Here is a 57,671-nt window from a genome sequence, read left to right as displayed (position 1 = left end):
TTAAGAACCTTAATCCCTCATCAAACAACGTCTTTTGGCTAGTAGCCTCGCTATCATACATTCTTATGAAATATTTTTGACCCGTTTTATTGAATCTAGTCCACTTTTTAGCTGCTTCTCTATCGCAAATCAGTCCATCATCAGTAACATAGAATCTTCCATCATCATACTTGTATCCCACCAAGTCTGTGTTAACTTCATGTTCTTTGTACGATACTTGTTCAGTACTTGAAGCAGTAGCACCCGGATTTGTGAATCGTTCAGAGCTTTTCATGATATTAGCAATCTTATCTCCCCATGCCTTATCACTAGCATAGTTATGTCCATTTTTATCATGATTCATAGCATACAACGTCTTTTGTCCGCGGTTATAGTAGTGTTCTTTTATCCACACAGCGCCATTTATAATACCTGCTTGTAGGCTTCTATTACTGCTTTTCTTAGCATTATCAGGATTACTATCGTAGGCATTAATACCGAAGTAGTTATGGTATGTTCTTGCAATCCTACTAGTACCCCACGCACTTTCTAGTGCTGCATGGGCTAATATATATCTTGCATCCAACCCAGACTGTTTTTGTGCTTCTATGAATACTTGACCTTGTCCGTTAAATGGACTATTTGGAGCTTTTGCTCTTATCCAGTTATTGATTTGAGTCGCAGTTATTCCTTGCAACCTCTTGCCCAAATCGTGTTTTGTAACATCAGAATTAGTCCAGTATGTCTTTTTAGTAGCATCAACTATAGTTCCACCTTTGTTTTCATTCCATCTGTAGAACCTAACATTTGGACCAGTCCAGCCTTTTAGCTTAGTTGTTACAATCCCATTGATTGATCCATACAATGTGCAGTGTATTATCGTGTTTTTATCTAAAATTACACCTGTGTGACCCTTGTTATTGTGCCTTGATACGAATATGTCTCCGTACTGAATTTCTGATTGATTGATTTGATGAAAGTACGTTCCAGCATTACCCCAAGCCCATAATGTCCCAGTTGTTGGAAGTCCCACAGACTTTGGAAAAAGTCCCGCAAATTTCGCAGCGCTACTCACAGAACTTGAGCAGTCATAATAGTTAGGACCTTCACGTCTTGCTTGTGAATACCTAACCTTACCCTCTCGTGATTTCATCCATTTAACGAATAACTCAATCTTGCTATTTGGTGCAGGTTTCTTTTTATCTTCTTCGATTTCAACTTGTTTTACTTCTCTGATTTGCTCCTTGTGAGGTTTACCTACAGCTCTTACAGCAGTACACAAGTCAGCTATTGACACAGTACGCTTAACATCGCTCACATCACGCCCGAACTCCAGTCTGTACCCAGTTTCTTTACCGCGTTTCTTATAAAAGTTAATGACCTTTTTATCTATTGCATTACCATTTAATTTAACATCATAGCTAATCTCACAACCGAAACGACCTGCAATCATAGCAAGTCTTTTAGTCTTAGTAGTTGTACCATCGAATTTAAAAGCTAAGTTTTTATCCTTAGCCTCATTAATTCCAACAACCCAGTCTGATTTTTCACCAAGAGTATTGTTGACCCATTCTGCAAGTGTTCCTTTGAAATCTTGTTCTCCAATATCTTCATTAAGCAAATCAAGTCCGCAATCTTCTGCGACTATCTCCTTTGAATACCTATTTTCAACAACTTCAGTAATCTCTAAAAGAACAGGCTTTTTCTTGTATCCTGTAGCAACGATCAAACAACCAGCTTCAATTAATTCAACATCTTTTTCAATGACCTTATCGATACTGCAAGTAAGCATACAAGTTCCAGTTTCCAAATTTTCGTTGAACTTATCATCTTGAAAATGCACACTGCCTGGATAATCATTACTAACTATTGTCAGTGTTTGTAGATTTCTATCTGTAACTATTAACATTTGAATACCTCTCTGTAACTAACATCACAATCAACGAAAGAACCGAATTCTCCCTCAGTAGTTATTGCTATCTCCTCTGTACCTGGATAAATCGGAGTAGGTTTCGAACCAAACGCAATTGGCATCAAACATCTGTGTCCATTGTGATAACAAAAACCAGTATTCATGTCGATTCTTACAGTATCTCCATCATTGAAGTTAAAACGTGGAATAGCTACATTAATCATAGAAAACTCTTCCTTGCTTTTATTCTCAACATAAATATCTGCATCATATCCCGTAATTGTCATATGCATTGGATTACAAGCTTGAATAAAGTCATAGTTGTTCTTTTTAGTGCATAACACATAAACATCACTAGCCACTACATCATCAATCTCAGCATTCATTAGCCTATAAGTGTAGCTTTTACCATTCAACTGATTATACATGTAGTATGTAACCATAGCACCTCTTTTAGTAATAGTTACAGCACCTGTCCAGTCAGCTTTGTTGTATCCAGTGTGAAGCTGTCCATCACTACCACACAAGCACACCATGGCCATTCTTCCATCACCGTTTATGGTTTCAATTCTCATACCACCAATCATGTTTTGATCCTTATCAGTAATACCAAAAGTCAGAAAACCAAATTGTCCAGGATTAGCCTTGTAATTGAACTTGAAAGTCATCTCCCAGTCAGTCGCATTGTTAGTCACTTTTCTGTGAAGTGGAAGTGTCGAGAATGTCTTTAAACTTGAAGAATCCCATACAGGATATACACCAGTAACAGTGCTTTGACTTTTCCCTTGAATATCTTCTTCAAGTAACCAACCAAGATATCCCTCTTTGTCTATAAGTCTGTATGCCTTCTTTGATTTTGACTTGTTCACAGCTTTCGTCTTATCGAATTTAAAAGACTTACCTTTTACCCAGTTAGCAATCCTAACACCATTGTCCCAATACCTTGCGTTCTTTGACACGGTAACAGTATTGCCACTTGGAGCAGTGCTAGTCGCATTTGTGTTTGCTACTCTACCATCAAAATCACTATCAGCTACAAGTTTCGATGCATCCACAATATCCCAACCATCACTAGTCTTCATAACCCTATCAAGAATAGTAAGTGTCCCCTTGCCACTCTTGAACAAACTACTAGTTTGCTCCTTGTGTATCTTCATCTGCTTAATCGGTGCAAACTCCTTACTATCCCCGAACTGGAAACTGCCGTATTTACTAGTCACGCCAATCATTGTAACCTTGCCATGACATGTGAAATCAAAAATAGGATACGTCTTATCCGTACCCTTGTTTTCACACATAATACTTTTAGCATTGGCTTGCGACAGCTCCACAGGCTCTCTCTTATACCCACAAGCAGATGGGATGATAAAAGTTAACTCGCCTTTCCCATATCCTTTAGTGTAATTATTAGCCTTATATTCAGAAGATTTTATTTCTCCATCAACCTTTGCGTAGTAAATAATATCTGGATCATCATAAAAGTATAATTCCGATAATTCTTCAGTTCCTAAAAATTGAGCAAGAACTCTTCTAATTGTATTCAAGTTTTCTTGAACATAACTAAAAATAATCTTAAATTTCGCTTCTTTTCTTCTGCTGCTAATAAAATCTGATCCATTGAACACAATATAAGGATTCAATTTGTTCTCAGTAGAAGATAGAACGGGGCGTTCTATATTTTCTACAATAATCAAATCCCTAAAATCAGTACCATTATAAAAAAACATTAATACACCCCTCTTCTTCTATTATTAATCTTTGTTTCTCTTTCCATGAACTCTCTATCATAGCGATAAGTTCCTCTTGATATTTCTCTGCCATCTAATTCACTTACAACAGTAATTTCAATAGGTTTTTGGTTGTTATCATTAGTTGTTAATCCCGTTAAATCATTGTAATTAGATCCAGTAGAATTAACCCTATAATCCTCTAGGTTAAATCCCGATTGGATTTGCGGCGCCATTGAATTAACCAATGATTGAACACTAGAAAAACCATCATCTAATCCTTCATACAAACCACCCATTATTGCATTACCTGCTGGAATTAAAAGTTTTTTATCATAAGACAATGGTCCTTTATGATTTTGAATCCAAGTACCAATGCCACCAACAAATGATTTTACATGTTCAAATGCAGACTTCAATCCTCGCAAGAATCCATCAATAATAGCTTTACCAGCGCTAAACAAATCTACTTTTTTTACTGCTTGTATAATGCTACTTCCCAAATTATTCATAGCATTTTGAACATTTGAAAACATAGAAATTATACCCTTAACCAAAAATACAATGAGTTTAACACCCATTGCCAATATATCTGGTAATTTCTCCAACAAAGTAGCCAAAAACAATGCTGCAATTTTTAACACTGTAGCACCGATCATAGGTAGTCTTTGTATAATCCCATTAACTAATTCCGTTAGAATCTTAATACCTGATTGTAGTATTTGTGGCAGATTATTAGTTACGTAATTAATAAATTCAGTAATAATCTTTAATGCAGTATCACCAATTTGAGGAAGTACATTGATAATTCCGTCAACTAATTTGAAAAACAAACTCTTTCCGGTTTCCCAAATGGCAGGAAGATTACTCAATACGAATTGAACAAATGAGTTCACCAAATTACCTGCTGCACTTAAAAGTTCTGGCAAAGCATTAATTATGCCAAGTATCAGATTACCTACAAGTTCACTGCCATGTTGTAGAATTCTTGGAAAATTCGATTTCAACCATGTAAATATTTGGTCAATAGCAGGATTAATAGCATTTATCAGTTTAGGTATACCTTGAAGAATTACCAAACCAAGATTTCCCACAAGTCTTCCTACCATTGGAACCAAGTTTTTAAACAAGAAAGTACCTGTTGTTTGCACCAAGTTACTTAATGTAGCGTTGATATCTCCACCTGTAGTCAACGCTCCTTGAAAGTCCTTAAAGGCGGCTTTCATAGAATTAAAAGAGCCTTCTAAAGTTTCACTCGCTTCCTTTGCAGTAGTTCCAGTAATATCTAGTTTGCCTTGTATAGCGTGAATTGCATTGTATACATCAGACAAGTTGTTTATGTCATACTTCACTCCGGTAAGCTTAGTTGCATCGGCAAGTAGACGTTGCATCTCCGACTTCGTTCCTCCGTAACCAAGTTTAAGGTTATCCAGCATTGTGTAATTATCTTTGGCAAAGCCCTGGTATGCATTCTGAATGCTTTCCATATCTGAACCGAACTTATTTGCATTATCGCTCATATCTCGCATAGCCATGTCGGCTACATCTGCTGCTTTCGAAGTATTACCACCCAAAGATTGAAGCAAGCTAGCACTAAAACTAGTTACATTTTGCATGTATTCATTAGCAGATATACCAGACGTTTCAAAAGCTTTTGCAGCATACTGTTTTACCTTATCGGAACTATCCTTAAACAGTGTTTCCACACCACCAAGAGATTGTTCAAGCTGGCCACCTTGAAATATACTGTCTTTGATAAACTTTCCAATAGCGGCTGCCCCAATTACTCTTTTAGCCATGCCGACTAATGCTCCACCAAGCTTAGATCCACTTTGAGTACCTGCACTCATGGCTTCACCGCCAAGCTCATTAGATATCATTCCTGATATGCCTCTTGCAGAAGGAATTATTTGAACATAAGCCTTGCCTAAATCAGTTGCCATTTGTCTCACCTGCCTTTAATATCTTTTCTCTTGCTTTTAAAAACTCCTCACCAGTGTAGTACGCTTTGACATCGTCATCCATTTTCTTAGCAAAAACAGAATCAAATATCGATTTTGGAGCATTAATTCCTTTTTGCGCATCTTTAGTTTTAGACCAAGTAATAAAAGCCAAGTAATCAGTCATAAGAGCAAAAAGTTTTGTTTTGAAATCTCCCTTTTCGCCGCTCATACACATCATTACTCGGCTATCTTCTCTAAGTCCTCTTGTTAGCACCGCAACAGTCGATAAAGGAATCTTCTTATAATTGTAAATGTGATAGTATTCAGCTAAATCACAAATCAATTCATCCTCATAGTTATTTACCACACCAGCGAGGAATATTAGTTTTTTATAGGTTTTACTTGTTCAAAAATAGAAGTCAATTCTTCCTCTACTCTTTTAACATTGACTAGTCCTTTTTTATCACGAAGAAAATCAAGCAAATTATTTTTTTGTTTTTCTCCTAAAAGCAACACCAAAATCTTTGGCATAACCATTGGATTAGATTCATTTTCTGCTATAAGTTCAAATAACTCATAGTTTTCTAATCTATCCTTATCAATCGCAAATCTGAAACCACTTTTAGTGATCCCTTTAATATAATTATTTTTGTTAGTCATTTATGCCTCCTACACTTCTGATGGCTTAGAAATATATTCAATGTGGTTATATTGTTCCTTGCCCTCTGTGTAAGATAAAGCAGACACCGTAACTTCGTAGCCTATAGCATCATTATTTACGTATTCAATATCTGATAAATTTGATAATTGTCCTTTAGGAATTACAATTCTTTTCAAATATCCACCATTCATAATCATATCCACCACAACAGCTCTAGGTTCCCTAAAATCTGCAGTTGATTTCACTTTGATTCCAGTTTCGACAGTACCTGTAACATTCTTATCACCATAGACAAACTTCAACACCTCTACATTTAAAGTTTCAAGTAGTTTAAATGTAAAATCATCTGTCTTTTCTGTAGAAATCTTTAATACAGTTTGACCTCCCCATTCTTTAATATCTTCACTATCTAAGTTGTCAGCATTAGTCATTCCATCTTCTGAAACAAATCCAAGCTCCTTAAAAGCAACATCTAATTTAGTATTAGCGTCTTTTGGAAGTTCAGTTCCAATCGGTGCCACCCAAATAGCTCCCTCAACTCTTGGTTTTGCAGCAGAAACATTACTAGAATTAGCCATACAATCCTCCTTTAATCTTTATAATAGATATCATACACAGCTTGATATCTGTATTTTTTCTCTTGTACGTCAGTATAATCGTAATCACTATCAAGCCTTACACTTGATAAATCTTTAAGCTCAATTGCAGATAACATCGCCTTTTTCAAATCATCATTCATAACAGCGCACTCATATTTGCTGTTAGCATAACTTTGAATAGCAAAGCTTGCATTGCTTATTCCATCACGAAAACCTCCGCCAAGTTTTTGAATTAAAAAAAACTGTGCCGGTTCATTTTCTTTATGCTCCAATAACACAGTTTTCTTCATTTTTTCTTCTAAATATTTCTTTATCGTTATTTCAATCATTTTAAAGCCTTTAACAAAGTATTATTCTTGATATTCTCTTGCCTTGCTTTAGAACTACTAGCATATACACTTACAAATGCTCTTGTTTTCTCATCTACAACATCGGATGCATAACCATCACCACAACGATTTTTGACAACCGCTGCCCTTTCTTCAAGAACATTTTTCATCTCATCAGAATGAAGTAATTGAGATACTCCTTTTTTATTTAATCTAAAACGAAACTTATTCAATACGCTCCACCTTAACCTTTTTATTCCATTGAAGTGGAATCATATCCTCAATTCCCTGAGTAGGACTTCCCACAGTCTTGAATCTATCATCGAAAAACTCAACAATAGCATTCTCCCAATTGTGAGAATCCCCTTTTGGAATACCAAGAATATATGAAATTCGTCTACCAGTTAAATTCAATTCATTTACTAACTCATCACTATTTAATGGAGCCACAAGAACATTATCAACAATAGTTGTCACCTCAGTTACAACATCTGCTCCAAAAGGATCAGTCCCAGTCTTCACCAGATTCACCAAAGTAACTGGTATTCCTTTCAGTTTCATAAAAATCTATCACCCCATATCTCTGACGTTTCAATCCTAACCTTTGAAGCTCACTATTTTTTATGAAAATACCTCCACCAGGTGTAAGATAAGTACCACTGACAGTGTATCCAAGTGCAGACTGAGAAAACTGACTCAAAGGTTCACCTTCAGTAGCAGTCATCATAGTCCTTGACACAATATCAGTAACAACTGATTTTAAAACGCTTAGATATACTTCATTTTCGGCTTTCTTATCCAAATCGATTTGCATTTTTTCTGCCTCTAACCTTAGCATATCACTCACTGTTTTTAAAAGAGCCTTGCACCTATCCATTTCTTCATCTTGCAGAGGTCTCCATAAAAGCATTACATCTTCTACAGTTGCAAATTCTTTCATAATATTACCCTTGAAGTAATTTTAATAACTCATCTTTTGTCATCTTAGAGTCGTATTCAATCTTAAGTGCATCTAGCTCCTGCATGATATCTTTTTTTGTAATCGTCGATTTATCATCTTGATTTTCTGTTTGGTTTTCTGTTTGGTCAGATTTTGTTTCAATCACTTCTTCATTCTTTTCTTCAGTGATTTCTTTTCCTTTTTCTACCCAAAATCCTCCCATAGCAACAGAAGAGGAGCTTAACACTCCTCCTGTTTTAGTATTAATTAATATCATTATTCAGCAGCCTCAATTCTAGAAAATGCAGAAGCATCTAAGATTCCCCATCCTAAATAAGTTTCAGCTCTTAAATAAACTTGGTTGTATCCTTTTAAGTCACGACCTGAGTTATCTGGATCACCATATTGAATAACTTCAAGTGGAATTTGTTTTGCATAACCCCATTTAAATGATCCAGCAAAGTCTCCTAGGATTGCAACATCTTTTGATGGTTTAGCATTAACAGTTTTATTAATGTCAATTTTTAATCCATTCAAGTTGCCAGGATTTGCTCCGAAACGCAATTCAGGATATTGTCTAACACCATTTACTTTTATTTTTGATAATGCAGTAGTTACTTGTGGTGCAACAATCATTGCTGACACATCAGCTTCACTACCTTGAACTAGCCCAATAGCAGTTTCGATATTATCCTCAACATTCGCCTCATCGTATACAACTTTTTGGCTTACTGCTGCGTCAAAGTGATTTGCCCCAATAACAGTAGAAGCTTGACCAGTTCTAGGATTAATACCATGCATAGCCATTAAATCCAAACCCTTAGCAAGTTTTTTTGCGAATCCATCATTAAATGCCTTTAATATATTGATTCTTTCTTCTTCTGATGCATACATGAACTCGTCTGTAATTCTAGCACCGTATTCAACTTTAATTGGAACAATCTTTATAGAATCTAAAGATATACCACCGTGTGATTTCTTTCCATTTTCAGCTACAACATCAATCTCATTATCCATGGTGAAAGTAAATTCTTTCAATCCATTAAATGGAATTGGAGTTTGACCTGAAACTTGTGCAATTGACGATTTTCCCTTAACCTTATTGATTAAATCTTTTACTAATTGTGGTTGGAATAATTCTCCTCTTTGTAATTCTGTTTTTCCCATTTTACTCTCCTTGTAAATCTAAATTTCTAACTAAATTCCTGTAAGCCGAATCCTCATCATCGATTATAGGTTCCACACTTGCAAGTGGCGCTACAGGTTCATTTCTTACTAGCATATTTGATAAATTTTTTGCATCTTCCATCAAATCCTCTTCTGTATCTCCTACAAGTCTACCGGCCAACTCGTAAGGAATGCCGTTTTTTAAGGCTATGTCTGTTTTTAAATTCTTTAGTTCGTAAGAATTAATCTTTCCTTGTAATTCTTCAATCCTTGAGTTGAACTCATCAGAATTTAATTTGTTTTTTTCTAATACAGACTTAGTATCTGATAATTCATGCTTTAGTGACTCATTTTCTTTTTTTAAATCATCGTAGTCACTATAATCTTTCAAAATGCTTTCTTTTTGTCTGTTGAGTCTTTCTGCAATTGCAGAATTAAACTCTTCTTGAGTTGTAATAGGTTTAAATTCTCCCATTATCCAATTCTCCTTTCTCGATTTAGCCTCTCTTACGAGGAAATTTGTATTAAAAAATAGTCTACAATAGTAGACTACTAACACCAAACTTTTTGTTTTTTCTTTTCTATTTTTTCACTACATATCCAATGTGCCAATATACAGGCATCCATTAAGGAAATATCATTTTCTTCAAACTGCGACTTATACCCAAATCCACCATGACTACCAATATTTCTCTTCAAACAATTAGTCACAACATCAGTTAAACTAGCTTGATCCTTGTGCAATATTGTTTTTGTAAATATTGCTTGCTCCCATTTTGAGTTTGCAACAATAATCTCTGAGACCGTAGGCAAAATAGGTTTAATAAGCTTGAAACTATCCATTTCCTTTTTCAAAATCTCTTGACCACTAGCACCATCTATGACTACATTTTCATAATCAATTTGTCTTAAAAAATTAATAATCCAACCATTGCCAATACGAATGCTCCTACAATCAATAGCTTCAACGAAGATTTTACCCGACAATGTCTTTATAGCAATAGCCATAGCTACATTTTTGCCATCATTACCATACTTAATCCCGACATTAATCTTACCAGTAAGAGCAGGTAAACTTGGAGCCATAACAGAATCCCAGTCTTTTTGAGTAATTGCTGATTTTTGGTTATATCTAATCCATAAACCTAAACGCTGAATATTAAAGTCTAAATCATCCGTACCAATCTCATCCTCAATACTTCTTTCAGTAAATATCGTACCAAGAGATGGATTTGTCTTATACCAAAGCTCTACGTCGTTAACATCTGATTCTTCATTAATTCCCCACTCAGCCCAGCCTGTGTTTTTACTACCACCATCGATAGCATTGTTTCTCATATTTAAAAAAACAGTACCGGCTGATACTGTAGTTGGTGGTGTTCCTATAAACACCGTCTGTGGATTTTTACTAGAAGTAACCACGTATTTAAGAGCAGATTGTTGGTCATCGGTGTATTCTTGAGCCTCATCAATAACAAGTAGATCATATCCTTCACCAAGACCACCTGTTGATGTTCTTGTTCTAAACTTTAAAACACCGCCGTCAACAAATCTTATCTCTTCATTTCCTTTAGCTTTTAAAGTTGTAAAATTTTCATCATTGACATAACCCATAGACTCCAGCACTTTAATAATTCTCTCCCAAGCGGTATGTGATGTATTAGTTCTGTGTGCTGTATGGAGCATTTCCTCACCTTTTAAGAGACCATATAACTCACGGATAAGAACAACCTCATTTTTACCATTACGACGTGGAAGAGAAAAACCAAATTTTGTATGAGTCCATAAGCCATCATCATTAATGGCCAATATATGATTAATTAAGTTTTTCTGCCATTGCTGAGCCTTTCTCCCAGATTTTTCGTACCATTCAATGGCACAATCTCCGTGCGTTTTTTTGTAGGGCAATAAAACAGCTGTTGTTGGATTTTGATTACCAAGTCTTGTCATTACCCCTCCTAAAATTTTGCACTAAAAAAGCACCTCTAATCTATTACAACTGTAATTAGTTAGTGTGCTTAATTAGTCTAATATTTCTATCGATTTGATTTCATTTTCAAGTAGTTTAATCCAACCACTATCTGTTTTTACTGATAATCCATCAAATTCCTCTTCAAAGTCTTCTCTATTTTCGTATAGGCACCTTCCAGAAAACATCTGATTATCTATATCTGTTATTTTAACTAATTTATTATTGTATTTTTGCAACATATTTATTCTCCTGTATCAAAAAATGTAGGAACTAAGTGAACACCTGTTTTGCCATAATGTATAGTCATAGCATTTATTGATCGCTTGGTATAAAAATCTATTCCTAATTCTTTTTTTTCATTTAACGTAATTTTTTCTGTACTTTTTCTCTTGCCATTTCTGTCTTTTTCAATACGACCAGTCATCTTGTAATCATTATACAACTTTTTTACATCTATGTCATCATAAAAATAACTTTTATTATCTCCAACTGTTGATAGCATATGTCTTTTCTGTTTATCAAAATTAACCTTATCTTTCCATATCCCTTTATTGAAATTATTTTGAATAAACACGTGATCCTTTAATTTCTCATATTCTTCAATATTCTCATATTTCAGTTTTTGAAAGGCGCTTAAAGATTTGGGCATTTTATCTTTTCCTAACACAGAAATATATTGTTTATACTGCAATGAATCCTCATGCCTGTTTAACGCTCTGATATCCTGTAATTCTTGTGCTTTTTGAATTCTTTCATTACTAAAATTAGAATTACGCTTTCTTTTAGTATGCACATTTTGTCTAGTTTTTTTATCAGGAACATACTCCACAGTGCATCTACAATGCCTATGACGTCTGAACACATCATTTCCAGTATTGCTGATATCATCATAATTATACGATCCAACTAGTTTTTTACACCAATCGCAGCAGCTTCCGTGTTCTTTTCTTACAATCTTTGGAGATAGACCCAAATTACTATGAAATTCTGCATTAGTTTTAACTGTATCATCAACAACAGCTTGAGTGAAATTTGCTATAGGCTCTTTTAACACCCATTTTGTTTTATCGAATTTATCCTCGCTAACTCTGTTTATAATACCATCAATTCTGTCTTGATTAATCTCTGGTTTTAAACCCTTAATATTTAAGCCAGCTTGCCTGTTTAAACTCGTTTGAGTGTCTGAGGCATATGTTGATACCAATTCATAGTTTTTTCTCAATGTAGGCTCTATTATTCGCTTAGCAATATTATAATACATAGTATCATTAGGAAGTATCCCTTCTGATATATTTTCCAGATAACACTCAGATAAAATATCACCTAACCTCATAGCGTATTCATTAGAGCTCATATGATTACTTTTCTTTTCGAATAAAAGAGTTTCAAGTTTTTTTATCTTTTCATCTTTTTTAAATTTATTCTGAAATGATTTTTCAATCAAATCTAACAAATCAGGGACTATATCCTTATTCATTATCTTTTCCCTCTAATCCTGTAAGTTTTCTAACAGTCTCACTATCTGCAAATCCTGGAATAGCTTGGTTTAATTTAATCAATCCGTCACCGACCAAATTCAAAGTAGATGCATCGGATTCAAATACAGGATCCCATTTTACTGTAGCTTTGTAGAATTGACTTCTATCATAATCGAATTCATCTCTCATACTACTAGCAACATATCCAACATTTAAAAAACCACTACTGAAACATCGCTGAGCTTTTTTACCCATAACTCTTAAAGTCTCATGACTTGCTTTAATAGCATCACTAGAACTTGGATTATCAGAAACAAATCCCAAATCATCCAAAGTCAAACCAGACTCCCCAGCAAAACCTGCTGCAGCAGTTCTTAACTGTTCAGTAAATGGACTCATACTTGGTGTTGTGAATTGACCAACAACCGGCTTATCACCATCGCTGTCCTTATCAATTCTTAACATACTAGATATAGTCGCTTTCCAGTTATCCCATTGCTCAGCTTCTGAACTCATTCCTAAAATGTATTTTTGTGGGAATGAATAGAATTCAGCAGTTATATCTGATCTCACAAGAGTTCTTTTAGCATAAGTTTGATGATACTCACAAGCTTTTGTGATCCTACTTCTACCAAAAGGTCTTACCGCATCAGGTCTATGAATAATAGGCACAAGACTTGCATAAGAACAACTATGCTTAAATATATTTTTTTGTTTATTTTTAATAACAGTTGTTTTATATGGCTCAAAATAAGCCTCAGTAATTGCGTGACCTTCTTTATCTTTTTTTAAAATAGCGTAGCCTTCTTTCAGCAAACCTGTTACGGGATCAATAGTACCTGTCGCATTCGCAGCATCTATAACCTGCAATCTAATATCACCAACATCGTCTTTTGATACATAGACAAAAGAACATGAAGCAATCAAAGCATTAAGAATAGCACTATCGAAGAAAACATCAGGATTATTCATATTAAAAATACTGTTCATATCGAATGGATCATTGTCGAAGCCTTTAAACACAAGTCTATCAGCAAGACAATCGACAGCTTTTGAACACCACCCTAATACAGCTTTGTATTGTCTTTTTAAATCATCACTTATCATAATCCCTCTATCATAGTCTTCTTTTTTCATATCATACCTAAGATATCTCTCAACAACTCTCGGTTGGTATAGTTTTAATTTTTTACGTAGATAATCAATTCCCGATTGAGTGTCTTCGTATTTCTTAACAATATCTTTGTTAATTTCATAATTTTGAGAAACTAATTGTTCCATTTATATCACTTCCTTTCAATTTCAAAAATACCTCGTGTGAAAATATGTACAGTAACGGTGATGAAGTCCGCTTAGACCATACAGGGGGAGGTATCCCCCCATCATCTGGATTTATATTTAGTCCAATCCATTGATTGAGGCAAATTCCTATTTCCTAGTACTTGTTGCTCTTTTATTGTTTTTTCTTTGAATAATTTATCTGACTTTTGTCTATTGCAAGTCCAATGCGCTAGTTGCAAGTTGCTTATATCGCTAGGATGCCCTCCTTTACTCACTGGTATTATGTGGTCTATGCATGGGGCTAATGGATTAGGTGCTTTCAAACTCTTATCAACAGGCTTGCCACATATGCCACATGTATTCTGAGTCTTCAGTATTCTTTGTTTATTTCTTTCAAAGTTAGCCCTATGGGGGCCTTTTCTATCGGGGCGGGTATTCATAAAATCAGTCCTTTCTTTAACCAAAAAAGTCGATACATCAAGTATCGACCTTAAGGTAATTTATTTAAAAGGAGGTGAAATTAACAATTGTAGTTATATTTGAATCTTCTTTCACCAATACTATTGTAGCACGGCAAAATCGCCCTAATCGCCCAATTTTTTATTTAAATATTTATCGTGAATCTTTCTTGAATAACTTTCATGACAACTCCCAAGTTGCATACTAATATATCCCCAACTTTTACAATCGAAGTATCTCATTTCGAATATCATCCTAACTTGTGAATCATCAATATTATCAATAAACTTCTCAATCTCGCATTTTAAAGTATATGCTTCGGATTCCCTACTTCTAAGCCTCTTTAGTTCTCTGCTAGGAATTATAGGTATTCCTGAAATACTAAAACTTCTTTCAGAATATGGATATTTACAACTAGATCCAGTTACAGAATCCTTTACTATACTATTATGCTCAAGTCTTTTAATTTTTTCTGTTAAATATTTAATCTCTTTTTTTAAAGAATTGTACTGATTTAAAGTTTGTCTATCCAATTCCTATCACCTCAAAACTTAATATAGTCGTCTACATTTAATCCAGTTTCTTCTTTAATCGCTGCAATCATATCATCAAAACCAACATACTTATTTTCAAGACAATCTATTTGTTCAGCAAACTCATACAAGAATTTTTCAAGTCTTTTCTTTCCAAATCCCCACTTATCGTGTAGCACAATAAGTGGCACATACGCTATAACTCTCAACGCTTTATCCGTTACATCGTCTCTTATTTCTTCTCTGAATTTGTCTATTCCTTTATTTATCTCAGCATGTAGTTGTTCTTGCGTGAATGTGTATGTTGGTACCTTTTTCTTAATTCCTGCTTTTCTTCTCTGTGCCCTGTTCATTTCAAATCAGCCTCTCCTTTTATTTTTCTAATTCTCGCCTTAAGTGACTCAAGCACATAATTCTGCGAATCTTCTTTTCTCCTTAAAGCTTCCATGACATCTTCGTCACGAGTTCCCATGGTAACCAAGTGATGAACTATAACTGAATTCTTTTGCCCTTGACGGTGCAGTCTCTTATTTGCTTGAATGTATAATTCATAGTTCCAGTTAAGCCCAAACCAAATTACATGGTGGCCTCCTTGTTGCAAGTTAAGCCCATAAGCTGAACTTGCAGGATGCGTCAGTAGAACATTAACCTTTCCGTCGTTCCAGTCCTTCTGATCCTGTGGACCTTCAAGCTTTCTAAAACTCAATTTTGTTTTACCTAAGACCTTTATAAGCCTATCAAGGTCATGCTTAAAATTATAAAAGACTAAAACATTCTGCCCTTGAAGTTGCTCAAGAGTCTCCATAAAAGCCTCTATCTTACAATCATGTATTTCATGATAATTTTTGTCTTCATCATAAACTGCCCCATTTGCAAGTTGTAAAAGCTTCGTAGATAATGCCGCTGCACTTGTCGCATCAATTTCTTCAGCATTTTCAAGCTCTAAAACCGCATCCCTTTCCATAGTTGTATAAGCTTTTTGTGCCTTCGCATCCAGTTTTACAGGTATTATATTTTCCACACATTCAGGAAGTTCCAGGTAGTCCTCTGCTTTCATAGAAACACAAATATCACTAATCCTTTGTAGTATTTCTTCCCTTGCAAAATCCCTTGGCTTATAACTATACCCCATGTAATCGCCTTCAAAGAAATTCCCCCTATAACTATAAAAAGATTTTCCAAGTCTTTCTCCGCCATCTAGTAAGTAAACTTGGCTCCATAAATCTAACAAGCTATTAGGGCTTGGAGTACCTGTGAGGCCCACCACTTTTTTTATACGTGGCTTAATTGCTGCCAGTGCTTTAAATCTTTTTGAACTGTGATTTTTAAAACTTGAAAACTCATCACAAATTACCAGGTCAAACGGCCAATCATTTTTATAATAATCTACCAACCAAACCACATTATCACGATTGATTATATAAATATCCGCAGATGTATTTAACGCCTTTATTCTTTGTGTTTTGGTTCCAAGAACCGTGGAATATCTAAGAATTTTAAATTCTTCCCACTTTTCGATTTCATTTTGCCAAGTTGCCTCTGAAACCTTTTTAGGTGCTATAACTAAAACCTTATTAACTTCAAAACGGTTATACATCAAATCCTTTACTGCCGTTAAAGATATTAAAGTTTTACCAAGTCCCATATCTAAAAACAATCCTACAGAATCACTTTCTACAATCTTTCCCGCACAAAACCTCTGATATCCGTGTAATTTTAAATTCATTTGCACCTCTCAAGCTTTAAAATATTTATAAACTTCTCCACATCTTCAAATCCATAAAGCACCCAAGTCCTCTGGCCAAGATCGTTTAGTTTTTTTATCTGTCTTTTTTGAAGTGGTGAAACTACTCCTCTATCAGTCTTAAGTTCTACAAAATGTATCACTCCTGGTAGAACAACTATCCTATCAGGCACACCTGAATTTCCCGGACTAACAAATTTATAGCATAGCCCACCAAGTTTTTTTATTTCAGAAACAAAATATTTTTCCAAATTTTTTTCTAACATTTTTCACACACCTTTTATATTTTAGCCATGACTACCAATATCCTATACGTATATAGGTAACCCTAAAATATAGACCATATAGATTTTATAGCCCACATTATTAGTCTATATTACTCTATTTAGCCTATATTTTTATACTCATAGGTAAAAGGGTATCAGTTGGTAGTCAACATGCTTTAACATTAGTATTTACAACGGTTCAAGCGACTACCAAGGTATTAAATATTGGTAGTCATGATTTTTGGGATGACTACCAATAATTTTTAAGTTGGTAGTCACGATTTTTATCTCTTTTCTCTCCTCAAATCTTCAATATTGTAAATTTTCTTTCTTCCAAAACCTTTTTGATTTCCATAAACTCCATATCTTTTTGGGTACTTATTTCTCTTCCATCCTTTTAATGCCGTCAAGATACCTACAATTTCATTGCTGTCTCTTCTCTTTAAATACTTCATATCTCCACCAAAGCACACCTGCCAAATCTCTGCCACGCATACCTTCTCACGCTCAATTAGGTTCTCTTCATCAGTCCCTACAAAACTATTATTGTAGAAGGCCCTTTGGTCTTGTACACTCATCTCATACCAGTTACTTGGTACCTTCCTATCCAAGTACTCCATGATTGCCCCCTCTTTAGGATCTATATCACGATAATCTTCTTGCATCTTTTTAGCTAATTCTTCAGCATCTTCTGAAAGCATTAGAGATTCACCAAGCATGTAATACCAATGCGCCTCTGCCCATATTTGGTCTACTTCCTTGTCCAAGTCTTTAAATACATCCTTTCTCTTTGGAATTTCTCCAACACGAACTGGCCAAAATCTTCTTGATCCAGTAGGATCCTTTAAAAAAGATTCAGAGTTTGTACTACCAAAAAACACACAGCGTCTTGGGTACTTTTGAACCCTTTTTCCATAAGCTTCCCTGTATATATCATGAGTCTTAGATAAAAACTGCTTTATAGTTTCATCTTCAGACTTTGTCATTGCCGAAAGTTCCCCAACTTCAATTATCAAAGTTCCTTGAAGTAATTCCGCTGCTTCTTTTCCTTCAAATGTGTACATTGAGTCATTAAACCATTCTCCACCAAGTTTTGATAGGAATGTACTCTTACCAATCCCTTGAGGCCCGGAGAAAACAATCATATTATCAAACTTAACACCATTTGGAGATAATGCCCTTGCGATTGCAGCAACTAATGCCTTTTTTATAATCTCCCTATTATACAAGTTGTCTTCAGCACCAAGATAATCAGTAAATAAGGTTTCAACCCTTTCTTCTCCATCCCATTTAAGGCTATCCAGGTATTCCTTAACTGCATTTCTCCTATTATTAAAAGCTACAACCTTTATAGCATTTTCAATTTTATCCCTACCAGTAATTCCATATTCTTTTTCTAGTCGTAGGGCAAGCTGTGCGTCGTCAAAATCTCCCCACAGCCTTGGCTCTTTACCATCTTCCCATGGCAGTGGTAGGTCAACCATACCCCTATTTCCAAATTCATCAAAGAATATTTTATTCTTAAAATTAGGATCATTCTCTAAAATCAAGCATACATTTGAAATAGTCTTTTCACATTTGCCCTGGTTATCATAGGTTAGAATTTCTCTCCAGGAGTCGTCTGTATCTTTTTCCACGTCCCCTTGGCCAATGGCTTCAAAAAACGTCTTTGACTGTTCCTGCCTTTCCTTGTTAAGTAGAGCAGTAACATTAACATCATTCCTTGCCAAGTCCTTCATGGCACGTGTTGATGGCAAGGTTGCAACAGGCGTTCCTTCTGCTGCCTCGTCGTCCAGATTTCCAAATTTATGAAGCCTTATAAGATCCCAAGCGTTAACAAGCTCTCCACCACATGGATCTGTAGCGTGATGGCTGTATAAGAACTTACCATTCTCGTATACAATTGCACCACCCGTTGTACTACCGCCCATATATGTGAACCTGTTGTCTTCTCCGGTACTGTCGTAGGCCTTTGGGATAAACTCATCCATGGCAGAATATATATCGTATGTCCTGCAAAAAGCCCCAATAATTCCATTTTTAGTAGTTGGGTCTTGCTGCCTAGTAATAAGCCTTCTATGAGAAACCTCACTTCCTGGCACCTGTGGCCATGATGAAATATCTTTCCAATCAGCATACTTGCTTAGTATTCCATCTGCAGAAAGAAGTGGTTTATCTTCATACTTAAATACATACTCACTATCAGAACTGCAACTTGGCCAATACATAAGCCTTGATGCTTCAAACGTCGTAGGGTCAGCCATTTCAATTCCAATAAGTTTTGCCATAAACCTTGCAATAGGTTCATACTCATCAGGGCTTACGGATCTATCAGTAGGCAGAATTATCCTAAGCCTTGGCTTATATGAAGCATGTTTTCTTGTAGAATAAATTACATAACTACATCCTAAAGTCATAACTCTTTTAATTACTTCGGGAGTTTGGCCAGAATTTATATTATCGAAGTCTAATGTAATTAGATCCCTAAAATCTACTGCGTCACTCTTACGCCTAACACCTTTAAGAGCTCCACCAACAAAACCTCCCACATCTTTGAGTTCGTCTTGTTTGGTCTTAGTCATTTTAAGATAGGCTTCAAGCGTTTCAGTTGACCTAATAGGCTTTCTTAACTTCTCCACGAAGTCACTAAAATTTATTTCCTGTCTTTGCCAGTTGATTGACTTTCTACTTGCACCTACAGATATTACAATTTTTCTATCATTAATCATCTACATCAGTCCTTCATATAGAATTCACTCTCAAAGCCAGCACCTCTAAGAATAAGACCTGGAGCCCAAACAATTGGTTCAGCCATTACTGCATTAATCTCATCAACAGTAATCTCTTTTCTTGCTTCCAGTACAACTTCATCATGGATGTGCATAACCACATAATCATCTGGATATCTTTCTTCAAGCTTTATAAGCAATTCCGCAAGACAGTCTCTGGCGATAGCCTGAACAACATTTTCCGTCAGCTTACCACCATAAGTTGATTCGTATTTAAACTTCCTATTAGTGCCAATCCCCATAAAATGAACTGCCATCTTGCCAAATTGATTTTCCTTTAGAGTAGGTTCTGGATAGTAAAGAGCTCTTCCAGACGGAAGTTTTATCTGTAAGAAACTATGGCCATAAATAATGTCCTTTACATACTTAATCTCGAGACATTTTACCCTTTGAACTTCCATAGTATCAATCGCATCAATGCAAGCTCTTTCAAGTTCATACCATAGACTAACAATATTTTTATTTGCGGATCTCCACCTATCTTTTATATCTTCCATTTCTTCCATGGAGAGTCCCATCCTATCAGCACCCATGGCAACCAACGCACCAACACTGCCTTGATATCCTAAAGCCAATGTTGCGACTTTTCCCCTCTGTCTTAGCGCGTATTCAGGATTTCCTTTCACAATCTTTTCTGTAGGAACTCCAAACATTTGAGATGCAGTAGCTTCATAAATTTTTCCATGAGTAGCAAAAACTTCTTGAACCCACTTCTCTCCTGCAAGCCAAGCGATAACTCTCGCTTCAATTGCTGAGTAGTCAGAAACAATAAACTTCTTTCCTTCTTCAGGAATAAATGCAGTTCTTATAAGCTGACTTATGGTGTCTGTTGCATCTCCAAACAATAACTCCAGCATTTCCTTGTCTTCTTCTTTAGTTAGATCTCTTGCAAGCTTAAGATTTTTAATATAATTTCTTGGTAAGTTTTGAACCTGAACAAGCCTACCTGCCCAGCGTCCAGTTCTATTTGCACCATAGACTTGAAGTATTCCTCTAACTCTGTGGTCAGCACAGGCACACTTTTTCATTGAGTCGTACTTTTTGACTGAAGTCTTCGATAACTCCTGCCTTAACTCTAAAAACTCTTTAACGTCCCCGTTTAAGTCCTTTCTTTCAAGGAGTTCACTTACAGTAGCCTTTCTAACATTGTCAACTTCAGGATAGAACTGTTGTAGCCATGGTAGGATTTGAGCAACGGAGTTAGGATTAGCAAGTCCGGATATTTCCCTTGCCCTGTCTTCCTGCTCCATAGTTAATCTATCGTTTATGTGAATTGCCCCATCAACCAAATCAAAATCAACCAAAATTCCACGCTCATTCATGGCATCAGAAAGTGCCCAAATCTTATACTCCCTTTCAGGAACTTCAAAAGGTTCAAGTCTTTTGTAGATTTCCATTTCAGTAACTACGTCTTGCTTACAGTACTCTTTAAATAGTTCCCACTTCTCCAGGTCATGAGTAGGTAGGTTTCTTGTACGACCACCATTTGCCTTAGTAGGCTTACATGGCACACAAAAATATCTTATTAAAGCCTTACCAGTCCTTAATTTCTTTTGGTCCTCATCTAAATTTAAAGCCTCTCCTATTGCTTCAAGTCCTGCTGGATAGCCAAGATACATGCCATGAAACATAGTACATTGCCAGGACATCCTATGCCCAACATCAAGTCCATAATTTTTTAAACAGTTATATTCAAAACTTGCATTATACGCATGCTTAATTACTGAGTCATCAGCAAGTGCCGACAACACAATAAGAGGAATTTCCTCTCCCTTGGCCAGATCCACAATCTGAACCTCTTCAAAATCAATAGAATAAGCAAATAGTAAAACTTCAAAGCTGTCATCCTTAGAGTACTTGTATAACCCACTTGATGAAATATCAACATCACTGTAAGTTTCTATATCAATAGATAAATCTTTCATTATACACCTCTGTTAAAAAAGGGACGTTACCGTCCCCTTATTTGATTATTCTACTATTGGTAATCCAGTCAATGGATCTATCTCTCCTGTTTTAGCGAAAGGCAGGTCATCAGAAGAACCTTCCACCGTGCTAAATGCATCATTTGCATTAAATGAGAAACCTAATGCCTCATCATCCTTAACCTTTTGTATACCATTAAGACCAAAACCAATACCTTTACTTTGATTATTGTAAGCATAGATACTAATTGCCACATGTCCCCAACATCCACTATAAACATCAGTTTGGTTCATAATTGGCTGAACCCTTTGGTCTACAACTGAGGGCGGGAATGTTTCATTGGCGCTTGCAGTAAATACCCAGTGCCCTTTACACTCTGGTCCAAACTCAGCCCCAGTGCTTGTAGTTCCGTCTCCGTCATGTACAGGAATCTTAGGTTTTGCGATTCCTTTTAATACAGTATCCTTATTTGCTTGGTACTCTTCACCTATTGCCTTCATCAATGCATCATATCCCGCCTTGTCACTCTTTGGAAGTAAACATGTCACTGAATACTTCTTTGTTCCTTGAGGTGTCTCTCTTGGTTGAAATACACTCACATATGATAATCTCACTAAACTTGTTGTAAATTGTCTTGCCATAATAATCCTCCTAAATATTTTCTAAATTTTCAAAACCTAAATCCTTAACATAAGGATCTCTTTTATCACTTTCAGGAACAAGTGTTGGCTTGCCCTGTGGTTTTATAACTTCAGTTCCTAATACATTATCAAACTCCTTCTTACCAACTAACTTTTCAAGCTTCGATAAAGAAAGAGGTTTTCTTTCATAAAGTACAGCCTCATCATAGCCTGCACCTTCAAGCAAACTAATTGCCTTGTCAGTATCTTTAAATTTCCTTATAGACCTACCTTCAACAGCCTTGTAGCCTGGTATCTCTTCGCCCTTTAAAATACTTGCAAGAGCTTCTTCCTCTAAATCATTAATCCAGTCGATTAATCCGATAGACTCTTTTAAATACCTTGAAATATCTTCATTTGAGATAAGCTTAATATCACTATTCATAATAGGCTTTAATTTCTCAACTGACTTAAACATTTCCTTTGCCCTTTCAGGGCATCTACTCTTTGCCTTGCAAAACCTACAATGCTCTCCAAGAGAAAACTCCTCACAGCCGTTATATGCCTTTTTAGCAATTACTTTTACCCCCTCGCCCCATGCTAAGAGATCAGATAAAACCATAGAATACCTATCCGTATTATCAACCCTTGGCTGTACTATATGCATTGTGATTGTTTCAATACTATAAATGTCTCCATATGAGTTATACGCCCCTAAGGCATAAAGCATAAGTTGACTATTACTCACTGGACTAACAGGAACGCCTTTACCATATTTAAGGTCAATAATATGCATATCCGTTCCAAAGATCAGAATGCAGTCACAAGTCCCAAAGCCATCTGGAACCCATTTTGAGAAATCAACTCTCTCCTCCACACTTACATATGGTAAATCTTCAAAAGATAACGCAAGCTCTCTCACGTAATAAAAATACTCATCCGTGTAGCTATCCATTTCTTTTGTGAATAACTCTTGCGCCTTTAACTGTTCAAGCTCTTTTTTATACTTATCCGCCCCAAACTCTTTAGTAAAGTACTTTTTTAACTTAAGCTCTCCAACGGCATGTGCCAAAGTCCCTTCCTGCGCATAAGATGAGGATGTGTCTGGGAAGCCTTCCTCAAGCATTACAGATCCTGGGCAGTTAAGCCACCTGCTAGATCCAGATGCAGATAACTTTGCATGAACTTCAGGCACTATATAACACCTCCAGCCTCACGAATTCTTAAAGCAAAATCATTATATTTATTTTCAGGGATATCAGTTATCGCAGGAACACCAAAAGAATTTATAATATCCTTTAATTCATCCCTCTTGCCTGCCCTTGCGAGTTCAGCCGCAGCTTTTTGCAATTGAGGAAAGCTATACGCAACCTCGCTTACTGGAACAACAGCTTCTTTCTTTTCTTCTTTTTTCTCCGTTGAACTTTCTTCAACGCGAACATCAGTGGCTTTCGGTACAATCTCTGACTTATCCACACAGCTACATCCTAACCTATCAGCTAACTTTCCTAACACATCAAGTGTCTTATCATCAAATACAATTTTTAACTCCATAAAATCCTCCTTTGTGTTATAATTTAATTGAAGTTTATTATATAAGCGCTCATTATCTTTGCAGAATTGAGCGTTTATTTCTTTTTTTAATCCTTTCCAACATTTCTCATGCACATAAGAACTGCTTGCGTCATTATGTGTAATTACATGACAGGGATTTCTAACATATATGGTCTCGCCACAAATAGAGCATTTGCAAATTCTTTCGCACTCAATTGCTGTCATTTTTAAAATCTCCCTTTTCTTTGTATCTCCAGCAGGTATTGTGAACATAAGCACATCCCCCGCCTTTAAATCCAATCTTATATGTCAAATCATCACTTGAAATACTTCTACCACAAATGACACACCTAACATCTTTACTAGTCCTTTTTGGAGAATAATCTTTTTTCACCTAATACTCCTTTTCTAGCATAAATCCTGAACACTTCTGCCCTTAATAGAACACCATCATCACGTTTTTCTAACTTATCAAGCCATTCACGCTTAATAGCGTTCATCATTCTGAGTCCGTGTTGCTCCTCTTTCCACGACCTATACCTAAAACCTTTATGACCGTGAGGGTCTCGTGCTTCCTGCCATTGTCTATACTTCATCTAGTTCAACCTTTAATCTGTTTATGGCCATACCCACATTTTTAGTGTCATACATCTTATACATAACTCTTTTAATTTCATCACACACTTTTTTTGGATCGTTATCGTAAAACTCAGTCATACAACCCTCAGTAACAATTATTTGTGCTTTAATATCAAAAATCTTCATCTAAAGCATCCTTCCCGTAATAACTAATAAATTCCACAAAATGAAAGTCGTTAGCACCCTGCAAACAATCTTTAAAGCAAACATAAAAGTTAAAACATAATCATCAGATTTGCTCTTTTTAATTAAGCATTGTTTTGATTTTTTATTATCGTCTGCTGCATTAACCTTTTTATTTTCTCTTTTAATACCATTCCAAACGCCGTCGTTGAAATCAGATTTTCTTCTTTCCATAATTAACCTCCTCTCATCTATTAACAATCTTTAAAAACCTTGCTGTGTTTTGATACTCATTAAGCTGAAACGCCGGTTCATCTTTACAAAGACTTAAATTATTGTCCTTAACCCATCTTAAAAATTCATTTGCAATAGCCTCAATATTTACACTTCCACTAACTTTATGAACTTCTAGCTCTCTATTTAATTCAGTAGTCACCTTTAACACCTCCGTACTGTATATGTCAGAACTTTTTTTTAAATTAGAATTTCTATTCAACAATCTCAATATGATCCATAGCAAAAGATATTAATTCGGCAGTCAAAGTCTTAGCAGACATGTTAGTCTCATCAGCTAATTCCTTAATAGAATTTGCCAAATCCTCAGGTAACCATATAGCAGATTTAGCAGGTCCCCATTCCTTCGCTTTCTTTAAAATTAATTTTTCCATAATATTTCTCCCTTCTTTTTTTAAAATTCAAGTGATATAATCTCCATAAAGGAGGTGATTATATGAACACTACAATAAAACCAACAAAAACATTCCAGGAAACTTTAAAATATCTCGGCAAAGACTTCTCATCAAAAGTCATTGATGGAGAGCTTTGTGGATATATTAAAATTAATGACTGCTACGACATTGAGATTTCTGGAATGAATAACAACCGCGTTAAAAATCCCAATTTTACAATCTATATCTGGAATATTAAAAACGGCATGTACATCAAAGAACAAAAAACCGTTCATTCCCTACCAGAACTTAAGAGTTCTCTTGCTTCTTTAATAAAGCAGTACTCAAACGAACCTGATCAACAATAAAAACTACATCATCTCGAGATAAATTTTTTTCAACAAATAAACTTTCAAATTTATCTCGATTTTCTTTTGTATCATCCTTTAACTCAAATCTTCTGTACTCCATCAACTCCTCCTATCGTATTGTTTTTAATTCATTTACCTCTAAGTGACTTTTCCGTTACCTTTTAGGTAACCTATTCAGCAAAAAAAATTTCTGTTGGATCTTTAATATCTAATAAAACAATCATTTTATATATTTCATCAGAATTAAACACTCCCCTATTCAACTTTCTAGATAGAGTAACATCAGTGATCCCAAGCTCTCTAGCGATATCCTGCTGAGTATATCCCTTTTCAACAAAACGTGCTTTTAGTCTGTTTGTTTTTATCATTAATTTTAACACCCTCCTTTCCTGTTAACTATAGGGTAACACAACTAAATGTTAATTGTCAAGTAATTTTTTATAAAATTTTATTAATTTTTGTTGTCTAATGGGTAACTATATGATAAACTTATTTTAGGAGGTGAATTATGAGTGCTACTATTGGAGATAGAATAAATAAAAAGAGATTAGAAAAAGGAATGACCTTAGAAGAATTAGGCAGAAAAGCTGGAGTTAGTAAAGTAACAATACACAAATATGAATCTAAAGTCATTACTAACATTCCGTCCGATAGGATAGAGGCTATGGCACGAGCCTTAAATGTATCTCCAGCTTACTTAATGGGATGGAATGATAGTCCTTCTGAAGATATCGACATATCAAAAATACCTGGAGTAATAATGCCAGTTAAATTAAAAAGAATACCAATCCTTGGATCCATAGCCTGTGGAGAACCTCTTTTTGCTGAACAAAACTACGAAGGCTATTTTATGCTAGACGAAAACCTAGCAGGAGCTGATTTTTGTCTTAGAGCAAAAGGAGACAGCATGATAGAAGCTAACATCTTTGAAAGGGATCTAGTCTTCTTTAAAAAGACAAACGACGTTGAAAACGGAACAATCGCAGCCGTTCTAATAGATGATGAAGCAACACTGAAAAGAATCAGTAAGAGTGAAGATATGCTCATACTACAACCCTGTAACAGAATCTACTCCCCAATTATAATAAAACCCGAAGATGACAAAAGAGTTCTTATACTTGGAGAAATGGTTGGAGTATATTCAGAAAGAAATAAATAGAATATATTTAGGAGGAAAACATGAAAACACAAATTCAGAAAAGAAAATGGTTCAAAATATTAGCAATACTTTTTCTTATTGGATCCATAGGAAATCTTTTATCTGTTATTAGCCCTATATTAGTTTTATTGATTATTGGTTTTATAGTATTTAAAATATATGAATTTTTCTATTTTCGTAGCAAAAAATTTAATGCAGTAAAAAGTGAAATATCCAGCTATATACAAGAGTGTAATGAACTTAATGATCATATTGAAAGTTTGAGAAGTATAGATAGTACTTTCGAAAGAAAGGATTACGGAGATGCAATTATAAAAGATAATAGTAAATATAATTATAAACGTAAAAATTGGGATAAATACTCTAAATCAAAATATGTTCACAACTGTAGCAACACAGTATGCAAAAACGCTCAAGAACGCCCTTTTGAGTATATCACTAAGTATTTTAATATACCTAAAACTGAAGAATCCTTAAATAAGTTTGAAGAAGTTTTAAATAACTTCTTATCTGTAGAAGAGGGACGAAATTATTTAACTCTAAAAGAAAAGACACTAATATCTGACACAAAAGAAAAACTACCGTGGTTAATCAGACACTTATCAACAAAAAACAAATTATCAGAAAAATTAGGTTTCGAACCTGTAGATCTTTCGGATGTACATTTTCCATCATATAAATTTCAATACGTAAGTCCTGGTGGTAACTCTTCAATGGAAGCAGAAGTTATTATGGACACAGATAATTTGGAAAGATTTATAGATTTTTTAGACACACATATTAAGTGGCAAAATAGTGCTAGAGGACAAAGAGCCCTAATGACACCTAAACTTAGAGAAACTATTAAAGAAAGAGATAATTATACATGCTGCAACTGCGGGAATGGATTACACAAGGAACCAAACCTCTTACTTGAAATAGATCATATTATGCCCATATCCAAAGGTGGTAAAACTACTGAAGATAATTTACAAACTTTGTGTTGGAAATGTAATAGAAGTAAAGGATCTAAGGTTGTAAGTTAATGGAAAAACATAAAAGATAAAAATTTAAATAGAAAAAAGCCCCTTATTAGCTGCAACTAATAAAGGACTTAAAGTGGAGTATGTGCTATACACCAACCAACTCTATTATAGCACATACTCCTTGGATAAAATAAGGAGTTAATTATGAAAAAAGCAGTAGGTTATTGTAGATTTTCTACAGACATGCAAAGAGAAGAATCTATCATGGCACAAATGAGAGCCATAGATGAATTCGCAAAAAGAGAATCAATAGAAATTGTAAAATATTATAAAGACCAAGGACAATCAGGAACTTCCGACAACAGAGATGATTTTCAACTGATGATGAAAGAAGTTAAAAACATAGATTACGTTATTGTCCACAAATTTGATAGATTCGCTAGAAATAGCTTTGACCACGTAATAAACGAAAGAAAACTAAACAACAAAGGAATCAAATTAGTTTCAGTACTTGAACCAGTTGGAGAAAATCCAGAAAGCATATTAACCAAAAATCTACTTATAGGAATGAATGAGTATTTCTCACTTAACCTTTCAAGAGAAGTTAAAAAGGGACACAAAGAAAATGCACTACAATGTAAATTCAATGGAGGAACTCCCCCACTTGGATATAAAATTGAAGACGGATTTTACAAAATTGATGAAGAAGAAGCAAAAATCGTAGAAAAGATATTTGCTCTAAGACTACAAAATTATAGCTATCAAAAGATTGCAGATACCTTGAATGGACTAGGATACAAAAACAAGTATGGCAAAGAATTTAACCGCAATTCCTTCTATGAAATGCTACAAAACAAAAGATATAAAGGTACTTATATCTACGGAGTTAATGATGGCAGTGGAGAAGTAAGAAACTATAGAAAAAAGAATTCTGAATGGGTAGAAATAGAAGACGCTATCCCAGCAATAATTACAAAAGAGGTGTGGGAAGAAGTGAATAAAAAATATAGAAAAAGATCAGGAGCCTTTAAAAAAGATGCCAGAGATTATATACTATCAGGCCTAGTGTTCTGTGATGAATGTGGAGCCCCTATGCTAGGATGTAGTAGACAATCTTCAACTGGGAAGAAATACTATTATTACCGCTGCAACGATAGATGTGGTGCTAAGTCAATAAGGGCTGACCTATTAGAAGAAGTCGTAACTAATTTAATAAGCGAGCATTTAATTCACGAAAAAAATATAGATGTATTAGTCGACTACGTAATAGCTAATTATGAAATGGAAAATCCTTATAGAGAATTAGAAAAACAAAAAAACAAACTAATTAGACAAAGAGACAATATAGTTAATTTAATGGCTGAAACAGGTTCAAAAGCATTAATTGATAAACTGGAACAATTAGATAGACAAATAGATAATATCTACATACCGCCTTTCAAACAAGTGGTATTAGATAGAGACGTGATCAAAAAAAGATATCTTCAATTCCTTCATGAGCCTTTAACTGGATCCATGATAAGACTACTAATAAAAAAAATAAAGGTTAACGACCATAAAACGATCATTAACCTTGTAAATTACCCAAATGAATTACTCAATGGGTATAGTCATGGTGCAGGAAATCCTGCACCAGTCCCCACGTCAATTATAGTTTTATTTTCCTCAAAGTCGAACAAATTCAATACATACAAGGAATCCACAAAATGTTTCACGTGAAACATTTCTTCTTCAGTGATTGCAGTCAAATTCATTACTTTGTTCTTTTCCAACACCAAATCCATGTATTTCAACAGCAAATCTATTTGATTGTCATCCAATTGTATTTCGTAATCGTTCAATGTTTCTTTTAGTGACATTATTTCTTCCTCGTTTCCATGTATATCAATAAAACGTTGATGTCAGAAGGACTCACCCCGCTGATTCTGCTAGCTTGACCCAATGATTCTGGTTTGATGTCGTTGAGTTTTTGTACAGCCTCATTGGAAAGCCCCATAACTTCCTTGTAATCTTCAATCATATCTAGTTTTCTGTTTTCAAGCTTTTTAAATTGCTTTATTTGGCTCATTTGTTTTGCAATGTAGCCTTCGTATTTGATGTGAGTTTCCACTTGTAGTCTCAAATATCTAGGCAGTTCTGGTCTATCAACGTCAAATTCTTCTGTTTTATCGTAAGTTAATTCTGGTCTTTTGATTAAATCCAACAAAGTTATTCCAGTTTTAAGTTCAGATGATACAAGACCTCTAAGTTTTTCGTTGGTTTCTTCTGTTGGAGTCACCATGATTGACTTCAATCTTTCGATTTCCTCGTCAATCGTCTTCTTCTTGTGAAGCATTTTCTCGTATCTTTCATCTGTCGCAAGCCCTATTTCGTGAGCTCTTTCAGTAAGTCTCAAATCAGCGTTGTCTTGTCTCAAAGTCAAACGGTACTCGCATCTACTTGTCATCATTCTGTATGGCTCGTTAGTTCCTTTGGTTACCAAATCATCTATCAATACGCCAATGTACGCGTCTGATCTATCCAATACAAATGGCTCCTTGCCAAGTAAATTCATAGCCGCATTGATTCCTGCGATAATTCCTTGACCGGCAGCTTCTTCGTATCCACTGGATCCATTGATTTGTCCTGCAAAGAACAAATTATTGATTTCCAAATGTTCCAAAGTTCTCTTTAATATAGTAGGATCGATGCAATCATATTCGATTCCGTACGCACTTCTCATAAATCTCACGTTTTCGAAACCAATAATTGTCTTGTACATTTCCTTTTGCACTTCTTCTGGAAGAGTCGATGACACACCTTGAATATACATTTCCTTAGTAGATAAACCTTCAGGTTCCACGAAAACTTGATGCTCGTCTCGGTCTGGAAATCTCACGATTTTGTCTTCAATCGAAGGACAATAACGTGGACCCACACCCTTCACAATACCTGCATACATCGGAGATCTCTCCAAATTATCTTCAATAATTTGTTTTGTTTTAAGTGTAGTGTACGTCAAATAGCAATGCTCTTGCTTCTTTGAAATATCCTTGCCGTCATTCAAAAACGAAAAAGGAATAACATCGTCATCACCAGGTTGCACAGTCATCACTTCGTAATTCAAACTATCCTTGTGAACTCTCGCAGGAGTTCCAGTCTTGAATCTTCTAAGTTCAATTCCCAAATTTTTTAAAGATTCTGACAATTTCTTAGATGATTTCATACCGTGAGGGCCAGATTCATAAGTGTATTCACCCATCATCACAAGGCCCTTAAGATATGTCCCAGTCGCCAAAATCACAGCTCTTGTCGGAAAAATCGCCCCTTGTGCAGTAGTAATCGACTTTATTTTGTTGTCTTCAACCCCAATATCCACGACTTCCGCTTCAATCAAATCCAAGTTTTCAGTGTTTTCCAACACGCTTTTCATCTCATCGTGGTATTTTCTCTTGTCTGCTTGAACCCTCAATGAGTGAACCGCAGGACCTTTGGAAGTGTTCAACATTCTCGATTGAATGTAAGTCTTGTCAATGATAAGACCCATCTCGCCACCTAATGCGTCAACTTCCTTAACCAAGTGACCCTTTCCAGTGCCACCAATGTTCGGATTACATGGCAAATCAGCCACAGAATCCAAACTGATACTCATAATCGCAGTCTTTAATCCCAACCTCGCTGTAGCCAACGCAGCCTCACAACCGGCGTGACCTGCACCTACAACCACAACATCGTAGGGATTTTCATAATATAATCTATCCATTTTATTTACCTATACAAAAATCGCTAAAAATCTTATTCAACACATCGTCATCCACAGTTTCTCCAGTGATTTCGCCCAAGATTTCCCAAGCATTTCTCAAATCAACCTCGAAACAATCGATAGGAACTCCAGCTTCCATATCGTGTAGAGAACTCTCCAAAGATTTAATAGCTTTGTTAATAATATCTCTATGTCTAATGTTAGTAATAATATTGTCGTTATTAGCTTCAATATATCCATCATTAAACATCTCTATAATCTTGTTTTCTAAATCCTCGATACCCTCGTTGTTTTTGATTGAAGTGTGAATGACCTCGATTCCCTCCAAGTTTTCATCGAAATCAAATCCACCATCCAAATCAATCTTGTTTAACAAAACAATCGACTTTTTATCTCTAATAAGATCCAAAATCTTCCTATCCTCATCGTCAAACTCTCTCGAAGAATCAAAAATCGCAATAATCAAATCCGAATCAGAAATAAAAGACACAGATTTTTCGACACCGATTTTCTCCACGATATCCTCAGTATCCCTAATACCAGCAGTATCGTTAATCTTCAGACTTATGCCGTCCAAATCGATGTATTCTTCGATGACATCACGAGTAGTTCCTGGAATATCCGTAACAATAGCCCTGTTTTCCTTCAACAAAGCATTCAACAAAGAAGATTTGCCTACATTTGGCTTACCAATTATCGTAGTATTGATACCATCTCTGATAATTCTACCTCTGTTTGCACTCTCAGAAAGCTTTTTAAGCTTATCCAAAACTTCCTTGCCCTCGTTCAAAACAGGAGTGTTGTCCAATTCGTCCTGCATATCTTCAGTAAAATTAATCGAATATTCAACATGAGATAGCATATCCAACAATTGGTTTCTCAACTGTTTGATATTTCTGTTAACACTACCCTCCAACTGTTTCATACTCACAGAGTACGCCTTGTCAGTCTTCGCCTTAATCATATCGATAATCGCCTCAGCTTGGGACAAATCAATCCTACCGTTCAAGAAAGCCCTCTTAGTGAACTCACCAGCCTCAGCAAGCCTTGCACCGTTGTTTAACAGAACTTCCAACACCTTTCTCACAGCGACAACCCCACCGTGAGTATAAATCTCCACGACATCCTCACGAGTGTATGTGTGAGGAGCCTTCATATAACAAACCAAGACCTCATCGACGATCTCATTATCGTCAACAATGTGGCCATAAGTCATTTTTCTATTTATAAAATCAGCATTATCATTTGCTCTTTTGAACACAGAATCAAGCACATCCACACAACCCTCTCCAGTCATTCGAACAATGCCAATTCCCGCTTCACCAGTAGCAGAGCTAATAGCTGCAATACAATCGTCCATATTTAGTCTATCCTTTCATTCTTTATAGCAATATTATATTATATCATACAAAATGATTACAAATAAAATAAGAGCTTACAACTTCACTATATTGAAGTCATAAGCCCGTTATTTACCTCATATCTATAACTTTATCGTATTTTTTTAAAGTTTCTTCACCGTATTGATGAATTACTTCTATTACTGTATTTTTTGAAGAGAATATAATATCATCTATTATTTCTCTATTTTTCTTATCCAAATTAGACTTTATTTCATCTGCTAAAATTAATTTTCTGTCGTGGTACATTGCTCTTGCAATTTCTACCCTTTGTCTTTCTCCTCCTGACAAACTATCATTGGATAAAACTTTGGATTTAAGATGATTTATCTGTAACTTATCAATTATTCCATTTAATTTTTCTAAATTTATATCATTATCTCCTAAAGTAATGTTATCTTCTAAATTAAGATTAAAAACATAACTTTCTTGTGATATAAAGCTGGTAAAACTCCTGATCTCAGCGGTTGATAATTCCTTTTTATTAAACATAATCCTTCCTTTAGATGCTGTTAAATTATTAAATATTAAATTCAATAACGTACTTTTACCACAACCACTTTCTCCTATAATTGCGACCTTGTCACCCTTTTCTATCTTAAAATTAAAATCTTTAATAATATCTTTATCATCATACGAAAAACTCAAATTATCAAAAGTAATTGGAAAAACTTCATCATTAAGATTTATTTTTACATTATCAATATCTTGATAAATGTAATCGTACTTTTTTAAGAGATACTTTGATGATGAACGTGTATTATTAAAATATGCAAGTTCTTGGAACTGATATCCTATATTATAACTAACTAAGTAAACACTGATGAATACGCTTGACGATATTTTACCATTAAAACTCAAATACCCTCCAAGAATAAGAGGAATCATAGAACATACTATATCAACCAAATTAATCACAATGTTGTTTTTTGTTCGTATAATTTCATATCCCTTATAAGTATCCACATCCTGCTTTAAATATTTGTGATACAAATTAATGAAAAAGTCTGATACATTGTAAATTTTAATGATGCTTCTTCCATTTTTGATGTCTTGTAATTTATTCATAAAAGCATCATCAGCTTTTGATAATTCTTCAGATTTATTATCTAATCTATTACTCCCGTAATTACTCATAAGCGCTGGAATACTGTAGAATACTATAAAAAGCATTCCCAAAAGGAAATTTCTTGTTAGTGCATAAATGATGGAAACACTTGTAAAACCAATCGACGATATAATAATTACCGTTGGTTCAATGTAGTTGTTTTCAATTTGATTTGAATCCTTTTCTATACTGCTGACAATATCATTATCGATATGATTTTCACTTTTTAAAAAATGATTGAACACTTTTAACTTAAAAGATTCTCTAAAATCAGCTATTACATACGAATAGTAAAGTCTCTTTCCACTATCACCTATAAGCATTATAATTCCACACAAAATCCCAAACACAAGTGCTTTCATCAAAAATACTGTGTCTTTATTCTCAAATGATTTTATAATCAATGATACTATTACAGGATTCACCAAAGCCTCTGTCCATGTGAGAACTATCGCAACAAAATATAAAATAAGATTTTTCTTCTTAACATTGTTTTTTATCATATTACCCTCTGAAATTTATATAACATTCTTAAAACTTGTACTTGACTAATAATATTTGATTATATTTAGCCTATTTTCTTCAAATAATTTTCGTTAACGATTTCAGAGATTATTTTTTTCTCTAAAATCTATTTATAAATTGTCATGATAATCACCACTTTCCTTTTCTTAGGATAAATCATAAAAAATTTGTTGTCAACTTTATTTCTTGTCATCCCACAAAAAAAGACCACATACCAAAAGATATGTAGTCTTGTAATTTATTTTCTTTTAATAATAACTCTTCTATTAGGCTCATTGCCTTGAGAGAATGTATTCACTTTTTCATCGTTTTGAAGATAAGTGTGAATGATTCTTCTTTCGTATGGATTCATAGGTTCAAGCTTGATATCTCTTCCTGTTTGAACAGCCTTATCAGCTAATCTTCTGGCTAATTTTTGAAGAGATCTTTCTCTTTTGGATCTGTATTGGTTGCAATCCAAAATAACTCTTATATAAGTATCACTGTTTCTATTAGTAACCAAGTTTACGATATATTGAAGAGAATCTAATGTTTCTCCCCTTTTTCCTATGATAATTCCGATATCAGATTCTTCTGAACACATAATATTGAACTTAATCATATTTCCTTCAGTTCTAGATTCGATATCGCAATCAATTCCCATATCTTCAATCATTTGTTTCAAGAAATTCTTGCTTGTGATGAAAAGTTCGTCGTTTCTATCAATAGTAACATCAGATTCAGTATCTTGTTCTTCTTCAGTTTCTTCAGATTCTTCAGCTTCTTCAGCTTCTACTGGTTTTGCTGGTTCTACTGATTTTTCTACGATTTCTTCCTTATCATCTTCTGTAGATTTAGTTTCTTCAACTTCTTCTACAATTTTTTTATCTTCTATAACTTTAGTATCTTCTTTTTGTTCTGTTTCAACTGAGTTAGAGTCAGAGTTTAGGATATTCTTCACAAAATCGTCTGTTCCCTTTTCTTTAACATCGTCTTTTAGTGACACCCTAACGACAGCATCCTTTGCTCCAAACAAACCCAAAAAACCTTGTTTAGCTTCATTTATAACTTCGATGTTAACTTCGTTTCGATTAGCTTGAAGCTTATCCAAAGCTTTATTGACACATTCTTCAACAGTCTTCGCACTAATTACTGTGCTTCTCATCTAACTTCCTCCGCAACATCTTTTTTGTCTTTATTCTTAATTATTAACCTTATTATAACTTCTATAACGTTTGAAAATCCCCAATAAAGAATCAAACCTGAAGCGTATTTGCTTGAAATGAAGAACATAAATATAGGCATGAAATAAATCATTGATTTGTTCATCATTTCCATTTGATCAGGTTCATTTGACTTCTTATCCTTGTTATTAGTAGGCATACTGATCTTTGCTACTAAAAATTGAGTGAAAGCATTTATTAAAGGCAATCCAAACAATACTGGGTCTGGTTTAGTCAAATCAGGTATCCAGAAGAAATTACGAGCGATCTCATTAATCTTAGACACATTATCAAACATGTACTTTCCTGGTTCTCTCATTACTCTAAATAATGCAAAAACCAAAACCATTTGTAAGATAATTGGCAAACAACCACTTAAAGGATTAAAATTGTACTTCTTGTATAATTCTTGCATCTTTAATTGTTGAGTTTGTGGGTCGTTCTTGTATTTTCTTTGAATTTCCTTCATTTCCGGTTGCATCAAAGCATTTTGTTCTTGAGTTTTTTGCGTATGAATAGTTACCGGAAGAGTTATAAGCTTATAAATAAGTGTTAATAAAAGAATTGATATCGCAAAATACGATATACTTTTAGGTTCAGCCATCACATGTGAGATGTTTTCATATATGAACCTAAGAATAGTTCCAAATACATTTGCAATTATTTGCAATTCTACAACTCCTTTTTATTTTAGTGGGTCATATCCGCCTTTTGAAAATGGATTACATCTTAAAATTCGCCAAATAGTAAGCCCTAACGCCTTAAAAAACGGCTTTTTTCTGAAAGCCTCCAACGCATATTGTGAACAAGTTGGATAGTATTTGCACTTTCCATGTCCCAAATACGGCGATATAGCTTTTTGGTAAAATTTGATTAAAAATATCATCACTTTCGACATTTTTTATTCGATGCCTTTCTACAAACGTGCAATAATGCAGATTCTAGCTGTTTGTAAGTTAAGTCTTCAGTGTTTTTCTTCGGGATAATAACCATATCCAAGCCCTTGTCAAACTCAGAGAAATTAAGCCTTACAATCTCTCTCAGTTTCCTCTTGATTCTGTTTCTTTCAACGGCATTGCCGTACTTTTTAGTAACAGAGAATCCGATTCGAGTTCCTTTTTTTGAATTGTACACTACCAAAGAGAAGTTTCTATTATAATAAGTCTTTCCCCTCTTGTAGACAACATTGTATTCCCTGTTATCTCTTAACCTTACACTTTTATCCATAATAAATTAAAGGCCACAATGAATGTGACCTAAGCTGATAATACTTTTCTACCTTTTCTTCTTCTAGCCTTTAAAACAGCTCTTCCACCTCTAGTAGCCATTCTATTTCTAAATCCGTGGTCTTTTTTTCTTTTTCTGTTATTTGGTTGATAAGTTCTTTTCATCAATCGCACCTCCTAGTATAAAATATAAGGACTTTTGCCTATAAAAACACTACTCCAATTATACTTATGACAATAACAATTGTCAAGCTTTTTTGTTGACAAATACCAATTAATCGCCAAAAATAATTTAATTATTACATATCAAAAATATTTGATGTATTGCGTAAAAAATGATATAATTAATATATCAAAAATATTTGATGTGAGGTAATAAAATGGACAACAAACAAATAGCAAACACATTTAAAGCATTGAGCGATGAAAAAAGAATAGATATTTTACAATTGTTGCAAAATGGAGAACAATGCGCATGTGTACTTTTAGAAAAACTGAACTTAACACAATCAGGATTGTCTTATCATATGAAGATACTTACAAATTCAAAAATAATAGAATCTAGACAAGAGGGAAAGTGGACATACTATAAAATTTCAGAAAAACAATGTCACAATCTAGCTAATCTATTAATAGACATCACGAAGTTATAAGATTTTAAAGAAAGGACAATAAATGAGTAAACAATACACAGACGAAGAAATAAGACAACAAGTAACAAATTTCTACGATAACATAGCAGTAGGTAATACGAGCACAGAAGTAAACTCAATAGACTTATACAAATCCTTAGGTTACGATCCTAAATTACTAGAAAAAATCCCTGAAGAAGTGTCATCAGGACTATCTTGTGGAAATCCACTTGATAACCTAGTATTAAAAGACACCGACACACTACTAGATTTGGGGTGTGGAATGGGATTAGATGTATTCATGGCAAGAATAACATATCCTAATTCCAATACAATTTATGGAATGGATAGGCTAGAGTCCATGATACAAAAAGCTAGTAAAGTACGAGATAAAAAAGGATTCAAAAATATTGAATTTGTCCAAGGAGAACTCATCGACATGCCATTTGAAGACAACTCCATAGACAAGATCATAAGTAACTGTGTAATAAACCTTGAGCCTAACAAACAAAAAGTTTATCAAGAAATCCATCGAATTCTCAAACCTAACGGAATGTTTATAATCAGTGACATCACACTCAAAAAACAATTAAACGATGACATACTATCATTGGATAATATTTACGGATCGTGAGTTGGGGGAGCTCTTCTGGAAGAAGATGTAAAAGAAATCATTAAAAAAGCAGGATTTACAAATTTCTTTGCAAAAAGTGAGGAAGTCACAGACCCGTATGCCAAAAAATGGGGATATGGACTGAAAATAAAAGAATTTATCCAAGAAACTATGTTCATAGGAAATAAATAACGAACACCAACATTTTCAAATAAGAATGTTGGTGTTTTTTTATAAAATTTCCACAAAACAATAAAAATTGTGGATAACTTTTATCCACAATTCATTCTAAATTTAAAATATTAAACTCATTTTGGGGATAAGTTATAGCAAACACAAAACCATTTATCAAAATTTTCAATAAATTTGTAATAAAAGATATGATTTGCTATAATTAAAGTATCAAAAAGTATGAAAAGTACACATTTATTAACAAATTGTGGATAAGTTGTGGATAATATGTGAATTCTTGTTTTAAAACTACACGAATTTGCTGTATATTCTAATTTAATATCCACAATTATTTTTCTATAAATTGATGTGGATAAGTTGTGCAAATGTGAATAAATTATATATTTTTTTTGTTTAAATTGGAAAATAGCTATTTATTTAATGTGGATAACTCATCATTTTGTGGATAGATATGTTGATAAGTAAAAAAACGAGGTGAAAAATGACCGACAAAGATGAACTCTGGTTAAAAATATCTAACACATTTAAACAGGAAATGTCTGATTTGAACTTCAACACATGGATTGCTCCATTAAAACCTCTTTATTTAACAAATACTGAATTTATTTTGCTTTCTCCAAATAGATTTACCAAAAAAACAATCTATAACAAATACTACGACGATATCCAAAAATACTTGGATTTCATCAGTAATGTCAAGAGAAAAGTAGTCATCATAGACCGTTATGAAATGGATAATTACAAAGACGAAAATATAATTCAAAACCAAAACATAGATGGTCAACGATCCATTCTAGTAAGTGAAGAAGTAGCAGAAGATGAAAAATACACTGTAGAAGACAAAAAACCTGAAACACAACAACCAGAAGAAAAAACTGATTTGAGCCCTTACGGCAAGAATTTAATCAGCAAATACAAATTCGATACATTTGTAAAAGGAAAAAACAACGAACTAGCATTAGCCGCAGCACTTGCAGTCGCACAAAACCCAGCCACAGCATACAATCCATTGTTTATTCATGGAAAAGCAGGATTGGGTAAGACTCACTTGATGCATGCCATTGCTCATGAAATACTTAAAAATAACCCAAAAGCTAGGGTTATTTACACTACTAGTGAATCATTTACAAACGAACTTATCTCTTCAATAGGAGATAAATCTACGAAAAAAAATTCACAATTTAGAGAAAAATACCGAAATATAGACGTACTATTAATTGACGATATTCAATTTATAGCAGGAAAACAAGGTACACAAGAGGAGTTTTTCCACACATTCAACGAATTGTATAACCACAACAAGCAAATCATACTTTCCAGTGATAGACCTCCAAAAGAGATAAAAACATTGGAAGAGAGGTTAGTGTCGCGTTTTGAGTGGGGATTAATGGCAGACATTCAACCACCAGATTACGAAACACGTGTGGCTATTATAAACGAGTATTTAGATAGAAATAATACATCACTTACCCCTGAAATAATCGATTATATTGCTATGAATGTCAAAAGCAATATACGTGAGTTGGAAGGGGCAGTAATGAATGTCGTAGGTCAAAAAACTCTGATAGGAGATGGCAACATTACATTAGATTTGGCAAAAAATGTTCTAAAACAACTTATCGCAGACACTCAATTAAGACCTGTAACTATAGATTTAATCATTGAGAGTGTATGTGATAGGTACAATGTAAGTCAAGATGATTTGCTTTCAAAAAAGAGATCCAAACAAATCGCATATCCAAGGCAAATAGCAATGTATGTGTCCAGAAAATTGTTGGATATTTCTTTGGTTAGTATTGCTTCAAGTTTTGGCAAAGATCACTCAACAGTAATGCATGGAATCAAGAAAATTGAGAATGATATCAAAAAAAGTTCAGAATTTGATGAAGAAATTGATAACCTAATCAACTACATTCAAAATTCTTAATTTATTAAACTTTATGATTGTGGATAAGTTTATTTTAGAGTTTTCTATCCACAATTTAATATTAATAAGTGTGTGGATAAGTTGTTGATAACTTTAAAGTGATAAACTAAAATTGTAAAAAGTTGATAATGTTGATAATCGCACAGCTTGTGCCAATTATATACACATCGTTATCAATATATAAAACACCACAAATTACAAACAAACTAGAGTTATCCACAATACAAACAGCCCTACTACTACTATTACTAACTATTATTATTATTTGTATAAACGAAAGGTAAAATATGAAATTAAAAATATCGCAAAAAGAATTACTTAAACATATCAATATTGCGCAAAAAGCGGTGTCATCTAGAACGACTATTCAGATATTAGAAGGAATTTTGTTCATCGCAGAAGAAAATTGTCTTAGACTTGTTGCTACGGATTTGGAACTTATCGTGGATACTAGAGCAAATTGTGAAATCTATGAAAAAGGACAAATTGTAATCAACTCGTCAATGATAGGAAATATCATTAGAAAACTTCCTGACGATGATATTTATATTGAAGTGGACGATAATAATATCAATATTAAATGTTTGTCTACGGAATTCAACATTCAAGGTCAAGATTCAAACGAATTTCCATCTCTTCCTTATATAGATAAGGATGTTAAATTGACTTTGGAACAATCTGAACTCAGAGATTCCATCAGAAAAACATCATTTGCTACAAGTATGGACCAAACAAGACCAGATTTGACAGGTGTTTTGTTCAATATTATGAATGATAGGATTGAATTTGTGGCCTTAGATGGTTACAGAGTTTCACTTGATTGTATGAGTAATGTGAGTGAGTTTGAAATGAAGGCTATTGTTCCAGCGAGAGCTTTGAATGAAGTTTACAAGATTTTGGAAGAAGGGGAGATAACTCTTAACATTATTACTGGAAATATTATTTTCAAATTGGAAAACACTGATGTTTATTCTAGATTAATCGATGGTCAATACATCGACTACAATCAAGTTATGAAACAAGATTTTTCGACTGTCGTTACTATAGAAAAGAGAGCTTTGCAAATGGCGTTGGAAAGAGCGTCTTTGATGGCAAAAGAAGACAAGGCAAACTTGGTTAAGCTAGATTTTTCTGGAAATGAATTGCATATTTCATCTAATACTGATATTGGTAAGGTCGATGAGTATGTGAAGTGCGAAATCGGTGGAGAAGATTTGAAGATTGCTTTTAATGCTAAGTATTTGTTAGATGGCTTGAAGGTTATTGATGATGACGATATTACATTGAATATGAGTGGAAGTCTAAGACCGATGGTGTTCAAGCCATTGAACGATACCAATTACACTTATCTTGTCCTTCCGGTAAAACTTGCAGGAGGTAATAATGATTAGTGTTAAAATTGAATCTGAATTTATAAAATTGGAACAGTTTCTAAAATTCGCATCCATAGCACAAACAGGTGGCATGGCGAAAGAACTTATTAAAGAATCCATGGTTAAGGTTAATGACGAGGTTGAAACAAGACGCGGCAAGAAGCTTTATCCAGGAGATGTAGTGGAATTTGAAGGAGAGAAATACGTAGTCGAATAATGATCGTTCAAAAATTAAAATTATATAATTACAGGAATTTCTGTGAAATAGAATTGGATTTTTGTGATGGTCTGAATCTGATTGTAGGCAGAAATGCCTCGGGTAAGACTAATATTTTGGAAGCTATTAATGTAGCTTTGAAGGGAAAAAGTTTCAAAACCAACACCAATTCTCACTTGATTAAATTCGGTGAAGATGAGGCTCGTATTGTAATGGATGTCTACGATGATGGTTTTGAGGATAAGATAGATATTACTATTAAAAGTAACGAAAAGATACTCAATGTGAATGAAGCTTTTGTGAATACTATTAAAGAATACAACGAGTATTTTGAGTGTATTGTTTTTAAGCCTGATGATTTGAAGATAGTAAAAGAATCGAAATCTTTGAGAAGAAAATTCTTGGATGAGTCCATAAGTGGTGTGGATAACTATTACAGGACTGTTTTGAAACAGTACAATCAAGTGTTGGATGAGAGAAATAAGCTCATCAAAAACCACAGGTACAATTCGTATTTTAATGAGCAGTTGAAGGCTTTGAATATCCAATTAGCAGACACGGGCTCATATATTATGCACAAGAGAGAAAGCTATGTTGAAAGGCTTCATCTTATCGCAAAAAATGTGTGCTCAAATTTGAGTGATGAGAATGATAAGCTGGACATGGAAAATAATTTTTCGATAGAATATGTAGAGGATATGACTAATCAAAAGAATACTTATTACAAGAGTTTGGTAGATATTTTGGATAAGGATTTGGAAAATAAGCAAACTAATTTAGGTATCCATCGTGATGATTTGGATATTTTAATCAACGACAAATCGGCTAAGTTTTTTGCATCTCAAGCTCAGGTGAGAACTGCTATTTTATCGATGAAGCTTGCACAATTGGATTTGAGTAGATTTTATAATGATAGATTGCCAATTATTTTATTAGATGATGTGTTCAGTGAACTTGACGATTACAGAATCAACTACATCATCAGATATATCAAGGATTTTCAAGCTTTTCTGACGACTTCAGAAAGGGCTCCAGAAGGGTTGTACACGATAAAAATAGGTGAATGATATGTATTTGGATATTGGCAACAACACATTAATTGATGAAAATGAGATTATAGCAGTAGTTAATGTCTCGGACAAATTCTTCAAAGATTTTGATAAAAATGATTTGGATTATACGAAAAACGTAGAATTTGTGAATGAAGATGAGGACATTACTATAAGGTCTATAGTCATAACTAATAGAGGAGTTTACAAGTCAAATATCAGTGGGAATTATTTGATGAATAACTTTATGAAAGGAATATAATGAAGAAAAACAGAGAATATACTGCAGATCAGATTACAGTATTAGAAGGATTGGAACCGGTTCGTGTAAGACCAGGGATGTACATCGGTTCTACAGATGAAAAAGGTCTACACCATTTGGTGTACGAAGTAGTCGACAACTCAATTGATGAGGCGTTGGCTGGTGTGTGTGATTTGATTAAGGTTACTATAAAAAAGGACAATTCAGTTATTGTAGAAGATGATGGTTCTGGTATTCCAGTTGAAACACACCCAAAAACAGGCAAATCAACGCTTGAAACTGTACTTACAGTGCTTCATGCGGGTGGTAAATTTTCAAACGACGCTTATCAATACTCAGGTGGTCTTCACGGTGTTGGTGTAAGTTGTGTTAATGCTTTAAGTACATATCTTATTGCCAGAGTCAAAAGAGACGGCAAAATGTACGAACAAAGATTTGAAAAAGGAAAAACTGTTACAGAACTTACTGTTATAAAAGAAAATGTCAGAGGAACTGGAACAACAATTGAATTTATGCCGGACAATACGATTTTTGAAACTTTGAATTTCGACAAAAATGTTCTTGCAAAAAGATTCAGAGAAATGGCGTTTTTGAATAAGGGCGTGAAGATAGAATTTGCTGATGAAAGAGAAGGCTACAAGGAATTGTTCCACTACGAAGGTGGTATCAAATCATTTGTAGAATACATCAACAAATCCAAAAAGCCTTTGGATCATGAAGTAATGTACATCGAAGGAGAAAAAGAAACTACCAAAGTGGAAATAGCTATGCAATACACTGAAAGCTATAACGAAACTATAGTTTCATTTACTAATAACATTAAAACAGTTGACGGTGGAACACATGTTGTAGGATTCAAATCTGCACTTACTCGTGCTCTTAACGATTATGCAAGAAATAAAAACATATTAAAAGAAAAAGACGATAACTTATCTGGTGATGATGTCAGAGAAGGTATCACTGCTGTTGTTTCAGTAAAACTTAACAACCCACAATTTGAAGGACAAACCAAAGGAAAATTGGGTAACTCCGAAGCTAGAACTGTTGTGGACAGCGTTGTGTACGAACATTTGAGTTTTTATTTTGAAGAAAATCCAAAAATCGTCAAGACAATTATACAAAAAGCATTGGCATCACAAAAAGCAAGACTTGCCGCAAGACGTGCAAGGGATTTGGTTCGTAAGAAATCGGTGCTAGACAATACTACACTTCCAGGAAAACTTGCTGACTGCCAAAGCTCAGACATCGAACACAACGAAATCTTCCTTGTCGAAGGGGATTCTGCCGGTGGTTCTGCAAAAGGTGGCAGGGACAACAAATTCCAAGCTATTTTGCCATTGAGAGGTAAAATCTTGAATGTAGAAAAGGCTCACCTTGAAAGAGTTTTAAATTCAAACGAAATCAAAGCTATGATTACTGCATTTGGAACTGGAATAGGAAAAAACTTTGATATCAGCAAACTTCGTTACGGTAAAATCGTAATAATGACCGATGCCGATGTCGATGGAGCTCACATTAGAACACTTCTACTTACATTCTTGTACAGATTTATGAAGCCATTAGTGGAAAAAGGTCACGTGTACATCGCACAACCACCACTTTACGGAATCATCAAAGGTGTTAAAGTAATGGAATATTGCTACACAGAAAAAGAATTGGAAGAAGCTTTGGAAAAATACGGCGAAAGAAGTAACATCAAAGTTCAAAGATACAAAGGTCTTGGTGAAATGAACGCAGAACAATTGTGGGATACTACAATGAATCCTGAACACAGAATCCTAATCAAAGTTGAAATCGACGGAGAAGACGAAAACGAACTCGACAACACATTCGATGTTTTGATGGGAGACAATGTTGAACCAAGAAGAGAATTTATAGAACAAAATGCTGTTTATGCACAAAACATTGACGCTTAGGAGAATAATATGACAGAAAGAAAACTCAATATAAAACCAGCTGATTTGAAAAAAGAAATGGAAAGTGCATATTTGGATTATTCTATGAGTGTAATTGTATCACGTGCACTTCCAGATGTAAGAGACGGGCTAAAACCTGTTCACAGACGTATAATTTACGGAATGCAACAACAAGGATTGTTCCCAGATAGAAAATACTCCAAGTCCGCAAGACTTGTAGGGGAAGTAATGGGTAAATATCACCCTCATGGTGACAGTGCAATCTACGATGCAGTTGTAAGACTTGCACAAGATTTCAACATGAGATATCCACTTGTAGATGGCCAAGGTAACTTCGGTTCAATCGACGGTGACGGAGCTGCCGCACCTCGTTATACGGAGTTACGTATGGCAAAACTATCACTTGAAATGTTGCGTGACATCAACAAAGATACTGTTGATTTCCAAGACAACTATGACGGTGAAGAACAAGAACCAGTTGTACTTCCATCTAGATTTCCTAACTTAATCGTAAATGGATCCAGTGGTATCGCTGTTGGTATGGCGACAAATATGGCTCCACACAACTTAGGTGAAACTATAGATGCATTAATCGCATCAATCGACAATCCAAATATTACAATAGAAGAATTGATGAAACACATCAAGGCTCCTGATTTTCCAACAGGTGGAAACATCATGGGACTTGAAGAAGTCAAAAATGCATACACAACAGGACGTGGTAAAGTTAGACTCAGAGCAGAGGCTAGGATTGAGGAATCAAAGGGCAGATACAAAATAATCGTCACAGAAATTCCTTACCAAGTTAACAAATCCAATTTAATCAAAAAAATCGCAGACCTTGTAAAACAAAAGAAATTAGAAGGTATTAGCGATTTGAGAGATGAATCGGACAGAAAAGGTATGAGAATTGTCATCGAAACAAAAAGAGATGCCAATCCAAATATCGTGCTTAATAACTTGTACAAATACACTCAAATGCAAACTACATTCGGTATAATCAACCTTGCACTTGTAAATGGCGTTCCAAAAGTTTTGACATTGAAACAACTAATCGACCATTATCTTGTTCACCAAGAAATAGTCGTTAGAAGAAGAACGCAATTCGATTTGAACAAGGCGAAGGCAAGAATTCACATAGTCGAAGGATTGTTAAAAGCAATCGACAATATCGATGAAATTATCCACATTATCAGAACAAGTTATGATGATGCGCTTGAAAAATTGATGCAAAGATTTGGCTTTTCAGAAATTCAAGCCCAAGCAATCTTGGATATGAGACTTAAAAGATTGCAAGGTTTGGAAAAAGAAAAACTACAAAATGAATTTGACGAATTGAGCGCATTGATTGAACAATTGACAGAAATTTTGAATAACAGACAATTGCTTTTGAATATCATCAAAGACGAATTGACAGAAATTAAAACAAAATATTCAGACGACAGAAGAACTAAAATTCTAAGAGATGACGGTGATTTTGAAGATATGGAACTTCTAGAAGAAGAAGACATGTTTATTACTATCACTAACAAAGGCTACATCAAACGAATTTCCACAGATGCATACAAAGTTCAACACAGAGGTGGACGTGGTGTTAATGCAATGGGAATGAAAGATGGAGATTTCATCAAAGATATGTTCGCAACTACAACTCATCAAGATTTGTTGTTCTTCACTAATAAAGGAAAAGTTTACTCACTAAAAGCTTATGAAGTGCCAGAAGCAAGTCGTACTGCTAGAGGATCCAACATCATTAACCTAATCCAAATCGATGCCGATGAAAGTGTTACACAAGTATTGGCATTGGATAAGGACAAGGAAGACGACCAATTTATAATATTTATCACTAAAAATGGTAAAGTGAAGAAGACTTCGTTGGATCTGTACGAAAATATTAGAAAAACTGGTATCATAGCTATCAAATTTGACGAAGGTGACGAACTTATCGATGTTAAACTTGTCGAAAAAAATGAAAATGTAATTATCGTCACTAAAAAAGGTATGAGTTTGCAATTTAATGTGGATCAATTGAGAGATTTATCCAGAAATGCTATCGGTGTAAAGGCTATAACGCTTAACAAAGACGATGAAGTTATTTCATTTGATTTGGTAAAAGACAATGAATTCTTGGCAGTTATCAGTGAAAATGGTTACGGTAAGAAGACTGAATTATCCAACTACACTACACAAAACAGAGGTGGAAAGGGAATCAGAACTTACAAAATCGCCAAGAAAACAGGAGATGTAGCGTGTGCTAAGGCATTGAAAAACGAAGATGAGATACTTTTGATTAGCAAAAAAGCTGAGGTTATCAGAATTAAGGCGGAAGGAATATCTACACTTTCAAGATCAACATCTGGTGTATTATTGAAAAATACAGATAAGGGCGAAGATGCGATAGTAGCTGTAGCTAAGTATTTTGAAGAATAAGGAGAAAATTATGCAATTAAACTACGATATAGTCACAAAAGACGAAATAATTGTAAGAATCCAAGGTGATTTGGACATCAACACTTGCGACGAATTCAGAGATGATTTATTGGAAGAATACAAGAAAAATCCAAAAGACATCAGAATTGATGCGACAGATCTTTCATTTATAGATTCAACAGGACTTGGTGCTTTGATAAAAGTGTACAACGAACTAAGAGATAATAACCACAAAATCTACATCGACAATATCAAAAAACACGTCAACAAAGTGTTCACTATAACTGAAATGGACAAGATTTTCGTAATAAAGGAGATATAATGGAAGAATTCAGATTAAGTTTTCAAAATGAAAAAGAAAATGTATCTCTCATAAGACTTTCAGCATCTTTCATTGCGATGAAGTGTGGATTTTCAGTAGACGATATTGAAGATATCAAATTGTGCGCGAGTGAATGTTTGAATTTACAAAGAAACAGATCCAAAATCATCGACTGTACAATGACTATTGACGATGAATCTTTAACACTAATCTTCAAATTAGACGGATCCAATCCACGTGAAAACAACGAAAAGGATAAAATATCGGAAATGATTATCCAATCTTTAATGGATGAATACGAAATCAATGGAAGTGAGATAAAAGTAATCAAGAATAGGAAATAATATTATGGCGAATAAATCAATTAGTAAAGAAGAACAGGAGAATATTAAAGAATTATTCTTGAAATTCCAAGAAACACGAGACAAGAAAACAAGGGATACTCTCGTTGAAAAAAACCTGTATATCGCTGAAATATTAGCTAAAAAATACACAGGAAGGGGAATCGAATACGATGATTTGTACCAAGTCGCATGTATCGGACTAATCCTTGCGATTGACCGTTACGATCCATCAAAAGGCTACGAATTCTCCTCCTATGCAACTCCTACAATAGTCGGAGAAATCAAGAAATATTTCAGAGACAAAGGCTGGGTCATCAGAGTTCCACGCAGAATTCAGGAACTCAACAAAAAAGTTGCCAACGCCAAGATCCACCTTGCACAAACCATGCAAAAATCTCCAACAGTTGAAGACATCGCAGATTACTTGTCGATATCCAACGAAGAAGTTTTGGAAGTGTTGGAAGGGGCGAAGGTGTACGCTCCACAATCATTGGATCAATCAATCGATCAGTCAAGTGATGACAGGGATACTAATCTTAGCGATTTGATTGGAGAAGAAGACAAGGACATGCTGAAGTTTGAAAACAGAGATTTAATCAACAGATGCATGGAGGATTTGAACGAAGTTGAAAAGAAAATTCTTCTTGGAAGATATTTTGATAAGAAAACACAAATCGTGATTGCAGAGGAATTGGATATTTCGCAAATGACTGTCAGCAGAATGGAGAAGAAAATTCTCAAAAAATTCAAGGCGTCACTCAAGGAGCAACTGGAATTTTAAATGGAAATTTTGAGATTTGAAAATGTTAAATTCATCAAAGAGTACGATGATTTTTCTATAGATAAAAACGAAGTAGTTTTCGTTGTGGGTAAGAGTGGAAGTGGCAAATCCACTCTTCTCAAACTTATCAACAACACATTACAAATGAAATCGGGCAGAATTTTCTACAAAGATAAAAATATTTTGAATATCAAACCTGTTGAATTGAGAAGAAACATCATAATGACTTCCCAGGAAAATTTCTTGTTTGATATGACTATAAGAGAGAATTTCCATGAGTTTTACAAGTTAAGGGATTTGGATAGATTAACTGACGAAGAAATCACGAAGTTTTTGAAAATCACTAATTTCGATGTGGATGTGAACTTAGATGTTGAGAAATTATCGGGCGGTGAAAAGCAAAGGGTGTTCTTGGCTATTGCTCTTAGCTTAGATCCTGAGGTTTTGTTATTGGATGAGCCGACAAGTGCGTTGGATAATAAGACTGCATTTGATATGATGAAAAATATTGTGGATTACTGCAAACACAACGACATTACACTTGTAGTTGTGAGCCACGCTAGACAATTGGTCGACGAATTTTCAGATAAAATAATCGATTTGGGAGAATAAAATGGGAATAATTAAAATACCATGGACTAGGTTCGTTCTGATTTATTTGCTTTTGTTAGTTGTGTTATTCGTAATGAAGAAGTGTCGTATCAACAAAACAAAAATGCTAGTTGTAGCAAGTGTTCGTATGACTGTGCAACTTATTATAGCAGGGTTCATTCTAACTTATGTGATAAATGCGAACAACAAATTATTTGTAATAATTTACATATTGGTAATGTCGACATTCAGCAGTTTAAAAGTTTTCAGAGGAAATCATTTATCTGACAAATTCAAGGTGATAATAGGGCTTAGTATATTATTTTCGGGATTACTTGTGGAGTGTTTCTACGTGGGATTTGTCATCAGAAAACCGATTTTGGATGCGCAATATGCGATTCCGATTTCTGGAATGCTTTTCGGAAACACAATGACGGCTGTGAATTTGGGAGTAAATTACTTAAACGAAAATCTGAAACTAAACAAAAACAAAATCACAACGTTAATTAACTTGGGAGTAAGTGCAGACACAGCGCTTATTCCGATTGTGAATAAATCAGTAGAAATGGCGATACTACCTAATTTGAATAGTATGATTGCGATGGGAATTATAAGTCTTCCTGGAATGATGACAGGACAAATCCTATCCGGGGTTAGTCCAAACACTGCGATAATTTATCAGATTTCTGTGATGATAGCCATCTGCGCTAGTGTCAACATTGCAAGTTTTTTGTCGCTTTATTTGGGATACAAAAGTTTGATTAATAATAGAGAACAAATAAATTTTGAATTATAATTGGAGGAAAAAAATGAGAATTGAAAAGGATTCTATCGGTGAAATCGAAGTAAGTGACGATGTTTTGTGGGGAGCACAAACTCAAAGAAGTTTCAACAATTTTAAAATCGGAACAGAAAAAATGCCACTTGAAGTCATCAAAGCGCTAACAAGATTAAAAAAAGCGTGTGCGATTTCTAATAACAAATTGGGAAAACTTACAGACGAAAAAAAGGATTTGATTGTGGGTGCATGTGATGAAATCTTGGATCACAAACATGACAGCGAATTTCCACTAGCTGTGTGGCAAACTGGATCTGGAACGCAATCCAACATGAATGTGAACGAAGTTATCGCACACATCGCAAACAAAAAATACGGAGAAAACATAATTCATCCAAACGATGATGTGAACAAATCACAAAGCTCCAACGACACATTCCCATCTGCAATCCACATTGCACTTAAACACATGATTGATTCAGAACTAATCGAAGAATTAGAAAACACTGAAAAAGTCTTGGAAACATTGATGGAAGAAAACAAAGATATCATCAAAATCGGACGTACACATTTGCAAGATGCAGTGCCTCTAAGATTGTCACAAGAAATATCGGGATGGCTTTTCATGATTAGAAAAGGCAAACAACACATTATTGAAGCAAGCAAAGCGTTAAACGAACTTGCAATTGGAGCTACAGCCGTTGGAACAGGACTCAACGCAGTTAAAGGATTCGACCAAATGGTAGTAGATGAAATAAATGCCCAAACAAAAGGAGAATTCGTCACTGCAGAAAACAAATTCCACGCGCTTACATCAAAGGATGCAATAAGCTATACTCATGGAGCAATCACAGCCCTTGCTAATAATTTGATGAAAATTGCAAATGATGTGAGATTTTTGGCGAGTGGTCCAAGATGTGGAATCGGCGAATTGTCAATTCCTGCAAATGAACCGGGCTCATCAATCATGCCAGGCAAAGTAAATCCAACACAAGCAGAAGCATTGACTATGGTTTGTGTACAAATAATGGGCAACAACACGACAATTCAAGTCGCAGCAAGCCAAGGAAATTACGAACTAAACGTGTATATGCCTGTTATTATTTATAACGCGTTGCAATCAGTACGACTAATCAAAGATGCTACAAAATCTTTTACAGATAATTGTCTAAGAGGACTCAAAGCAAACAGAGAAGTCATCGATTATTATTTGAACAATTCGTTAATGCTAGTCACTGCCCTTAACACCAAAATTGGCTACGACAAAGCTAGTACAATCGCAAAATATGCACACAAAAACAACACAACATTAAAACAAGCAGCGCTTGATTTGGAAATTCTAACAGAAGAAGAATTTGACGAATACGTCGACCCTACAAAAATGTGCTAGTTAAAAAAATATAAATATAAAAATCTCTGATATTACTATATAATTAAAAATTATATGTAATAACTCAGAGATTTTTTAATTTAATATTTTATTTTCTGTCTGAAATAGGAGGTGCTAAGATTATTTTTTCAAATTTAACACCATTTTCTAAATTCATTATTGCAAATGTAGTAGGATCATAATCATATTTGGATATTGTCGGACTACCTGGATTAAAATAAAAAGTATCATCAATTTTTTCTTCATGATAAACATGTGTATGTCCGAACAAACAAATATCATACTTATCTTTCTTGGCTTTTTCTTGAAGTCTTTTAAGATTTTCTTCAACTTTATATTTGTGACCGTGACATGCAAAAATCCTATAACCATTAATTTCTATGAAAGCCTCATCATCATATTGTTCATATATTTCGAAATCATTATTGCCTAATACGCTTAAGCATTCAAGTGACGTTTTTTTTGAAAGTTCAGGTCCATCCAAATAATAATCACCTAAAAAAATAATATATTCACAATTATTTTCATTAATGAGTCGGGCTGTTTCATCTAAAAATCTACCATGTGTATCACTTACTATCGCAATTTTCTTCATTATTATCACCTGTTATTTTAAGATTATGTATTAAAAACACAATTATAGTTTATCATAACACAATTATTTTTTCATATTTGATTTTATCTTATCTTTTATTATATTAAAATTATATTATGTGTGATATAATAAATGTGATTAAATAAAGGAAGGATGATTCATAAATGAAATTAAAATTTAAATTTTTAGCTATGTTTCTTTTGTTATCAATGGTTTTAGTTGGATGTAGTAAGCCAAATAACAATGATAACAATACACAATCCAAGACAGAAACTAGCACAAAAGAAGATTCTAAAAGAAAAAAAATAGTGCTTTATAGTAATTCATTTGCTAATGAAAAGATTACCTGGTTACAAGAAAAATCAAAAGAAGCAGGATTTGATGTAGAAATAGTATTTATTCCAGGAGGAGACTTACTTCAAAGATTAATCGCAGAAAAAAAATGATCCTCAAGCAGATGTAATTATTGGACTTGATGAAGGTGGATTTTCAAAATTACAAAAAAATGATATGCTTGTTAAATGGGAACCAAAATGGAAATCAGAAATTGATTCAGATTTAATCTATGGAGATGGATATTATTATCCATGGTCGGAACAACGTATATTCTACTTCTATGATGGAAATCAAGTTAAGAAGGAAGATGCTCCTAAATCTTATGAAGAATTAGCTACTGAAAAATACAATGGTCAATATTATGTTCCAGGAAACTTAACTAGTTCAACAAATCAAAAAATTGTATTTCCAATACTTCTTCAAAATTTAGATGAAAAAGGAGAACTTGGAGTATCAGAAAAAGGTTGGCAACTAGCTAAAGATTATTATAAATATGGTAAAGCTTTAGAATCTGAAAAAAGTTTGGGCGGACTTCAAAAAGCAATGTCCATGGTAAAAGATGGAGATCTAAAATTTAGTTACTACTTCTCAGGTGGTATTATTAAAGCAGAAAAAGAATTCGATATCAATTCAGTTCCTATTAATCCAGAAAAAGGCGTATTTGCTATGTCTGAACAAGTTGGTATTATGAATCATGGAAATGATGCAGATTATGCTAGTGCAAAAGAATTTGCTGAATGGTGGGGTACGGCAGATATTCAAAAAGCATGGGCAAAAGAATTTGGTACAGTACCTACAAATAAAAATGCTAGAGAAGCTGCAGACCCTAGAGTTCTCGAATTATTTGAAAATACTGATCGTATGAATGTAGATTGGGATGTATTAAACGAACATCTCGATGAATGGGTTGAAAAATTTGAATTAGAATTAATGAAATAAACTATAAATAAATGCGGGGTAATTCCCGCTTTTTATTTATATTAGGAGGATATATGATTGATTTAAAAGATATAGAGATCAGGTATGAAGATTTTGTTGCAGTTTCCAATATTAATATAAACATTAAACAAGGCGAATTTTTTACTTTTTTGGGGCCTTCAGGATGTGGAAAAACAACTATTCTTAGATCTATAGCTGGATTTATTAAACCTTATAAAGGAAAAATTATTTTAGAAGATAATGATATTACTAATATACCAGCAGAAAAAAGAAATATCGGGATGGTTTTTCAATCTTATGCTCTATTTCCAACAATGACAGTTTTTGACAATATTAGCTATGGATTAAAAATAAAAAAAATTTCCAAAGATCAAATACATAAAAAAGTACACGAAATGATAGATCTTGTGGAAATAAAAGAAGAACATTTAAGAAGAAATGTTTCAGAATTATCTGGAGGACAACAACAAAGAGTTGCTATTGCAAGAGCATTAGCAAACGATCCTAAATTAATATTATTTGATGAACCGCTTTCTAATTTAGATGCTAAATTAAGAAAACAACTTCGCCAAGAAATAAAACAGATTCAAAGAAAAACTGGAATGACTGCGATTTATGTAACACATGATCAAGAAGAAGCACTTGAAATGTCAGATAGAATAGCTGTATTTAATAAAGGAGCAATAGAACAAATAGGGAAACCTAAAGAAATTTATGATAGATCAAAGACAGAGTTTGTTTGCACTTTTATAGGTGAATCCAGTAAATTAGATACAGAATTAATCGAATTTATTAACAATAATTCAAGTGAAGTAAAATTTAATATTGGACACAATCATTATATCAGAAACGAAAAAATTTTATTAAAACCACTAGATAATAAAAATACTGTAAAAATTAATGGAAAAGTATCAAAAATAATGTATGAGGGAGCATTTTCACACTATATCGTGGATGTATTCAACACAAAACTTACAATATTAGAGAAAAATGATTTGACAAAAAATATTGAACTAAATGATGAGATTAGCATGTATATCAATTCTGAAGATATATTGGAGTATGAGGTGTAGATATGATTAAACCTAATGATAATAAACTAAAAAGATTAAGTTATTATAATATTCCAAAAATATTTCTGATATTAGTAATAGTATGGTTTGCAATCACGTTTATAATCCTACCAACAATTACGATAATTACAAGTTCGTTTTATGACGGATCTGCATTTAGTTTTAATGCATTTAAAAAAGTATTAAATTCTAAAAGAGCAATGTTAGCAATTAAGCATTCTTTAATAACAGGAGTAGTGTTAATGTTCACAACAACTATTGTTGGTATTACGCAAGTATTGTTAACTGAGTATTTTGATTTGAAATTTTCAAAGATATTTAGAATTGCTTATATGATTCCACTTGTTTTTACAGGGGTAATTTTAAATAATGGTTATTTGTATGTTTATGGGAAAAATGGGATTTTAACAGGTTTATTATTAAAAATATTTCCTAATTTAAATCTGAATTGGTTTACAGGTGCATTCGCAGTATTGTTTGTAATGACTTTTGGATGTACACATCAATATATGATATTTTTTAGAAATGCAATAAATAGCATTGACAATGAATTAATTGATTCTGCAAAAAATTTAGGAAGTAGTCAATTTCAAATATTGTTTAAAGTAGTGATGCCTATAGTAAAACCTACATTAATAACTTTAATAATAATAACATTTCAAACAGGTTTAATATCATTTGCAGCACCTTTAATGGTTGGAGGTAAGAGCTTTCAAACAATTTCTCCTTTGATACTGACATTTGCAAATAGACCTAATTCTAGAGATATAGCTGCTGTTTTATCATTAGTATTATCTGTTTTTCAAATATTGCTATTAGCTTTTATGACATGGAATGAATCAAAAGGAAATTATATGTCTGTATCTAATAGTAATAAAAAATTAAAAAAGCAAAAAATTCATAACCCAGTTGCAAAAGTAATAATATATTTAGTAGCTATAATTTTATTAATAATACAAGCGTTACCAGCAGTAATGGTAATAATTTCATCATTCTTAGACACGCAAGCACTGTCAAGAAATATAATAAGTATTGAACATTTTACGTTACAAAACTATAAGAATGTCTTAGTAGACTCAAGTAATTTAGATCCATTGCTAAGATCATTCCTATTTTCTGGAATTGCAGCTGTAGGTTCAGTGTTATTGATGCTTTTGTTAGTTAGATTAGTTATGAAGTCAAAATCTAATAAAATTATAAAAAGTTTAGAATATTTCTATTACATTCCTTGGCTAGTACCTTCAATACTGATAGCTCTTGGATATATGATGGTTTATGATAGACCTAGATTTTTACTATTTAATCAATCAGTAATTGGGTCTCAATGGATTTTAGTAATTGCGTATGCAGTAACCGTAATCCCCTCAACTTTGAGATATTTAAAAAGCGCATACTACAATTTTAATACTAACTTAGAAGAAGCGTCTCAGAATTTAGGCGCAAGTTCTTTAAGAACATTTTTCCATATAGTATTACCAGCAGTCCTTCCTACAGCACTAGCATTATGTGCATTAAACTTTAACAGTAATTTAGCAGAATACAATATGTCAGCTTTCTTGTATCCTCCAGGAAGTGAAACTATAGGTATTATTATAACTCAGAACTCTTCTTCCGTAGCTACCATAGATTCAAAAGCTGTTAATATGGTATATTCAGTATTGCTAATGTTAATTAACTCATTAGTAATATACTTTGTGTATGGAAGAGGATTAAAATTCTCCAACAAACAAAGCGGATTTTTAGAAAAAAATAGTAGATATTAATAGCAAAAATACAATATTACTTTTAGTAAATAGATTTTAAATTCTAACAGAAGAAGAATTTGACGAATACGTCGACCCTACAAAAATGTGCTAGTTAAAAAAATATTTTATATTGAAAAATAATAATATAAAATATATAATAAGTATGAGGGTAATGGGGGGAGAATATGAAAAAGAAATTAACGATTTATGTGGTAGCAGTGATGACGTTTCTGATGCATATTGGATATGACACAAGCTACGGTCAAAATGAAAGTAACATAATGAAAATGTTGGCTAGTACACAAACTTTGCCAAAAGCAGGCATAGACAACGAGCATATTTTAATAAGCATCGCTTGTTTAATAATCATTACTGGTGCATTTTTTGTGTTTTTTAAAAAAAGAGAAAAGAAGTAAGTTATTGATTTACTTACATAGACAAACTCACGCAGTTAAGCATATTACACATATGCTTAGCTGTTTTTTTGTTGCTTAGGTAGGTGAATAATTACATTGCTAACATAGGTAAGTTTACGCAGTTAAGCATATTGCACGAATATCTAGACTACGAAAATTTGTTATTTCTAAATCTCGAAACCCTAAAATTTGAAGCTCACTACGTTCGGCGGTCAAATTTTGGCCGGGTTTCTTCGATTTGAAACAACTTGAATTTTCTCCGTATGATATTCTTAGCAATAAGGCTTAACTGCTTTTTTGATGCTTATTAAAATACTTTATAGGAAAAAGAAAAGATGAGTAGAAAACCAAAATTACAGGTAATAATCTACGAGAATTTTTTTCGGCGAAATTTGTAGGATTTTTTTCAGAAAAATCTGAATGTAATTTTGGTAATCTACTTTTTGTAATTTATCAACATACTTGATTTTAAAATGGAGGATTTTGTGTAGAAGAAGTTTGTTATTTGAATATTTATTGCTTAGATAGGTAAACTCACGCAGTTAAGCATATTGCACGAATATCTAGACTACGAAAATTTGTTATTTCTAAATCTCGAAACCTTAAAATTTGAAGCTCACTACGTTCGGCGGTCAAATTTTGGCCGGGTTTCTTCGATTTGAAACAACTTGAATTTTCTCCGTATGATATTCTTAGCAATAAGGCTTAACTGCTTTTTTGATGCTTATTAAAATACTTTATAA

Annotated in this window: 66 protein-coding genes and 1 pseudogene (1 of these 67 running past the window's edge); 24 read left to right on the top strand and 43 right to left on the bottom strand. The window is 33.9% G+C overall.

Going from position 1 to position 57,671, the window contains the following annotated elements:
* The 32 genes from DES33_RS04805 to DES33_RS04640 all read right to left on the bottom strand — a co-directional run.
* Positions 1 to 1,888, bottom strand: the 5' portion of a protein-coding gene (locus DES33_RS04805) for a phage tail spike protein (protein ID WP_110058245.1). It extends 2,642 nt beyond the left edge of the window; only the first 1,888 of its 4,530 coding nucleotides appear in the window; the start codon lies at positions 1,886 to 1,888; its stop codon lies off the left edge, out of view.
* The gene (locus DES33_RS04800) at positions 1,882 to 3,618 is read right to left on the bottom strand and encodes a distal tail protein Dit (protein ID WP_110058244.1); all 1,737 of its coding nucleotides are present in this window, start codon (positions 3,616 to 3,618) and stop codon (positions 1,882 to 1,884) included. Before DES33_RS04800 ends, DES33_RS04805 begins: the two co-directional genes overlap by 7 nt.
* Positions 3,618 to 5,561 (bottom strand): phage tail protein, encoded by a 1,944-nt coding sequence (locus tag DES33_RS09800; RefSeq protein WP_110058243.1) that lies wholly within the window; start codon positions 5,559 to 5,561, stop codon positions 3,618 to 3,620. Before DES33_RS09800 ends, DES33_RS04800 begins: the two co-directional genes overlap by 1 nt.
* Entirely contained in the window at positions 5,551 to 5,904 is a 354-nt protein-coding gene (locus tag DES33_RS04790) for a DUF5361 domain-containing protein (RefSeq protein ID WP_211305672.1), read from the bottom strand. Before DES33_RS04790 ends, DES33_RS09800 begins: the two co-directional genes overlap by 11 nt.
* A 38-nt stretch (positions 5,905 to 5,942) precedes the next feature.
* Positions 5,943 to 6,221, bottom strand: a complete 279-nt coding sequence (locus DES33_RS04785; protein ID WP_002841503.1) for a hypothetical protein — start codon at positions 6,219 to 6,221, stop codon at positions 5,943 to 5,945.
* A gap of 9 nt (positions 6,222 to 6,230) precedes the next feature.
* Positions 6,231 to 6,800: a phage tail tube protein gene (locus DES33_RS04780; protein WP_110058241.1), complete on the bottom strand. Its 570-nt coding sequence runs from the start codon at positions 6,798 to 6,800 to the stop codon at positions 6,231 to 6,233.
* Positions 6,801 to 6,811: 11 nt separating this feature from the next.
* On the bottom strand, positions 6,812 to 7,150 hold the full coding sequence (locus DES33_RS04775) for a hypothetical protein (protein WP_110058240.1): 339 nt from the start codon (positions 7,148 to 7,150) through the stop codon (positions 6,812 to 6,814).
* Entirely contained in the window at positions 7,147 to 7,383 is a 237-nt protein-coding gene (locus tag DES33_RS04770; RefSeq protein ID WP_002841567.1) for a hypothetical protein, read from the bottom strand. The genes DES33_RS04775 and DES33_RS04770 overlap by 4 nt, the downstream gene beginning before the upstream one ends.
* A complete protein-coding gene (locus DES33_RS04765; RefSeq protein WP_110058239.1) occupies positions 7,376 to 7,672 on the bottom strand; it encodes a hypothetical protein in 297 nt (98 codons plus the stop codon). The genes DES33_RS04770 and DES33_RS04765 overlap by 8 nt, the downstream gene beginning before the upstream one ends.
* Positions 7,656 to 8,090, bottom strand: coding sequence for a phage Gp19/Gp15/Gp42 family protein (locus DES33_RS04760; protein WP_110058238.1), 435 nt, complete (start codon positions 8,088 to 8,090; stop codon positions 7,656 to 7,658). Before DES33_RS04760 ends, DES33_RS04765 begins: the two co-directional genes overlap by 17 nt.
* A 4-nt stretch (positions 8,091 to 8,094) precedes the next feature.
* Complete coding sequence (locus tag DES33_RS04755; protein ID WP_146199869.1) at positions 8,095 to 8,367, bottom strand: hypothetical protein; 273 nt, start codon at positions 8,365 to 8,367, stop codon at positions 8,095 to 8,097.
* Positions 8,367 to 9,257 (bottom strand): phage major capsid family protein, encoded by an 891-nt coding sequence (locus DES33_RS04750; RefSeq protein ID WP_002841525.1) that lies wholly within the window; start codon positions 9,255 to 9,257, stop codon positions 8,367 to 8,369. The genes DES33_RS04755 and DES33_RS04750 overlap by 1 nt, the downstream gene beginning before the upstream one ends.
* 1 nt (position 9,258) lies before the next feature.
* Complete coding sequence (locus DES33_RS04745; RefSeq protein WP_110058236.1) at positions 9,259 to 9,732, bottom strand: DUF4355 domain-containing protein; 474 nt, start codon at positions 9,730 to 9,732, stop codon at positions 9,259 to 9,261.
* Between the two features lie 77 nt (positions 9,733 to 9,809).
* The gene (locus tag DES33_RS04740) at positions 9,810 to 11,207 is read right to left on the bottom strand and encodes a terminase large subunit (RefSeq protein ID WP_110058235.1); all 1,398 of its coding nucleotides are present in this window, start codon (positions 11,205 to 11,207) and stop codon (positions 9,810 to 9,812) included.
* A gap of 72 nt (positions 11,208 to 11,279) precedes the next feature.
* The gene (locus DES33_RS04735; RefSeq protein ID WP_110058234.1) at positions 11,280 to 11,468 is read right to left on the bottom strand and encodes a hypothetical protein; all 189 of its coding nucleotides are present in this window, start codon (positions 11,466 to 11,468) and stop codon (positions 11,280 to 11,282) included.
* Positions 11,469 to 11,470: 2 nt separating this feature from the next.
* Positions 11,471 to 12,706, bottom strand: a complete 1,236-nt coding sequence (locus tag DES33_RS09685; RefSeq protein ID WP_211305671.1) for a polymorphic toxin type 50 domain-containing protein — start codon at positions 12,704 to 12,706, stop codon at positions 11,471 to 11,473.
* Complete coding sequence (locus DES33_RS04720) at positions 12,699 to 13,988, bottom strand: phage portal protein (protein WP_110058233.1); 1,290 nt, start codon at positions 13,986 to 13,988, stop codon at positions 12,699 to 12,701. The genes DES33_RS09685 and DES33_RS04720 overlap by 8 nt, the downstream gene beginning before the upstream one ends.
* Before the next feature lie 101 nt (positions 13,989 to 14,089).
* Complete coding sequence (locus DES33_RS04715; protein ID WP_110058232.1) at positions 14,090 to 14,428, bottom strand: HNH endonuclease; 339 nt, start codon at positions 14,426 to 14,428, stop codon at positions 14,090 to 14,092.
* Positions 14,429 to 14,572: 144 nt separating this feature from the next.
* The gene (locus DES33_RS04710) at positions 14,573 to 14,980 is read right to left on the bottom strand and encodes a hypothetical protein (protein ID WP_002841539.1); all 408 of its coding nucleotides are present in this window, start codon (positions 14,978 to 14,980) and stop codon (positions 14,573 to 14,575) included.
* A gap of 11 nt (positions 14,981 to 14,991) precedes the next feature.
* Complete coding sequence (locus tag DES33_RS04705; protein WP_110058231.1) at positions 14,992 to 15,333, bottom strand: hypothetical protein; 342 nt, start codon at positions 15,331 to 15,333, stop codon at positions 14,992 to 14,994.
* On the bottom strand, positions 15,330 to 16,706 hold the full coding sequence (locus tag DES33_RS04700; protein ID WP_110058230.1) for a DEAD/DEAH box helicase: 1,377 nt from the start codon (positions 16,704 to 16,706) through the stop codon (positions 15,330 to 15,332). Before DES33_RS04700 ends, DES33_RS04705 begins: the two co-directional genes overlap by 4 nt.
* Positions 16,703 to 16,990, bottom strand: coding sequence for a VRR-NUC domain-containing protein (locus tag DES33_RS04695; protein ID WP_110058229.1), 288 nt, complete (start codon positions 16,988 to 16,990; stop codon positions 16,703 to 16,705). The genes DES33_RS04700 and DES33_RS04695 overlap by 4 nt, the downstream gene beginning before the upstream one ends.
* A 284-nt stretch (positions 16,991 to 17,274) precedes the next feature.
* Entirely contained in the window at positions 17,275 to 19,719 is a 2,445-nt protein-coding gene (locus DES33_RS04690; protein ID WP_110058228.1) for a virulence-associated E family protein, read from the bottom strand.
* Between the two features lie 5 nt (positions 19,720 to 19,724).
* Entirely contained in the window at positions 19,725 to 21,704 is a 1,980-nt protein-coding gene (locus DES33_RS04685) for a DNA polymerase (protein ID WP_110058227.1), read from the bottom strand.
* A gap of 45 nt (positions 21,705 to 21,749) precedes the next feature.
* On the bottom strand, positions 21,750 to 22,346 hold the full coding sequence (locus DES33_RS04680; RefSeq protein ID WP_110058226.1) for a DUF2815 family protein: 597 nt from the start codon (positions 22,344 to 22,346) through the stop codon (positions 21,750 to 21,752).
* Between the two features lie 10 nt (positions 22,347 to 22,356).
* Positions 22,357 to 23,520 carry a DUF2800 domain-containing protein gene (locus DES33_RS04675; RefSeq protein WP_170111617.1) on the bottom strand — a complete coding sequence of 388 codons (1,164 nt, stop codon included), beginning with the start codon at positions 23,518 to 23,520 and terminating at the stop codon, positions 22,357 to 22,359.
* Entirely contained in the window at positions 23,520 to 24,152 is a 633-nt protein-coding gene (locus DES33_RS09595; protein ID WP_170111616.1) for a hypothetical protein, read from the bottom strand. The genes DES33_RS04675 and DES33_RS09595 overlap by 1 nt, the downstream gene beginning before the upstream one ends.
* 89 nt (positions 24,153 to 24,241) lie before the next feature.
* Positions 24,242 to 24,475, bottom strand: a complete 234-nt coding sequence (locus tag DES33_RS04660; RefSeq protein ID WP_110058222.1) for a hypothetical protein — start codon at positions 24,473 to 24,475, stop codon at positions 24,242 to 24,244.
* The gene (locus DES33_RS09680) at positions 24,465 to 24,644 is read right to left on the bottom strand and encodes a hypothetical protein (protein ID WP_110058221.1); all 180 of its coding nucleotides are present in this window, start codon (positions 24,642 to 24,644) and stop codon (positions 24,465 to 24,467) included. The genes DES33_RS04660 and DES33_RS09680 overlap by 11 nt, the downstream gene beginning before the upstream one ends.
* The gene (locus tag DES33_RS04650) at positions 24,645 to 24,875 is read right to left on the bottom strand and encodes a hypothetical protein (protein ID WP_110058220.1); all 231 of its coding nucleotides are present in this window, start codon (positions 24,873 to 24,875) and stop codon (positions 24,645 to 24,647) included.
* A gap of 13 nt (positions 24,876 to 24,888) precedes the next feature.
* Positions 24,889 to 25,077 (bottom strand): hypothetical protein, encoded by a 189-nt coding sequence (locus DES33_RS04645; protein ID WP_110058219.1) that lies wholly within the window; start codon positions 25,075 to 25,077, stop codon positions 24,889 to 24,891.
* 52 nt (positions 25,078 to 25,129) lie between these two features.
* A complete protein-coding gene (locus tag DES33_RS04640; protein WP_110058218.1) occupies positions 25,130 to 25,309 on the bottom strand; it encodes a hypothetical protein in 180 nt (59 codons plus the stop codon).
* 62 nt (positions 25,310 to 25,371) lie between these two features.
* Between DES33_RS04640 and DES33_RS09590 the strand changes: the two genes are divergently transcribed.
* Positions 25,372 to 25,677 carry a hypothetical protein gene (locus DES33_RS09590; protein ID WP_146199867.1) on the top strand — a complete coding sequence of 102 codons (306 nt, stop codon included), beginning with the start codon at positions 25,372 to 25,374 and terminating at the stop codon, positions 25,675 to 25,677.
* A 173-nt stretch (positions 25,678 to 25,850) separates the two neighbouring features.
* Here DES33_RS09590 and DES33_RS04635 read toward each other — a convergent pair whose 3' ends face one another.
* Entirely contained in the window at positions 25,851 to 26,048 is a 198-nt protein-coding gene (locus tag DES33_RS04635) for a DUF739 family protein (RefSeq protein WP_110058217.1), read from the bottom strand.
* Positions 26,049 to 26,188: 140 nt separating this feature from the next.
* On the opposite strand from DES33_RS04635, the gene DES33_RS04630 reads away from it, so the two are divergent.
* The 3 genes from DES33_RS04630 (at position 26,189) to DES33_RS09795 (ending at position 29,523) form a co-directional block, all read left to right on the top strand.
* Positions 26,189 to 26,839, top strand: a complete 651-nt coding sequence (locus DES33_RS04630) for a LexA family protein (RefSeq protein WP_110058216.1) — start codon at positions 26,189 to 26,191, stop codon at positions 26,837 to 26,839.
* A gap of 20 nt (positions 26,840 to 26,859) precedes the next feature.
* Entirely contained in the window at positions 26,860 to 27,864 is a 1,005-nt protein-coding gene (locus DES33_RS04625; RefSeq protein WP_110058215.1) for an HNH endonuclease, read from the top strand.
* Between the two features lie 144 nt (positions 27,865 to 28,008).
* Positions 28,009 to 29,523, top strand: coding sequence for a recombinase family protein (locus tag DES33_RS09795; protein ID WP_110058214.1), 1,515 nt, complete (start codon positions 28,009 to 28,011; stop codon positions 29,521 to 29,523).
* Here DES33_RS09795 and DES33_RS09920 read toward each other — a convergent pair.
* The 9 genes from DES33_RS09920 to rpmH form a co-directional block, all read right to left on the bottom strand.
* On the bottom strand, positions 29,415 to 29,663 hold the full coding sequence (locus tag DES33_RS09920) for a 16S rRNA (guanine(527)-N(7))-methyltransferase RsmG (RefSeq protein WP_227930602.1): 249 nt from the start codon (positions 29,661 to 29,663) through the stop codon (positions 29,415 to 29,417). The two genes, DES33_RS09795 and DES33_RS09920, sit on opposite strands and share 109 nt — an antisense overlap.
* Entirely contained in the window at positions 29,663 to 31,546 is a 1,884-nt protein-coding gene (mnmG, locus tag DES33_RS04610; protein WP_110058213.1) for a tRNA uridine-5-carboxymethylaminomethyl(34) synthesis enzyme MnmG, read from the bottom strand. Before mnmG ends, DES33_RS09920 begins: the two co-directional genes overlap by 1 nt.
* 1 nt (position 31,547) lies before the next feature.
* A complete protein-coding gene (gene mnmE / locus DES33_RS04605) occupies positions 31,548 to 32,906 on the bottom strand; it encodes a tRNA uridine-5-carboxymethylaminomethyl(34) synthesis GTPase MnmE (protein WP_110058212.1) in 1,359 nt (452 codons plus the stop codon).
* 112 nt (positions 32,907 to 33,018) lie between these two features.
* Positions 33,019 to 34,557 (bottom strand): ABC transporter ATP-binding protein, encoded by a 1,539-nt coding sequence (locus tag DES33_RS04600; protein ID WP_110058211.1) that lies wholly within the window; start codon positions 34,555 to 34,557, stop codon positions 33,019 to 33,021.
* Positions 34,558 to 34,817: 260 nt separating this feature from the next.
* Positions 34,818 to 35,723: an RNA-binding cell elongation regulator Jag/EloR gene (gene jag / locus DES33_RS04595; protein ID WP_110058210.1), complete on the bottom strand. Its 906-nt coding sequence runs from the start codon at positions 35,721 to 35,723 to the stop codon at positions 34,818 to 34,820.
* Positions 35,720 to 36,451 (bottom strand): YidC/Oxa1 family membrane protein insertase, encoded by a 732-nt coding sequence (locus DES33_RS04590; RefSeq protein ID WP_110058209.1) that lies wholly within the window; start codon positions 36,449 to 36,451, stop codon positions 35,720 to 35,722. The genes jag and DES33_RS04590 overlap by 4 nt, the downstream gene beginning before the upstream one ends.
* A 15-nt stretch (positions 36,452 to 36,466) precedes the next feature.
* Positions 36,467 to 36,679 (bottom strand): membrane protein insertion efficiency factor YidD, encoded by a 213-nt coding sequence (gene yidD, locus DES33_RS04585; protein WP_094206476.1) that lies wholly within the window; start codon positions 36,677 to 36,679, stop codon positions 36,467 to 36,469.
* Positions 36,667 to 37,008: a ribonuclease P protein component gene (rnpA, locus tag DES33_RS04580; RefSeq protein WP_002835949.1), complete on the bottom strand. Its 342-nt coding sequence runs from the start codon at positions 37,006 to 37,008 to the stop codon at positions 36,667 to 36,669. Before rnpA ends, yidD begins: the two co-directional genes overlap by 13 nt.
* 29 nt (positions 37,009 to 37,037) lie before the next feature.
* A complete protein-coding gene (rpmH, locus tag DES33_RS04575; RefSeq protein WP_002835948.1) occupies positions 37,038 to 37,172 on the bottom strand; it encodes a 50S ribosomal protein L34 in 135 nt (44 codons plus the stop codon).
* 215 nt (positions 37,173 to 37,387) lie between these two features.
* Between rpmH and DES33_RS04570 the strand changes: the two genes are divergently transcribed.
* The 15 genes from DES33_RS04570 (at position 37,388) to fumC (ending at position 51,824) form a co-directional block, all read left to right on the top strand.
* On the top strand, positions 37,388 to 37,660 hold the full coding sequence (locus DES33_RS04570; RefSeq protein WP_110058208.1) for an ArsR/SmtB family transcription factor: 273 nt from the start codon (positions 37,388 to 37,390) through the stop codon (positions 37,658 to 37,660).
* 22 nt (positions 37,661 to 37,682) lie between these two features.
* Positions 37,683 to 38,273 (top strand): methyltransferase domain-containing protein, encoded by a 591-nt coding sequence (locus DES33_RS04565; protein WP_110058207.1) that lies wholly within the window; start codon positions 37,683 to 37,685, stop codon positions 38,271 to 38,273.
* A 652-nt stretch (positions 38,274 to 38,925) separates the two neighbouring features.
* Positions 38,926 to 40,371 (top strand): chromosomal replication initiator protein DnaA, encoded by a 1,446-nt coding sequence (gene dnaA, locus DES33_RS04555; protein ID WP_110058206.1) that lies wholly within the window; start codon positions 38,926 to 38,928, stop codon positions 40,369 to 40,371.
* 287 nt (positions 40,372 to 40,658) lie between these two features.
* Positions 40,659 to 41,762 carry a DNA polymerase III subunit beta gene (gene dnaN, locus DES33_RS04550; protein WP_002835942.1) on the top strand — a complete coding sequence of 368 codons (1,104 nt, stop codon included), beginning with the start codon at positions 40,659 to 40,661 and terminating at the stop codon, positions 41,760 to 41,762.
* Positions 41,755 to 41,961, top strand: coding sequence for a S4 domain-containing protein YaaA (gene yaaA, locus DES33_RS04545; protein WP_002835941.1), 207 nt, complete (start codon positions 41,755 to 41,757; stop codon positions 41,959 to 41,961). The genes dnaN and yaaA overlap by 8 nt, the downstream gene beginning before the upstream one ends.
* The gene (recF, locus tag DES33_RS04540; RefSeq protein WP_102164458.1) at positions 41,961 to 43,028 is read left to right on the top strand and encodes a DNA replication/repair protein RecF; all 1,068 of its coding nucleotides are present in this window, start codon (positions 41,961 to 41,963) and stop codon (positions 43,026 to 43,028) included. The genes yaaA and recF overlap by 1 nt, the downstream gene beginning before the upstream one ends.
* A 1-nt stretch (position 43,029) precedes the next feature.
* Entirely contained in the window at positions 43,030 to 43,272 is a 243-nt protein-coding gene (locus DES33_RS04535; RefSeq protein ID WP_094206578.1) for a DUF370 domain-containing protein, read from the top strand.
* A complete protein-coding gene (gyrB, locus tag DES33_RS04530; protein WP_094206482.1) occupies positions 43,272 to 45,188 on the top strand; it encodes a DNA topoisomerase (ATP-hydrolyzing) subunit B in 1,917 nt (638 codons plus the stop codon). The genes DES33_RS04535 and gyrB overlap by 1 nt, the downstream gene beginning before the upstream one ends.
* 9 nt (positions 45,189 to 45,197) lie before the next feature.
* On the top strand, positions 45,198 to 47,618 hold the full coding sequence (gene gyrA, locus DES33_RS04525; RefSeq protein WP_110058205.1) for a DNA gyrase subunit A: 2,421 nt from the start codon (positions 45,198 to 45,200) through the stop codon (positions 47,616 to 47,618).
* 10 nt (positions 47,619 to 47,628) lie between these two features.
* Positions 47,629 to 47,940 (top strand): STAS domain-containing protein, encoded by a 312-nt coding sequence (locus DES33_RS04520; RefSeq protein ID WP_035109375.1) that lies wholly within the window; start codon positions 47,629 to 47,631, stop codon positions 47,938 to 47,940.
* Positions 47,940 to 48,284 carry an ATP-binding protein gene (locus DES33_RS04515; protein WP_110058204.1) on the top strand — a complete coding sequence of 115 codons (345 nt, stop codon included), beginning with the start codon at positions 47,940 to 47,942 and terminating at the stop codon, positions 48,282 to 48,284. Before DES33_RS04520 ends, DES33_RS04515 begins: the two co-directional genes overlap by 1 nt.
* A gap of 4 nt (positions 48,285 to 48,288) precedes the next feature.
* The gene (locus tag DES33_RS04510; protein ID WP_094206581.1) at positions 48,289 to 49,065 is read left to right on the top strand and encodes a SigB/SigF/SigG family RNA polymerase sigma factor; all 777 of its coding nucleotides are present in this window, start codon (positions 48,289 to 48,291) and stop codon (positions 49,063 to 49,065) included.
* Positions 49,066 to 49,677, top strand: coding sequence for an ABC transporter ATP-binding protein (locus tag DES33_RS04505; protein ID WP_110058203.1), 612 nt, complete (start codon positions 49,066 to 49,068; stop codon positions 49,675 to 49,677).
* A 1-nt stretch (position 49,678) separates the two neighbouring features.
* Positions 49,679 to 50,452 carry an ABC transporter permease gene (locus DES33_RS04500; RefSeq protein WP_110058202.1) on the top strand — a complete coding sequence of 258 codons (774 nt, stop codon included), beginning with the start codon at positions 49,679 to 49,681 and terminating at the stop codon, positions 50,450 to 50,452.
* Between the two features lie 13 nt (positions 50,453 to 50,465).
* Positions 50,466 to 51,824 (top strand): class II fumarate hydratase, encoded by a 1,359-nt coding sequence (gene fumC, locus DES33_RS04495; RefSeq protein ID WP_110058201.1) that lies wholly within the window; start codon positions 50,466 to 50,468, stop codon positions 51,822 to 51,824.
* An 88-nt stretch (positions 51,825 to 51,912) separates the two neighbouring features.
* Here the strand turns inward: fumC and DES33_RS04490 are convergent, their stop codons facing one another.
* Complete coding sequence (locus tag DES33_RS04490; RefSeq protein WP_110058200.1) at positions 51,913 to 52,419, bottom strand: metallophosphoesterase family protein; 507 nt, start codon at positions 52,417 to 52,419, stop codon at positions 51,913 to 51,915.
* Positions 52,420 to 52,583: 164 nt separating this feature from the next.
* Between DES33_RS04490 and DES33_RS04485 the strand changes: the two genes are divergently transcribed.
* From DES33_RS04485 to DES33_RS04465, 5 genes and pseudogenes are all read left to right on the top strand, one after another.
* Positions 52,584 to 52,865 (top strand): hypothetical protein, encoded by a 282-nt coding sequence (locus DES33_RS04485; protein WP_110058199.1) that lies wholly within the window; start codon positions 52,584 to 52,586, stop codon positions 52,863 to 52,865.
* Between the two features lie 10 nt (positions 52,866 to 52,875).
* Positions 52,876 to 53,694: pseudogene (locus DES33_RS04480) on the top strand (extracellular solute-binding protein); the annotation flags it as partial.
* Positions 53,695 to 53,747: 53 nt separating this feature from the next.
* Complete coding sequence (locus DES33_RS04475; RefSeq protein WP_110058197.1) at positions 53,748 to 54,767, top strand: ABC transporter ATP-binding protein; 1,020 nt, start codon at positions 53,748 to 53,750, stop codon at positions 54,765 to 54,767.
* A 2-nt stretch (positions 54,768 to 54,769) separates the two neighbouring features.
* The gene (locus DES33_RS04470) at positions 54,770 to 56,530 is read left to right on the top strand and encodes an ABC transporter permease (RefSeq protein WP_110058196.1); all 1,761 of its coding nucleotides are present in this window, start codon (positions 54,770 to 54,772) and stop codon (positions 56,528 to 56,530) included.
* Between the two features lie 167 nt (positions 56,531 to 56,697).
* Positions 56,698 to 56,928, top strand: a complete 231-nt coding sequence (locus DES33_RS04465; RefSeq protein ID WP_227930603.1) for an LPXTG cell wall anchor domain-containing protein — start codon at positions 56,698 to 56,700, stop codon at positions 56,926 to 56,928.
* The last annotated feature ends 743 nt before the right edge of the window (positions 56,929 to 57,671 follow it).

The sequence above is a fragment of the Finegoldia magna genome, from assembly GCF_003182075.1.
Classification (GTDB): domain Bacteria; phylum Bacillota; class Clostridia; order Tissierellales; family Peptoniphilaceae; genus Finegoldia; species Finegoldia magna.
This window is presented reverse-complemented; position numbering and strand designations above follow the sequence as displayed.

Excerpts from the sequence above, each read along its gene's own strand:
- DES33_RS04570 (WP_110058208.1), top strand. The coding sequence starts at position 37,388 with ATGGACAACAAACAAATAGCAAACACATTTAAAGCATTGAGCGATGAA.
- DES33_RS04475 (WP_110058197.1), top strand. The coding sequence starts at position 53,748 with ATGATTGATTTAAAAGATATAGAGATCAGGTATGAAGATTTTGTTGCA.
- DES33_RS04510 (WP_094206581.1), top strand. The coding sequence starts at position 48,289 with ATGGCGAATAAATCAATTAGTAAAGAAGAACAGGAGAATATTAAAGAA.
- DES33_RS04660 (WP_110058222.1), bottom strand. The coding sequence starts at position 24,475 with ATGAAGTATAGACAATGGCAGGAAGCACGAGACCCTCACGGTCATAAA.
- dnaA (WP_110058206.1), top strand. The coding sequence starts at position 38,926 with ATGACCGACAAAGATGAACTCTGGTTAAAAATATCTAACACATTTAAA.
- DES33_RS04745 (WP_110058236.1), bottom strand. The coding sequence starts at position 9,732 with ATGGGAGAATTTAAACCTATTACAACTCAAGAAGAGTTTAATTCTGCA.
- gyrA (WP_110058205.1), top strand. The coding sequence starts at position 45,198 with ATGACAGAAAGAAAACTCAATATAAAACCAGCTGATTTGAAAAAAGAA.
- fumC (WP_110058201.1), top strand. The coding sequence starts at position 50,466 with ATGAGAATTGAAAAGGATTCTATCGGTGAAATCGAAGTAAGTGACGAT.
- yidD (WP_094206476.1), bottom strand. The coding sequence starts at position 36,679 with ATGTCGAAAGTGATGATATTTTTAATCAAATTTTACCAAAAAGCTATA.
- DES33_RS04490 (WP_110058200.1), bottom strand. The coding sequence starts at position 52,419 with ATGAAGAAAATTGCGATAGTAAGTGATACACATGGTAGATTTTTAGAT.
- DES33_RS04650 (WP_110058220.1), bottom strand. The coding sequence starts at position 24,875 with ATGGAAAGAAGAAAATCTGATTTCAACGACGGCGTTTGGAATGGTATT.
- DES33_RS04470 (WP_110058196.1), top strand. The coding sequence starts at position 54,770 with ATGATTAAACCTAATGATAATAAACTAAAAAGATTAAGTTATTATAAT.
- dnaN (WP_002835942.1), top strand. The coding sequence starts at position 40,659 with ATGAAATTAAAAATATCGCAAAAAGAATTACTTAAACATATCAATATT.
- DES33_RS04750 (WP_002841525.1), bottom strand. The coding sequence starts at position 9,257 with ATGGGAAAAACAGAATTACAAAGAGGAGAATTATTCCAACCACAATTA.
- DES33_RS04485 (WP_110058199.1), top strand. The coding sequence starts at position 52,584 with ATGAAATTAAAATTTAAATTTTTAGCTATGTTTCTTTTGTTATCAATG.
- DES33_RS09590 (WP_146199867.1), top strand. The coding sequence starts at position 25,372 with ATGAACACTACAATAAAACCAACAAAAACATTCCAGGAAACTTTAAAA.
- mnmG (WP_110058213.1), bottom strand. The coding sequence starts at position 31,546 with ATGGATAGATTATATTATGAAAATCCCTACGATGTTGTGGTTGTAGGT.
- DES33_RS04760 (WP_110058238.1), bottom strand. The coding sequence starts at position 8,090 with ATGAAAGAATTTGCAACTGTAGAAGATGTAATGCTTTTATGGAGACCT.
- DES33_RS04755 (WP_146199869.1), bottom strand. The coding sequence starts at position 8,367 with ATGATATTAATTAATACTAAAACAGGAGGAGTGTTAAGCTCCTCTTCT.
- DES33_RS04465 (WP_227930603.1), top strand. The coding sequence starts at position 56,698 with ATGAAAAAGAAATTAACGATTTATGTGGTAGCAGTGATGACGTTTCTG.
- DES33_RS04635 (WP_110058217.1), bottom strand. The coding sequence starts at position 26,048 with ATGATAAAAACAAACAGACTAAAAGCACGTTTTGTTGAAAAGGGATAT.
- rnpA (WP_002835949.1), bottom strand. The coding sequence starts at position 37,008 with ATGGATAAAAGTGTAAGGTTAAGAGATAACAGGGAATACAATGTTGTC.
- DES33_RS04515 (WP_110058204.1), top strand. The coding sequence starts at position 47,940 with ATGGAAGAATTCAGATTAAGTTTTCAAAATGAAAAAGAAAATGTATCT.
- DES33_RS09595 (WP_170111616.1), bottom strand. The coding sequence starts at position 24,152 with ATGTTCACAATACCTGCTGGAGATACAAAGAAAAGGGAGATTTTAAAA.
- DES33_RS04500 (WP_110058202.1), top strand. The coding sequence starts at position 49,679 with ATGGGAATAATTAAAATACCATGGACTAGGTTCGTTCTGATTTATTTG.
- DES33_RS04685 (WP_110058227.1), bottom strand. The coding sequence starts at position 21,704 with ATGAAAGATTTATCTATTGATATAGAAACTTACAGTGATGTTGATATT.
- DES33_RS04715 (WP_110058232.1), bottom strand. The coding sequence starts at position 14,428 with ATGAATACCCGCCCCGATAGAAAAGGCCCCCATAGGGCTAACTTTGAA.
- DES33_RS04780 (WP_110058241.1), bottom strand. The coding sequence starts at position 6,800 with ATGGCTAATTCTAGTAATGTTTCTGCTGCAAAACCAAGAGTTGAGGGA.
- DES33_RS09920 (WP_227930602.1), bottom strand. The coding sequence starts at position 29,663 with ATGTCACTAAAAGAAACATTGAACGATTACGAAATACAATTGGATGAC.
- yaaA (WP_002835941.1), top strand. The coding sequence starts at position 41,755 with ATGATTAGTGTTAAAATTGAATCTGAATTTATAAAATTGGAACAGTTT.
- DES33_RS09795 (WP_110058214.1), top strand. The coding sequence starts at position 28,009 with ATGAAAAAAGCAGTAGGTTATTGTAGATTTTCTACAGACATGCAAAGA.
- DES33_RS04690 (WP_110058228.1), bottom strand. The coding sequence starts at position 19,719 with ATGATTAATGATAGAAAAATTGTAATATCTGTAGGTGCAAGTAGAAAG.
- DES33_RS04695 (WP_110058229.1), bottom strand. The coding sequence starts at position 16,990 with ATGTTAGAAAAAAATTTGGAAAAATATTTTGTTTCTGAAATAAAAAAA.
- mnmE (WP_110058212.1), bottom strand. The coding sequence starts at position 32,906 with ATGGACGATTGTATTGCAGCTATTAGCTCTGCTACTGGTGAAGCGGGA.
- DES33_RS04520 (WP_035109375.1), top strand. The coding sequence starts at position 47,629 with ATGCAATTAAACTACGATATAGTCACAAAAGACGAAATAATTGTAAGA.
- jag (WP_110058210.1), bottom strand. The coding sequence starts at position 35,723 with ATGAGAAGCACAGTAATTAGTGCGAAGACTGTTGAAGAATGTGTCAAT.
- DES33_RS04680 (WP_110058226.1), bottom strand. The coding sequence starts at position 22,346 with ATGGCAAGACAATTTACAACAAGTTTAGTGAGATTATCATATGTGAGT.
- DES33_RS04775 (WP_110058240.1), bottom strand. The coding sequence starts at position 7,150 with ATGATTGAAATAACGATAAAGAAATATTTAGAAGAAAAAATGAAGAAA.
- DES33_RS04800 (WP_110058244.1), bottom strand. The coding sequence starts at position 3,618 with ATGTTTTTTTATAATGGTACTGATTTTAGGGATTTGATTATTGTAGAA.
- DES33_RS04735 (WP_110058234.1), bottom strand. The coding sequence starts at position 11,468 with ATGTTGCAAAAATACAATAATAAATTAGTTAAAATAACAGATATAGAT.
- DES33_RS04720 (WP_110058233.1), bottom strand. The coding sequence starts at position 13,988 with ATGGAACAATTAGTTTCTCAAAATTATGAAATTAACAAAGATATTGTT.
- DES33_RS09680 (WP_110058221.1), bottom strand. The coding sequence starts at position 24,644 with ATGAAGATTTTTGATATTAAAGCACAAATAATTGTTACTGAGGGTTGT.
- rpmH (WP_002835948.1), bottom strand. The coding sequence starts at position 37,172 with ATGAAAAGAACTTATCAACCAAATAACAGAAAAAGAAAAAAAGACCAC.
- DES33_RS04600 (WP_110058211.1), bottom strand. The coding sequence starts at position 34,557 with ATGATAAAAAACAATGTTAAGAAGAAAAATCTTATTTTATATTTTGTT.
- DES33_RS04625 (WP_110058215.1), top strand. The coding sequence starts at position 26,860 with ATGAAAACACAAATTCAGAAAAGAAAATGGTTCAAAATATTAGCAATA.
- recF (WP_102164458.1), top strand. The coding sequence starts at position 41,961 with ATGATCGTTCAAAAATTAAAATTATATAATTACAGGAATTTCTGTGAA.
- DES33_RS04705 (WP_110058231.1), bottom strand. The coding sequence starts at position 15,333 with ATGAACAGGGCACAGAGAAGAAAAGCAGGAATTAAGAAAAAGGTACCA.
- DES33_RS09685 (WP_211305671.1), bottom strand. The coding sequence starts at position 12,706 with ATGAATAAGGATATAGTCCCTGATTTGTTAGATTTGATTGAAAAATCA.
- DES33_RS04535 (WP_094206578.1), top strand. The coding sequence starts at position 43,030 with ATGTATTTGGATATTGGCAACAACACATTAATTGATGAAAATGAGATT.
- DES33_RS04785 (WP_002841503.1), bottom strand. The coding sequence starts at position 6,221 with ATGACTAACAAAAATAATTATATTAAAGGGATCACTAAAAGTGGTTTC.
- DES33_RS09800 (WP_110058243.1), bottom strand. The coding sequence starts at position 5,561 with ATGGCAACTGATTTAGGCAAGGCTTATGTTCAAATAATTCCTTCTGCA.
- DES33_RS04700 (WP_110058230.1), bottom strand. The coding sequence starts at position 16,706 with ATGAATTTAAAATTACACGGATATCAGAGGTTTTGTGCGGGAAAGATT.
- DES33_RS04630 (WP_110058216.1), top strand. The coding sequence starts at position 26,189 with ATGAGTGCTACTATTGGAGATAGAATAAATAAAAAGAGATTAGAAAAA.
- DES33_RS04740 (WP_110058235.1), bottom strand. The coding sequence starts at position 11,207 with ATGACAAGACTTGGTAATCAAAATCCAACAACAGCTGTTTTATTGCCC.
- DES33_RS04565 (WP_110058207.1), top strand. The coding sequence starts at position 37,683 with ATGAGTAAACAATACACAGACGAAGAAATAAGACAACAAGTAACAAAT.
- DES33_RS04640 (WP_110058218.1), bottom strand. The coding sequence starts at position 25,309 with ATGGAAAAATTAATTTTAAAGAAAGCGAAGGAATGGGGACCTGCTAAA.
- DES33_RS04505 (WP_110058203.1), top strand. The coding sequence starts at position 49,066 with ATGGAAATTTTGAGATTTGAAAATGTTAAATTCATCAAAGAGTACGAT.
- gyrB (WP_094206482.1), top strand. The coding sequence starts at position 43,272 with ATGAAGAAAAACAGAGAATATACTGCAGATCAGATTACAGTATTAGAA.